General features: G+C 43.0%; 49 protein-coding genes, 1 pseudogene and 1 riboswitch (2 of these 51 cut by a window edge). Of the genes and pseudogenes, 36 read left to right on the top strand and 14 right to left on the bottom strand.

Translation table 11 applies throughout. The annotated features are described in order from the left end of the window. Both guaC and MHI27_RS30055 read right to left on the bottom strand, forming a co-directional pair. Positions 1–310, bottom strand: partial view of a GMP reductase gene (guaC, locus tag MHI27_RS30060; RefSeq protein ID WP_042192907.1) — the beginning only. It extends 674 nt beyond the left edge of the window; 310 of the gene's 984 nt are visible here — the first part of the coding sequence; the start codon lies at positions 308–310; its stop codon lies off the left edge, out of view. A 240-nt stretch (positions 311–550) separates the two neighbouring features. After that, positions 551–1,165, bottom strand: a complete 615-nt coding sequence (locus MHI27_RS30055) for a LysE/ArgO family amino acid transporter (RefSeq protein WP_405175289.1) — start codon at positions 1,163–1,165, stop codon at positions 551–553. 319 nt (positions 1,166–1,484) lie between these two features. On the opposite strand from MHI27_RS30055, the gene MHI27_RS30050 reads away from it, so the two are divergent. The 8 genes from MHI27_RS30050 (at position 1,485) to MHI27_RS30015 (ending at position 10,608) form a co-directional block, all read left to right on the top strand. Then, a complete protein-coding gene (locus MHI27_RS30050; RefSeq protein ID WP_405175288.1) occupies positions 1,485–2,663 on the top strand; it encodes a hypothetical protein in 1,179 nt (392 codons plus the stop codon). A 187-nt stretch (positions 2,664–2,850) separates the two neighbouring features. Beyond that, complete coding sequence (locus tag MHI27_RS30045) at positions 2,851–4,638, top strand: response regulator (RefSeq protein ID WP_405175287.1); 1,788 nt, start codon at positions 2,851–2,853, stop codon at positions 4,636–4,638. Positions 4,639–4,835: 197 nt separating this feature from the next. Continuing rightward, positions 4,836–5,432, top strand: coding sequence for a sensor domain-containing protein (locus tag MHI27_RS30040; protein ID WP_405175286.1), 597 nt, complete (start codon positions 4,836–4,838; stop codon positions 5,430–5,432). A gap of 26 nt (positions 5,433–5,458) precedes the next feature. After that, entirely contained in the window at positions 5,459–6,061 is a 603-nt protein-coding gene (locus MHI27_RS30035; protein ID WP_042192898.1) for a YkoP family protein, read from the top strand. Beyond that, a complete protein-coding gene (locus MHI27_RS30030) occupies positions 6,061–6,825 on the top strand; it encodes a polysaccharide deacetylase family protein (RefSeq protein WP_405175285.1) in 765 nt (254 codons plus the stop codon). The genes MHI27_RS30035 and MHI27_RS30030 overlap by 1 nt, the downstream gene beginning before the upstream one ends. Positions 6,826–6,869: 44 nt before the next feature. Beyond that, positions 6,870–8,507 carry a methyl-accepting chemotaxis protein gene (locus MHI27_RS30025; protein ID WP_405175284.1) on the top strand — a complete coding sequence of 546 codons (1,638 nt, stop codon included), beginning with the start codon at positions 6,870–6,872 and terminating at the stop codon, positions 8,505–8,507. A 110-nt stretch (positions 8,508–8,617) separates the two neighbouring features. Next, positions 8,618–9,841, top strand: coding sequence for an amidohydrolase (locus MHI27_RS30020; RefSeq protein ID WP_405175283.1), 1,224 nt, complete (start codon positions 8,618–8,620; stop codon positions 9,839–9,841). Positions 9,842–9,861: 20 nt separating this feature from the next. Next, positions 9,862–10,608: a uracil-DNA glycosylase family protein gene (locus MHI27_RS30015; protein WP_405175282.1), complete on the top strand. Its 747-nt coding sequence runs from the start codon at positions 9,862–9,864 to the stop codon at positions 10,606–10,608. A gap of 91 nt (positions 10,609–10,699) precedes the next feature. Here the strand turns inward: MHI27_RS30015 and MHI27_RS30010 are convergent, their stop codons facing one another. Beyond that, positions 10,700–11,614 (bottom strand): phosphatidate cytidylyltransferase, encoded by a 915-nt coding sequence (locus MHI27_RS30010; protein WP_405176823.1) that lies wholly within the window; start codon positions 11,612–11,614, stop codon positions 10,700–10,702. 95 nt (positions 11,615–11,709) lie between these two features. Between MHI27_RS30010 and MHI27_RS30005 the strand changes: the two genes are divergently transcribed. After that, positions 11,710–12,252: a hypothetical protein gene (locus MHI27_RS30005; RefSeq protein ID WP_042192886.1), complete on the top strand. Its 543-nt coding sequence runs from the start codon at positions 11,710–11,712 to the stop codon at positions 12,250–12,252. A 14-nt stretch (positions 12,253–12,266) separates the two neighbouring features. After that, positions 12,267–13,022, top strand: coding sequence for a class I SAM-dependent methyltransferase (locus MHI27_RS30000; protein ID WP_076298036.1), 756 nt, complete (start codon positions 12,267–12,269; stop codon positions 13,020–13,022). Positions 13,023–13,230: 208 nt separating this feature from the next. Here the strand turns inward: MHI27_RS30000 and MHI27_RS29995 are convergent, their stop codons facing one another. After that, on the bottom strand, positions 13,231–13,860 hold the full coding sequence (locus MHI27_RS29995; protein ID WP_405175281.1) for a TetR/AcrR family transcriptional regulator: 630 nt from the start codon (positions 13,858–13,860) through the stop codon (positions 13,231–13,233). A 302-nt stretch (positions 13,861–14,162) separates the two neighbouring features. Here MHI27_RS29995 and MHI27_RS29990 point away from each other — a divergent pair, with 302 nt between their 5' ends. From MHI27_RS29990 to MHI27_RS29980, 3 genes are all read left to right on the top strand, one after another. Then, positions 14,163–14,924: an SDR family oxidoreductase gene (locus tag MHI27_RS29990; protein ID WP_042131593.1), complete on the top strand. Its 762-nt coding sequence runs from the start codon at positions 14,163–14,165 to the stop codon at positions 14,922–14,924. A 120-nt stretch (positions 14,925–15,044) separates the two neighbouring features. Continuing rightward, positions 15,045–15,839, top strand: a complete 795-nt coding sequence (locus MHI27_RS29985; RefSeq protein ID WP_341051146.1) for an alpha/beta hydrolase — start codon at positions 15,045–15,047, stop codon at positions 15,837–15,839. Positions 15,840–15,874: 35 nt separating this feature from the next. Continuing rightward, positions 15,875–16,864 (top strand): sensor domain-containing diguanylate cyclase, encoded by a 990-nt coding sequence (locus MHI27_RS29980; RefSeq protein ID WP_405175280.1) that lies wholly within the window; start codon positions 15,875–15,877, stop codon positions 16,862–16,864. Positions 16,865–16,879: 15 nt separating this feature from the next. On the opposite strand, the gene MHI27_RS29975 is transcribed toward MHI27_RS29980, so the two are convergent. Beyond that, a complete protein-coding gene (locus MHI27_RS29975; protein ID WP_405175279.1) occupies positions 16,880–17,731 on the bottom strand; it encodes a leucine-rich repeat domain-containing protein in 852 nt (283 codons plus the stop codon). 135 nt (positions 17,732–17,866) lie between these two features. Between MHI27_RS29975 and MHI27_RS29970 the strand changes: the two genes are divergently transcribed. From MHI27_RS29970 to MHI27_RS29955, 4 genes are all read left to right on the top strand, one after another. Continuing rightward, positions 17,867–18,550, top strand: a complete 684-nt coding sequence (locus tag MHI27_RS29970; protein WP_341129441.1) for a Crp/Fnr family transcriptional regulator — start codon at positions 17,867–17,869, stop codon at positions 18,548–18,550. A gap of 49 nt (positions 18,551–18,599) precedes the next feature. Continuing rightward, entirely contained in the window at positions 18,600–19,589 is a 990-nt protein-coding gene (locus MHI27_RS29965; RefSeq protein WP_405176822.1) for an EAL domain-containing protein, read from the top strand. A gap of 109 nt (positions 19,590–19,698) precedes the next feature. Then, on the top strand, positions 19,699–20,271 hold the full coding sequence (locus MHI27_RS29960) for a hypothetical protein (protein WP_231573362.1): 573 nt from the start codon (positions 19,699–19,701) through the stop codon (positions 20,269–20,271). A 157-nt stretch (positions 20,272–20,428) separates the two neighbouring features. Next, positions 20,429–20,515: riboswitch (cyclic di-GMP riboswitch) on the top strand. A 154-nt stretch (positions 20,516–20,669) separates the two neighbouring features. Next, on the top strand, positions 20,670–26,483 hold the full coding sequence (locus MHI27_RS29955; RefSeq protein WP_405175278.1) for an NPCBM/NEW2 domain-containing protein: 5,814 nt from the start codon (positions 20,670–20,672) through the stop codon (positions 26,481–26,483). Between the two features lie 60 nt (positions 26,484–26,543). Here MHI27_RS29955 and MHI27_RS29950 read toward each other — a convergent pair. Beyond that, positions 26,544–28,295: pseudogene (locus tag MHI27_RS29950) on the bottom strand (sulfatase-like hydrolase/transferase). A gap of 236 nt (positions 28,296–28,531) precedes the next feature. Between MHI27_RS29950 and MHI27_RS29945 the strand changes: the two are divergent. Then, positions 28,532–29,080 carry a LemA family protein gene (locus tag MHI27_RS29945; RefSeq protein WP_405175277.1) on the top strand — a complete coding sequence of 183 codons (549 nt, stop codon included), beginning with the start codon at positions 28,532–28,534 and terminating at the stop codon, positions 29,078–29,080. 55 nt (positions 29,081–29,135) lie between these two features. Beyond that, positions 29,136–29,771 (top strand): response regulator, encoded by a 636-nt coding sequence (locus tag MHI27_RS29940; protein ID WP_405175276.1) that lies wholly within the window; start codon positions 29,136–29,138, stop codon positions 29,769–29,771. A gap of 98 nt (positions 29,772–29,869) precedes the next feature. Here the strand turns inward: MHI27_RS29940 and MHI27_RS29935 are convergent, their stop codons facing one another. Next, positions 29,870–31,729 (bottom strand): patatin-like phospholipase family protein, encoded by a 1,860-nt coding sequence (locus MHI27_RS29935; RefSeq protein WP_405175275.1) that lies wholly within the window; start codon positions 31,727–31,729, stop codon positions 29,870–29,872. Between the two features lie 203 nt (positions 31,730–31,932). On the opposite strand from MHI27_RS29935, the gene MHI27_RS29930 reads away from it, so the two are divergent. Both MHI27_RS29930 and MHI27_RS29925 read left to right on the top strand, forming a co-directional pair. Then, on the top strand, positions 31,933–37,011 hold the full coding sequence (locus tag MHI27_RS29930; RefSeq protein ID WP_405175274.1) for an AAA family ATPase: 5,079 nt from the start codon (positions 31,933–31,935) through the stop codon (positions 37,009–37,011). Further along, positions 37,008–37,661 (top strand): response regulator transcription factor, encoded by a 654-nt coding sequence (locus tag MHI27_RS29925; RefSeq protein WP_042192856.1) that lies wholly within the window; start codon positions 37,008–37,010, stop codon positions 37,659–37,661. The genes MHI27_RS29930 and MHI27_RS29925 overlap by 4 nt, the downstream gene beginning before the upstream one ends. A gap of 12 nt (positions 37,662–37,673) precedes the next feature. On the opposite strand, the gene MHI27_RS29920 is transcribed toward MHI27_RS29925, so the two are convergent. Together MHI27_RS29920 and MHI27_RS29915 are read right to left on the bottom strand one after the other, a co-directional pair. Beyond that, the gene (locus MHI27_RS29920) at positions 37,674–37,979 is read right to left on the bottom strand and encodes a DUF2752 domain-containing protein (protein WP_256716193.1); all 306 of its coding nucleotides are present in this window, start codon (positions 37,977–37,979) and stop codon (positions 37,674–37,676) included. An 85-nt stretch (positions 37,980–38,064) separates the two neighbouring features. Next, positions 38,065–38,403 (bottom strand): DUF4234 domain-containing protein, encoded by a 339-nt coding sequence (locus tag MHI27_RS29915; protein ID WP_052404459.1) that lies wholly within the window; start codon positions 38,401–38,403, stop codon positions 38,065–38,067. Between the two features lie 219 nt (positions 38,404–38,622). Here MHI27_RS29915 and MHI27_RS29910 point away from each other — a divergent pair, with 219 nt between their 5' ends. Continuing rightward, positions 38,623–38,964 carry a zinc ribbon domain-containing protein YjdM gene (locus MHI27_RS29910; protein WP_042131582.1) on the top strand — a complete coding sequence of 114 codons (342 nt, stop codon included), beginning with the start codon at positions 38,623–38,625 and terminating at the stop codon, positions 38,962–38,964. Positions 38,965–39,037: 73 nt separating this feature from the next. Here the strand turns inward: MHI27_RS29910 and MHI27_RS29905 are convergent, their stop codons facing one another. Both MHI27_RS29905 and MHI27_RS29900 read right to left on the bottom strand, forming a co-directional pair. Next, positions 39,038–40,693, bottom strand: coding sequence for a diguanylate cyclase (locus tag MHI27_RS29905; protein WP_149645573.1), 1,656 nt, complete (start codon positions 40,691–40,693; stop codon positions 39,038–39,040). 48 nt (positions 40,694–40,741) lie between these two features. Further along, positions 40,742–42,463, bottom strand: coding sequence for an EAL domain-containing protein (locus MHI27_RS29900; RefSeq protein WP_341051161.1), 1,722 nt, complete (start codon positions 42,461–42,463; stop codon positions 40,742–40,744). A 228-nt stretch (positions 42,464–42,691) separates the two neighbouring features. Between MHI27_RS29900 and MHI27_RS29895 the strand changes: the two genes are divergently transcribed. The 9 genes from MHI27_RS29895 to hmpA all read left to right on the top strand — a co-directional run bounded on the left by MHI27_RS29895 (position 42,692) and on the right by hmpA (position 50,888). Beyond that, positions 42,692–43,750 carry an LLM class flavin-dependent oxidoreductase gene (locus tag MHI27_RS29895; protein ID WP_076298026.1) on the top strand — a complete coding sequence of 353 codons (1,059 nt, stop codon included), beginning with the start codon at positions 42,692–42,694 and terminating at the stop codon, positions 43,748–43,750. Positions 43,751–43,826: 76 nt separating this feature from the next. Further along, positions 43,827–44,282, top strand: coding sequence for a RidA family protein (locus MHI27_RS29890; RefSeq protein WP_256716184.1), 456 nt, complete (start codon positions 43,827–43,829; stop codon positions 44,280–44,282). A gap of 153 nt (positions 44,283–44,435) precedes the next feature. Continuing rightward, positions 44,436–45,470: a stalk domain-containing protein gene (locus MHI27_RS29885; RefSeq protein WP_405175273.1), complete on the top strand. Its 1,035-nt coding sequence runs from the start codon at positions 44,436–44,438 to the stop codon at positions 45,468–45,470. A gap of 67 nt (positions 45,471–45,537) precedes the next feature. After that, on the top strand, positions 45,538–46,218 hold the full coding sequence (locus MHI27_RS29880) for a YdeI/OmpD-associated family protein (RefSeq protein WP_405176821.1): 681 nt from the start codon (positions 45,538–45,540) through the stop codon (positions 46,216–46,218). A 180-nt stretch (positions 46,219–46,398) separates the two neighbouring features. Continuing rightward, the gene (locus MHI27_RS29875; protein WP_042192843.1) at positions 46,399–47,094 is read left to right on the top strand and encodes a response regulator transcription factor; all 696 of its coding nucleotides are present in this window, start codon (positions 46,399–46,401) and stop codon (positions 47,092–47,094) included. Between the two features lie 123 nt (positions 47,095–47,217). Then, positions 47,218–48,072 (top strand): D-alanyl-D-alanine carboxypeptidase family protein, encoded by an 855-nt coding sequence (locus tag MHI27_RS29870; RefSeq protein WP_405175272.1) that lies wholly within the window; start codon positions 47,218–47,220, stop codon positions 48,070–48,072. 29 nt (positions 48,073–48,101) lie between these two features. Continuing rightward, entirely contained in the window at positions 48,102–48,593 is a 492-nt protein-coding gene (locus MHI27_RS29865; RefSeq protein WP_179085788.1) for a VanZ family protein, read from the top strand. A 45-nt stretch (positions 48,594–48,638) separates the two neighbouring features. Then, the gene (locus MHI27_RS29860) at positions 48,639–49,475 is read left to right on the top strand and encodes a YitT family protein (RefSeq protein ID WP_076298022.1); all 837 of its coding nucleotides are present in this window, start codon (positions 48,639–48,641) and stop codon (positions 49,473–49,475) included. A gap of 207 nt (positions 49,476–49,682) precedes the next feature. Continuing rightward, on the top strand, positions 49,683–50,888 hold the full coding sequence (hmpA, locus tag MHI27_RS29855) for an NO-inducible flavohemoprotein (protein WP_405175271.1): 1,206 nt from the start codon (positions 49,683–49,685) through the stop codon (positions 50,886–50,888). 61 nt (positions 50,889–50,949) lie between these two features. Here hmpA and MHI27_RS29850 read toward each other — a convergent pair whose 3' ends face one another. Both MHI27_RS29850 and MHI27_RS29845 read right to left on the bottom strand, forming a co-directional pair. Next, positions 50,950–52,056, bottom strand: a complete 1,107-nt coding sequence (locus MHI27_RS29850) for a PdaC/SigV domain-containing protein (protein WP_405175270.1) — start codon at positions 52,054–52,056, stop codon at positions 50,950–50,952. A 182-nt stretch (positions 52,057–52,238) separates the two neighbouring features. Next, entirely contained in the window at positions 52,239–53,090 is an 852-nt protein-coding gene (locus tag MHI27_RS29845) for a metallophosphoesterase (protein WP_405175269.1), read from the bottom strand. Positions 53,091–53,196: 106 nt separating this feature from the next. On the opposite strand from MHI27_RS29845, the gene MHI27_RS29840 reads away from it, so the two are divergent. From MHI27_RS29840 to MHI27_RS29830, 3 genes are all read left to right on the top strand, one after another. Beyond that, complete coding sequence (locus tag MHI27_RS29840; RefSeq protein WP_076284952.1) at positions 53,197–54,018, top strand: methyl-accepting chemotaxis protein; 822 nt, start codon at positions 53,197–53,199, stop codon at positions 54,016–54,018. Positions 54,019–54,096: 78 nt separating this feature from the next. Further along, a complete protein-coding gene (locus MHI27_RS29835; protein WP_076284951.1) occupies positions 54,097–54,375 on the top strand; it encodes a hypothetical protein in 279 nt (92 codons plus the stop codon). A 148-nt stretch (positions 54,376–54,523) separates the two neighbouring features. After that, positions 54,524–55,636, top strand: coding sequence for a nitric oxide synthase oxygenase (locus MHI27_RS29830; protein ID WP_405176820.1), 1,113 nt, complete (start codon positions 54,524–54,526; stop codon positions 55,634–55,636). A gap of 58 nt (positions 55,637–55,694) precedes the next feature. On the opposite strand, the gene MHI27_RS29825 is transcribed toward MHI27_RS29830, so the two are convergent. Next, the gene (locus MHI27_RS29825; protein ID WP_081382675.1) at positions 55,695–56,336 is read right to left on the bottom strand and encodes a TetR/AcrR family transcriptional regulator; all 642 of its coding nucleotides are present in this window, start codon (positions 56,334–56,336) and stop codon (positions 55,695–55,697) included. Between the two features lie 188 nt (positions 56,337–56,524). Between MHI27_RS29825 and MHI27_RS29820 the strand changes: the two genes are divergently transcribed. Both MHI27_RS29820 and MHI27_RS29815 read left to right on the top strand, forming a co-directional pair. Next, positions 56,525–57,277 (top strand): SDR family NAD(P)-dependent oxidoreductase, encoded by a 753-nt coding sequence (locus MHI27_RS29820; protein WP_076284950.1) that lies wholly within the window; start codon positions 56,525–56,527, stop codon positions 57,275–57,277. Between the two features lie 180 nt (positions 57,278–57,457). After that, positions 57,458–57,671 carry the 5' portion of a helix-turn-helix domain-containing protein gene (locus tag MHI27_RS29815; protein WP_405176819.1) on the top strand. Its footprint extends 557 nt past the window's final position, so 214 of the gene's 771 nt are visible here — the first part of the coding sequence; it begins with the start codon at positions 57,458–57,460; its stop codon lies beyond the right edge, outside the window.

Genomic DNA, 57,671 nt, shown 5'->3' with positions numbered 1-57,671 from the left:
GTTCAACGAAATCGTATTCTTCTTCTTTGACTCCGACACTAATGGATGCGATTAATCCGCGGGTGTGCATGTCCTTGATGAAAGACGTACGCTTCTCCGGTTCAAAACGATGCATAATGTAGAAGTAGCCATTTTGGGCTAAGAAGCTGGCGATTTTCTCATCTATGATGGTTTGCATATTTGCGGGTACCACAGGTAATTTAAAAGTATGACCACCTAAGGTGACTGTTGTATCACACTCAGAACGGCTATTTACGATACATTTTGCAGGAATTAACTGAATATCTTCATAATCGAATACTTTTTTCATTATATACACCTCTAAATGCGAACATTATAGTATTTTGGTTTGATTATTGTTCGTCCACTTTGTAATGTACAGCATTCCGAACAAGAAGTCAAAATTCTAGTACATTATGGTGTAAATTGGACTTAATTATACGACGATTTGGTGTACGGCTTATGACTCATATAGTGAACTGAATGTAGGGACAAGAATATGTATAGATATTAACAAAAGGCCATCCCTATAGGGATGGCCTTTCTTCTATTACATCTGAAAAAGCTTGTAAGCAATATATGCTGCAACGACCCAAATGATAATCGCAGAGAGCTTATTAATGATCAGCATGATTTTGCCGCTTGAATCTATTTGTCCTACGGTCTTTCCTGCTACAGCAAGCCCAAAGAACCAAATCCAAGAAACAAGGATAGTCGAAACGGCGAATGTAACTTTGTCTATGCCCGTGTAACTAAGGGAGCTGGTGCCGATAACCCCAATTGTATCCAGGATCGCGTGTGGATTTAATAAAGAAACGGAAATCGCAAATAAGATCTGTTTTTTTGAAGATAGAGGTGCTGCGTCTTGGGATGAAGAGGTAGGTGTGCTTCTCCAGATGGACCATCCCATATACAAAAGGAATACAAGTCCCACAGCAAATAAAGCGGTCTGCAGAACAGGGATGGCAAACACAAGAACGGAAACACCTAACACGGCTAATAAAATAAGAAGGGTGTCACATAAAGCAGCCGTAATAATAACTGGGATGGCTTTTTTAAACTGTGGCTGTGAGGCACCTTGGTTAAATACAAAAACATTTTGTGCGCCAAGCGGAAGAATTAATCCAAAGGCTAAGGCGATTCCGTGAAGTAGTGCGGCTAACATAGTTGTGTCCTCCGGTGATGAGTAATGCGTTATAAAATTTGCTTTTGAATATGGTGCTCCATATGTTCTAGATAGTCTTGAATTCCTGCGGTAATTTAATCACCCATTCGTTTAATGAATCGATTACGCGCTGTAGGCTGTTCTCCTCACTCATCTTATATCCAACTCCTTTATCTGTAATATCTGGCTAAATAATATGTACTATCATACAATGAGGGCTTTCATTTAAAAAGATGATTAATATAATCTTGTTGTCCCTTAAAAAAGGTAGTAAAGTAACATGATACATACTATTTATGGAAAGAAAGGTTGATATTTTTTGAAAAAAGGAATATTTACAGGTCTTCTTGCGCTCTTGCTGATTACCGCCAGTACGCTATCTTTTAATGTTGTAGAGGCCGCTGGAACAGTAACGAAATTACCTAGCCCCCAATGGAGTCAGCTGAATGTTGTGGGAGCATTAGAAAGCATAGAAGGGGGTCCCGTGGAACTTCCATCATTAAATACAGTGTATCTCCACACTAAGGAAGAGCATGCTACCCAAACTAAAGTATGGTTGGTTGATACGCTGAAATCTTATGATACACAGACAGGGAAGCTAAAGTGGTCAGTTAATTTTGCAGACCCTGGCACAGCGATGTTTCGTGAATCGAAAGATTATTTAGTGGCGCCGGATGGAACGGTATACATAACCTTTACAGATAATCTTTCACCTGACGCAACTCAGATCTATGCGGTGGGACCAGACGGAAAACGGAAATGGAAAGTGAATTTGTCTCAGACAGAGGGATACTTATATAGACTTGATAACGGGAGTTTAGTCTTTGCAACCCAAGGTAACTTTGATAACAATGGGAATTATACCGGGTCACTAACTTTAATTAATAAAAGTGGTACCAAAGTAAAAAATATTTCTTATAAAGGAACGGTATTGGCGCAAGGAAATCGTGTCTTAATTCAAACGAATTACGGTGGTGGGAAAGGCTCACGCATCCAGGCACTCGATTCTTCCTTAAATTCAGTGTTTACATATCAAATGCCAGCCGATTCGTACACTGAAGTGTCTTACAATCACGTACTTTCTGATGGAATAGTATTAGTCCGTGCCAATATACCAAAAACAGGAAATCGGTTGTTCGGATTTAGCTCTAAAGGTAATCTACTGTGGGGGAGAGATATCGCAGGTGATGCTGTCGTATCCTCACTTGGTGATGTTTATGGGGTTTATGCCAATGGCAAGCTGTCTCTATATAATGTCAAAGGATTGGTTAAGTCGGTAGCTCTTAAAGATGTGACAGAATTTTTTATATCGTTGGACCGATTACAGGATGGTAATATTGAGCTTGGCTTCCCAGGTTCCGCCACATATGTTTTAAATCCTAAAACGCTCGCAGTAGATTATGCTTTTAAGCTGAAGGATGATTTTAATTTCAACTATGTAGGCAATGGCGTGGGGTATGTAATGACAGACAATGGATTTTCACGAATTAAGTTTTAATTCCAGAAATCGATTAGGATTGATCAAGGGATGCTGCCCCTAAAGGGATGGTATCTTTTTTTCTATTCTGTAATTACACCCCTAGCATAAATGTCATCCCATCTCATGACCTTTTGTAACTAGTAAGGCCTCAGGGGGTTACACTATAATAAGGGTCTAGTCAGCAGAATTTATAGGGGGAAATGTCTTGTTTAATCTGGTCAAACAGTGGTTCTGGTACGATTGGCTCGTCCTCCTGATTCGGATTTGTTTTTCTACTTCTTTATTGATCACCATGTGTTATCTTTCGGACGAGTTTACGATTCCTTTCTGGATCGCGTTTGTTTGGGGTCTGATCGCTTTTTCAGTACCTTGGTTTTGTTTGCAGCTGCATTATAAATATTATCTGATTGCAGAGATCCTTATTTCGGGTGGTCTATGCTTATATTTGGCTGCACTATTTCCGGAATCCTATGTAACTTTTTTACCTACTGCTTTTATGATTGCCAGCAATAGTGCACAGAAGTCCTATCGTTGGTCAGCACCGATTACGGTTATTTTGATTCCAATTCTGTTGTCTAGGTTGTCGCAGCAAGTGGATGCTGTATCGATGATCTTGAACATTGGTTTGGTGTATACACTTGGCTTCGCCTTTCATTTACTAATGGTTAATCACAAGCAGAGCGGAATCATTAAGGATCAGAATGCGGTCTTGGAGCAGTATATCTCACAAGTCGAGCGTATGACACTTCTGGAAGAACGAGATCGGTTGTCCAAAGATTTGCATGACACTGTAGGGCATTCTTATACTTCAATTCTTATGGGGCTGGAGACTTTACGTACTGAGGTGAATACCTCTGAAGGAGAGCAAAAGATAGATTCCTTATTAAAGCTAACTCGCAATGGCTTGGATGATGTGCGTAAATATTTGCACCATGTGGGCTCTTCGCAGGATTCATTGACGCTTATGCAGTCCCTGCAGAAATTAGTGGATGATTTCCAGACCTTTTCGAAGGTTCAGGTTCGTCTAAGAACGTTCGGAGAGGCTTATACAATATCCAAGCAGGCTAAAATGACCTTATATAGATGTTTGCAAGAGTCGATAACCAACGCTGTTCGTCATGGTCAAGCCAGTGAAATTGTCATCACCCTGCATTACGAGGAGAAGTTAATTCGACTGGAAGTGCAGGATAATGGATTAGGCACTGAAGATTTAAAAGCAGGATTTGGTGTGAACGCGATGAAGGAACGTGCTTCCAACCTGCAAGGCCAAGTGTATCTCTACTCTAAGCCAGGGGAAGGAACCTTAGTGACCTGTAGTTTACCAAGGCTTGAAGAGATACAGGAGGAAATGATTCGCTTATTGCTGGTCGATGATCAACCTTATATCCGGGATAGTCTGCGAATTATTTTAGAGCAGCAGCCCGATTTTGAGATCATTGGGTTAGCTGAGAATGGTGAACAAGCAGTAGGCTTCTGTGAGCAGGAACAGCCTCATGTGGTGCTGATGGACTTAAATATGCCTGACATGGACGGTGCGGAAGCAACGAAGCTTATTAAGCAAAAGTGGCCAGGGGTACGAGTGCTGATCCTGACTACTTTTCAAGAAACGGGTTTGGCAGTCGAAGCACTGCAAAACGGGGCAGATGGCTACTTGTTAAAGTCTACTGAACCGCAGGAGCTATTCGAAGGGATACGTCTCGTACATCGGGGTGTGAAGATGATAACACCAGCTATTACGAATGTATTAATTGATCATTATGAGATGCATCCAACTTCTGAAGCGCAGACTGAGCAGAGTAATGAGTATGGGCTGACCCCGCGCGAGCTGGAAATTCTAGAATGCCTGTCAAAGGGCATGCGTTATAAATCCATTGCAGCTAAATTGTATTTGTCTGATGGAACGGTGAGAAATTACGCTTCTACCATCTATGCTAAGCTGGGTGTACGGAATCGCGAAGAGGCTGTTGAGAAAGCCTTTGGCACTTTGGAATAACTAAAACCGAATGAACTGAAATTGTAGAGCGAGCACCTTGTTGTCTATTTTCCCTTGTGGGAGTAGGCCGAAAGGTGCTTTTTTGTATGAAATAACTGTCATATGACATTATGGCACTGGTCGATTTTACATCAGGAGCTCTAACATAGGATTTACGAAGATGAACAAATTTTTAGTGCAGAGAGGAAGAGGAGAATATGAGTCAAATGATCCGGAAGCATGTGAGGAATTTCTGTTTCTTATTAATTACTTTTGCCACAGGGCTATTTTACTTTTGCTTTTATTTGGTAGGCATCACTTTTGGGGTCGCGATGTCCTTCACCATAGTAGGGATTCCGATCCTTTATTATGTTTTGCGTTCTACGGAGACTTTTTTACAGCATGAGCGAATTCGAACGAAAGTCTATACGGATATCTCCGTTCGGACGCTTCCAACTCGATCTCAAGAACAAGGAAACATATGGGAAAAGGTTAAGGCGGAGCTGTCCGATGAGCATAACTGGAGAGCAATTATAGGGTTGATGCTGCAACTTGGAATTGGAATGCTCAGTCTCATATGTGCAACTCTTTTTTATTTGTCCCCTATTATTCTCTTGTTGTCACCTATCTTGTATTTCATCGATATCTCTTCTATATCGTTATTCGGGATTGAAAATAAAACACTCAACACCTCACTTCTGTTCATGCTGTTAGGCGCGGTATCTCTTTGGATAGGTGCTTATCTTGGCAACAGTTTAGTAAAGATGATCGGCAGGTATACGCGACGTTTAGTGAAAGATTTTGCTAGAAGATAAACTTTTACACGAAAGAAGGAAGATTAATGGTAGCCTCAGTTTCATTTATAAAATTATTCTCGCAATCTCTTTGGATGATGTGGGAGAACCTATTTGCTATTGTCACCAAATTCCGCAGTCAGTCCGTGTGGAGATACGGGATATGTAAATTGGTCGTGTTAAAGTATCACGGTGAAAGTATAGTCTGCCAAGATGGACATCAGATTCTTCCCGGAGATTGGGTGGGTGAACTTCATCTGGATAATCGTCAGGTAGTGCAGCTTACGCGTACCCTGGGCGCTGATCGGGCCGGAATTCGAACTGCACGTATGCTTCGCGAGGCCATGAAGGAGATTAGTCGTGAACTAGATAGCAATCCAGAACTAAGCAAAGTGCAGGCGCTAACGGGGATTACGCTACTTCACCGGGGGATCATTCATGGAATAGGGTTTGAGCAGCATCCTATCAAGTCCAAATGGCAGCGGCGATGGTTCGGAATCTATCTTCGGTTCTTACTTCGGATGCTGCATCCGGAGGGGAAACATCGCGTTGAGGACAGCACGGAGAAGTTGTCTCCTAAGATGCTCGTGCTTAGTAAGCAGTCTTTGAAAGCGCGGTTTGCTCCTCGAAGGAAAGAGGCGGTTTCCTAATGTGGACGCTCCTTGTTTTAGCTATAGATGCGATTATTCTTTATATGATTGTTCCGTTTGTGATTACTCGAATATTGGGATGGGGTGTTGTATCCAGAGGAAATGCCGCGAAGGAAGTTGCCTTTACTTTCGATGACGGACCAGATCCATGCTATACCCCTGAATTATTGGACTTGCTGCATGAACATGACGTTAAGGCAACTTTCTTCGTATTAGGCAAAAGGGCTGAGCAATACCCGGATTTAATCCAGCGAATGCACTGTGAAGGACATCAGATCGGCATTCATAATTATACACATACGCCTAACTGGATTTACTCTCCATGGACGAATAGACGGAAGCAAGTAGATCGAACAGCTGATATTGTCGAGCGGATTACAGGAGAGCGGCCTATCTTGTATCGACCACCATGGGGGCTCCTTAATCTAGGCGATCTTGTCTTTCTTAGACGTTCTTATCGGGTAGTGTTGTGGTCTGTAATGGTGGGAGACTGGAAGGCGTCTGTTAGCGCAGCCCAAATAAAGCATGACTTATTGGAAAAGATAAAACCCGGTTCTATCATCGTTCTGCACGACAATGGTGATACACCGGGGGCAGATCGAGAAGCACCGCTGAACATGATCACCGGACTGGAAGAGGTCTTAAAGGAGATTCCTAGAAGGGGGCTGAAGAGCCAGCGAGTGGATGAGCTACTGAACAATGAAGCTAGTCGCATTGGAGAAGCTAGGTCCAGCGTCAAACATCACGGTCAGATTAATCTGTAGCTATGGATGACATGAAGTCACTAGATTGGAAGGGAATTCAGACATTGAAGAAGAAAACCGTTCGAACCATCGTTATGACCGTTTCTGTAGTATACATGGTGTTGATTTTTGCAGGTCTATGTATGTACACATTTTCTAAGTTTAATGAAATTCTCAGTCATGAAGTTGAACAAAAGCTTAACTATAAGGTGGAGCTTACTTCTACTAAACTGAATAGTCGATTGTCGAATGATTTCGAGAAGAGCTTGGCTGAAATGAGTGAGGAGGATGCAGGTTATTATTTTGTCATAGATAAAGCTGGTCGATATGTAGCAAGCCAGAACCCTAAGCAAGATATAGGTAAAGCTATATTTGATGAACCGGACATACAGTTGCAAAAGGTTGGTCAGGTCATAGCACAATCTACGGGAACTAGTGGTACGGAAGACTCGAAGAATGTTTATGCTTTTACAAGGATCGGCGATACAGATTACAAGCTAGTGCTGGTGATGCCTGTAAAACAGATCTTGGAGCCAATGATGAACAACCAATATTTAATTATTGGCGGTTTTGTTATCGCTTTGATTATTTTTATTGTCTTACTCTTCATTATCTTAACCCGACTTATTGTACGACCGCTGCGAAGAATCAATGAGCATGTAATGGAGCTTGTTGAACACGGAGGCGATCTGACTAAGAAGCTGGACATGAAGCGTAATGATGAGATTGGGATGTTGGCGTATTCCATGAATCAGTTTCTGGATAACATTAGGGCCATCGTCGGGAATGTCACTTCACAGGCCAATCATCTGAATGAAAATGCAGAAATACTTCAAGTTTCAGCAGAGCAGACAAATGAGACATCCAAGCAAATTACCACGATTATTACGGATATGGCTGTGAGGTCGACGGAGCAAGCAGAACATGTGCGGCAAGTACTCACGATGATGGAACGGACAGGGGAAATCTCTGAGGAAATTATGCAGGAAACGGTAAAGACAGTTCACGATTCCAATCATTTAATAAAAGCGGTGCAAACTGGCCAGCGTGCAAACCGGGCATCTGTAGATCACTTGGAAACTATGGTTAGTTCCATTGAGCGTTCAACAGAAACCATTGCACAGCTGAACAGCCGATCCAGCCAAATCGGTGAGATCATTAACGTGATTTCCGAATTGGCTAGTCAGACGAATCTACTCGCGCTAAATGCAGCCATTGAAGCGGCCCGCGCTGGAGAGCAAGGGAAAGGTTTTGCAGTAGTTGCAGGAGAGATCCGTAAGCTTGCTGAAGGTTCCGAAAGAGCAGCCGAGCAGATTGCCGAGCTTGTTGGCGCAATTCAAGCGGATACGAATGCAGCGGTCAAAACGATGGAATCGAGTCAACAAGTGGTCAATCAACAGAATGATTTAGTATTACAAGGGCAACAATCTCTGGAGGAAATCGTTCAGAAGGTTGATCTAACAACCCAAAGCACGCTGCGCATTCAAGGCATATTTGGTGAGTTGTCTACAATGTCACATCAATCATTGAAGGCTCTAGTGCAATCTTCGCAACTCATTGATCAGTCGGCATCGTCCTCACAGGAAGTAGCGGCTTCCACGGAGGAGCAACTTGCGACTATCGATGAGATGACGACCAAACTAAGAGAACTCAGCGAGTTATCTGTATTTTTAAAGTTAGAAGTTGGGATATTTACGATATAGTCTTATGCTAAAAACCTTTCAAACATTTTTTATATAGGAAGGGCTATGGTACCATTTAGGATAAAGTGGTTCGCACCTATATTAAATCGTTGAGAAAAGGATGGGGTAGCATGTTGAATGCTTCTTACTGGTTAACCAATATAAGATTAGAGCAGGGTTATGTTATTGAGGATGGACAAGTGGTTGGTACAGATACGAAGGTTTGTCATATCCGAATTGACGGGGATAACATTTCAGAAGTGGTTGGAGCGGACGTAGAGCTTCGGAGTCATCTACCTAAATATGACTGCAAAGGGTTATTGATGCTTCCTTCCTTTGAGGAGGCACATATCCATTTAGACAAAACATATTTCGCTGGACCATGGAAAGCGGTAAAGCCTGCTGCCGGTGTCTTTGAACGCATTGAGGAAGAGAAGGTATTATTGCCTAAGCTGCTGCCTATGGCGAGACAACAAGCGGAGAGCATCTTGACGCTTATACAGCGTTTCGGTGCCACACATGTGCGTAGTCATTGTAATATTGAGCCTGTCAGCGGTCTGAAGCGTTTAGAGGCAACCCTGCAAGCATTGGATACCTTCTCCGGCAAAATTTCATCTGAAATTGTAGCCTTTCCGCAGCATGGTCTGCTTCGCTCTAATTCTGTTGAATTAGTAAAACAATCCCTAGCAGAGGGGGCAACCTATGTAGGTGGTGTCGATCCATACTCAGTGGATGGAGATATCGAGAAGTCACTCCAGACCATGGTAGAGCTAGCGGTAATGAATAATGCTGGCATTGATCTTCACTTACATGATGGAAAAGAAGCAGGAAAGCAGACGTTGTCGCGTTTGGCTGATCTCACAGAAGAAGCTGGCTTGCAGGGCAAAGTGACCGTTAGCCACGCATTCTGGTTCGCAGGTGCATCGCAGCAGGAAGCAGAAGAAATGGCTGCACGAATGGCATCACTTGGTATGGGGATTGCATCCACAGTACCTATTGGCAGAATGATGATGCCACTACCAATGCTGCAAAGCCAAGGTGTACAAGTGAAACTGGCAACAGATAGCCTTACGGATCACTGGTCACCTTTTGGAAATGGGGATCAATTGGAGAAGGTAGGACGTTACGCAGAGTTATATGGGTGTAGTGATGAACGGTCATTATCGCAATCCCTAGGATTCATAACGGGAGGGATAACGCCGCTTGGACTAAAAGGTGAACAGGTGTGGCCAAAGGTAGGAGACACTGCAAGCTTTGTGCTGCTGCATGCGAGCTGCTCGGCCGAAGCAGTAGCAAGAAGAGCGGACCGTCAAGCGGTATGGTTCGAAGGGCGTCTCGTGAGTGGATCATTATAGGGACATGAGAGGTGGATGACATGCTCATCTCTAACCATTTACAACAGTATAAAGCAGCGATGCTCTCTCTTCCGAAGGGGACCGTGCTATCGAAAGATGATCTGCAGGTGGATAAGCTTCTAATGAAGCGAAGCGGGAAGCTTGAAATGTACTATGCACCGCACAATGAATACATTAATCCATCTGTAAAGGTGATTATTATCGGACTAACACCCGGTTTTACACAAATGAGAATAGCCATACAAGAAGCAGTCATTGGGTTGAAAGCCGGGCTTTCAGATGAAGAGGTATGCAGAAAAGCAAAAGAAGCGGCGAGATTCGCAGGCTCCATGAGGAGTACGTTAATTCACATGCTAGATACACTTGGGCTTCATCAGTACTTGAACCTTACCTCTTGTGACCAATTGTTTCAGAAGCAGCAAACAAACCTGCATACCACCTCTTTATTGCGTTTTCCTGTATTCGTAGAGAAGAAAAATTATAATGGGGCATATCCTAAGCTACGTTCAGATCCGTTCCTTAGTGAATGTGCGCTATTGTCGTTAGAGCAGGAGCTGGGCATCCTGAGCCAAGCTTTAATTATTCCCTTAGGAAAAACGGTGGAGGAAATGCTTCAGCTTATGGTATCTGAGGGTAAGCTCGATGATCACCGCTGTTTATGGGGATTTCCTCATCCTTCTGGAGCGAACGGACATAGATTTAAGCAGTTTGCCAGCCAGCAAGAGGACATGACAAAGACGCTCCAAGATCATTTATGGAACGTCTGAGTGATTGATCTTATCGCAACGATTAATTCTAAGGAGCAAGGCAGTGGAGAACCTATCGGCCAAGCGACCAAAATCGTTGTAGAAAACTAATTTACATGAAATCGAAGAAATAACGGATGACATGGAAAAAGACCGGCGAGGTGTAGGTCAAGCTATCCACACGGCTTAAATAGCTTTCTTTTAAAGCTACGAATTTATCGCCATCACCGATGAGCAAATCTCGCTTCAGCACGGAAACCGTTAAGCTACCCAAGAAGCCGCTCAAACTGATTAGCATGCCTGACAGGAAACCGAAGATCGGGTTGAGCGGCGTCAGGTAGGGATAGATCAAATAGGAAACTCCGGTTGTTACGACAAATGCACAGGCAAAACCTTCCCAGGTCAAAAACGGGTTGGCGGTTGGAACCACTTTGCGCTTTCCCAGATAGAGGGATGCCAGATAGTGGATCACGTCATTCAGCTGTGTCAGCACTACTAGGAATAATACAAGCCCCGCCCCATACTCCGGTGTAGCAAATTGAAAATAGGCTAAGTGACTAAGTCCGAAAACCATTAGCATAAGTCCCCATTGCGTTGAACTAACGCTGCGTAGAAAACCGACTGTTCCTTTATTGATCAATCTAGGGAGCGGTAGGAGTAAGAATACATAGACCGGAATAAACACAATAAACATCCCGTACCACTCGATATAAATCCAGTAGAACTGTAGAGGAATAGATAAGTACGCCCACAGAAATAGTCTGCGGTCGGATTTTCGCGACTTTATCATGGAGAAATATTCTTTGAGTGCGAAGAAGGTCAGCACCATTAGCGCCAGTAGTGAGACGACTGGATTAAAGAGAGTAGCCAAACAAAAGATAAAAAGCATTCCCCACCAGGTTTTGATGCGGAAGCCGATCCCTGTATAGTCTTTACTGGGCTGTAATTTGCCTATAACTACATACATCAAGTGAATGGCCGATAAGGCCGCAAAAATCAGGATTACTGTTAATAGAGAGCGGTCGATAGCTAATCACCAACTTGTCGTAGAGTAGATTCCATTAATGGGTTCATATGTTATTATGAAGGAAACGTTCAATCTTGATAAGGGGAAAATTGTAAATGGCAGATGATCCATCGGTCTTTATCTTGCTTACGAATACCGGAACGCTCTTTACGAAGCTTATTCAAGGCTACACGAGAGCTCCTTATAATCATGCCTCGATCTCCTTTAATCGGGAGCTTTCCGAGTTATATAGCTTTGGCAGAAAGCACCCGAGCAACCCTCTAAACGGAGGATTCGTGAAGGAAGATATTAAGACAGGCACATTCAGCAAATATCCAAATACGACGTGTGTTCTATATGAACTTCAAGTTACAGCCCGTGAAGTGGAGAAAATGGAGCGGGTACTCAAAGTCTTTATCCGAAGCCGGCAAAAGTATCTCTATAATATTCTCGGTGTGATTGGTATCGCTCTGAAGGAACCTGTTGAATTCAGCAACTCTTATTTCTGCTCACAATTTGTAGCGGAAATTCTGGAGAGGTCCGGCATTAAGCTATGGAACAAGCTGCCTGCGCTCGTAACGCCAGATGATTTTCGGCAAAGCGATCGGCTGAAGCTGATCTATCAAGGCAAATTAAGTGAGTACGAACCTAAAAGCTAAGGGAGAGTATTTGGATGAATAACAAAGAACGGTTCTCAAATCGGGTAGATTCGTATGTGAAATATCGCCCGAGTTATCCTAAAGAAGCCATTGATTATTTATACAATACGATTGGGCTAAAATCGAATTGTGATATTGCGGATATTGGCGCAGGAACAGGAATATTCTCAGCACTGCTTCTGGAGCGCGGGTGTCGCGTGACTGCCGTTGAACCAAATCCGGAAATGCGTACAGCTGCGGAGGAGAAGTTCGCAAAGGATAACCATTTCCGCGCATTGCCTGGGTCTGCCGAGAAGACAGAATTGCCAGACCAGTCTGTAGACTTTATCGTGTGTGCCCAGGCGTTTCACTGGTTTGATAGGGATGCAGCGCAATTGGAATTCAAGCGGATTCTTAAACCGGGTGGAAAGGCAGTTCTGATATGGAATTCTCGGCGTACTTACGGTACCCCATTTCTGGAGGAATATGAGCAGCTCGTGCAAACCTTCGGCACCGACTACACTCAAGTTAATCATAAGAATATTACCCCTGAAATCCTCAGCTCCTTTTTTAAGGCAGGGCAGATGCAAGTAGCGCACTTTAGCAATCAGCAGGTGTTTGATTTCGAGGGATTAAGCGGACGGGCGAGATCATCTTCCTACATTCCGGCCCCCGGAGATCCACGTTACGAGAATATGATGACGGAGCTGAGGAACCTATTTGAACGAAATAAACAGGATGATAAAGTGTTTTTTGAATATGAGACCGAGGTCTATTGGGGCGAAGTATAGTAAATGAAATCAGCATATTAAAAAGACTCAAATCCTAGTGATAACAGGGATTGAGTCTTTTTTTACTTTTAGTTACGAAAGATGAACGTAAAAGGTGGTGGATTCGCCCACCGTGCTTTTGGCGTAAATTTTTCCTCTATGAGGTTCAACGCTGTATCTATCTTCAGCATAAATGAGACTGACCGTTCTGGAGGTTGTTAGAAGTAATCTAGTTTCTATTCACTGGGGTGGAACCCAACTCAATCGGTTTATTAGAAGTGTTGATAACTACATTGTGTGAATTAAAAGACAGAATTTGAATCAGCTGCTCTGCCATATGGTTCGCAGTATATTTGAACCCTCCCTTTACCCATTCCATGATTAATCCAAATAGAGCATAGGCCGTATAGCTAGAAAATAATTCGATATTTATATTGTTATTAGTATTATTAACCGCGACTAAGTCCTGCTTGGTTAGCTCCTTTAAGATGTCACAAATCTTATTTTGAAACCCGGGCAGAACATTGGAATTTACAATGATGGTATAAAAATTAGAGTAGGAAACGACATGCTCAAAAATTTTGATGCTAGAGGTAGTAAGCTCACTCAACATGAATTTATCTGTATGGAGATAGGGATCTTTATAAGCCTTAACTAAATCCTCCAGCACATCATCAATCAGCTCATTCAGAAGTTCTTCTTTGGTTTGATAATGCTTATAGAAGGTTCCACGGTTTAAATCGGCTAGGGTAACAATATCGGTTATCGTAATGGTGCGGAAATTCTTTTTTTCCATGAGTAATATCAATGCATTTTTTAGTTCTTTCTTCGATTTACTCGTTCTTCGATTTTTAAGCAACAGAAGACCACCTAACTGTCTATTTTCTATTCCTATTTCAACACAATTCCAAGTTATATATATTTATGAACATTTGATGTCTCATTTGTATATTGATAGTTAAATTGCAGAAGATTAAACTTGAGTAGAATAAATTTTAAGTGATTTAGAGATTTTATAAAATATAAGGAAGTATAAGTTTCACGCTATACTTTATCCTTATATTTCTCGCATATACGCTTACCGTCCCATTAAGGACGCCGAAGGCGTTTTTGCTTGTATTAATACTTACATTATAGATAAACGTAAAGGAGACTTCCAACATGAAACTTCAAGACAGAGTTGCAGTTGTTACCGGAGCAGCCTCGGGTATGGGGAAATCTATCGCAGAGTTGTACGCTAAAGAAGGTGCTAAAGTAATAGTAGCCGATCTTAACCTCGAAGGTGCGGAACAAGTCGCAGCAGGAATCGTTAGTAATGGTGGAGTAGCTAAGGCGTTGAAAGTAAATGTTGCTCTAGTCGAAGATATCAATAACATGATTGATACCGCAGTAAATGAATATGGAACGCTAGATATACTAGTGAATAATGCGGGTATTATGGACGGCTTTGAGCCAGTTGGTGATATTAATGATGAGAGATGGGATCTTATCTTTGACATCAATACCAAAAGTGTAATGCGGTCTACACGTAAAGCGCTACCTATTTTCCTCGAAAAAGGAAAGGGCGTTATTGTGAATACCGCTTCTACCGGTGGCGTAAGTGGTGCTCATGCTGGAGCAACTTATACTGCCTCCAAACATGCAGTAGTAGGCTTGACGAAAAATACAGCTTTTATGTATGCCAACAAAGGCATTCGTTGTAATGCCATCGCACCAGGAGCTACTGCCACTAACATTAGTGCTTCTATGAAAAATATTAATGAGTTCGGCATGAGCCGCACTCAACTAACACAGGCTGTAATTCCTCGTGTAGGTTCACCTGAAGAAATCGCACAAGTTGCGTTATTCCTGGCTTCAGATGATTCCAGCTTTGTAAACGGAGCAGTCCTCGCTGCCGATGCGGGATGGACTTCAGCATTCTAAAATTAGATATCATAAAAACTCCGCTAGAGATTACTCTAGCGGAGTTTTTTATGCTCTTGATATTTCCAGGTTAACCCTTCAAAATAGAGAGAATGCTAACTATAGAGGGAGTTATATGAAATGAACGATGTTAAGGCGCGGAATCATGTAAAAGTGATTGGAGAAGGAGAAAGAACCATCCTTTTTGCACATGGATTTGGGTGTGACCAGAGCATGTGGCAGTTTATCACGCCTTCTTTTGAGAAGAAATATCGAATCGTTCTATTTGATTATGTAGGTTCAGGTAACTCAGATTTAAGTGCATATACAACAGATAAATATCACACGCTCCACGGCTATGTACAGGATGTATTGGATGTCATCGAAACGTTGGAACTCAAAGATATTATTTTTATAGGTCATTCGATTAGTTCTATGATCGGGATGCTTGCTTCGATTGAGCGGCCGGATTATTTTGATAAAATGATTATGATTGGTCCTTCTTCATGTTATTTAAATGAGGGGGATACTTATTTCGGAGGCTTCGAGAAGAGCGATATTACTGAGCTTCTGGAGATGATGGAGATGAATTTCGCTGGCTGGGCTAGCTTTATGGCACCTCTTGCTATGAACAACCCTGACCCGATGTTAACGAAAGAGCTGGAGCGCAGCTTTATCTCGGCAGATCCTGTTATTGCAAGGGAATTTGCAGAAGTTACGTTCTTTTCAGATCATAGGGAAGATCTACCTAAGGCTACAATCCCTACACTTATTCTACAATGCTCGGATGACAGTATCGTACCTATAGCGGCTGGAGAATATCTACATAAACACTTGAATAATAGCACCTTCCGGTTAATGGAGGCTAAAGGGCATTACCCGCATATAAGCCATCCTGAGGAGACCATCACTTTAATTAATGAATATCTTACGTAAGCTAGATTATGCTGTGTTGAAAGGATATTTAGATCATGGATGACCGATTAAGATATGCGCCTTGTGGCTATGTTTCTATTACTCATGAAGGAATAATCAAGGATGTAAATCAGACGTTCTTGGACCGTATGGGGTATAAGCAGGTTGATTTGGTGCATAAGCATTTTGAATCTATCATGTCTACGGCAAACAAGCTTATTTTTCATTCATACTTCTATCCTTTTATCAATCTGAATGGACACGTAGAAGAGCTATTTATCAATTTGAAGGACAGCAAGGGACAAGCCGTCCCTTACTTGTTAAATGGCAGACGCCTTGAGTGTGAAGGTGTAGAGGTCATTGATTGTATCCTGGTACAGATGGGAAAACGCATTGACTATGAGCTGGAGCTTCGGTCAGCCAAGAAGCAAATAGAAGTAGCTTACTGGGAAAAGGATCAGGCGCTTGCCGAGCTCAAGCGAATTCATTTAGAAATTGAACAGAAACAAGCCGAGCTGCTGGAGATGAATGCCGTTTTAGTAGAATTATCTAATACAGATAAGCTGACTGGGCTGAAGAATAGAAGGTTTCTTCAAGAGAAGCTGGAAGAGCAGATTGTAGGGTATGGCCAAGTTCAAGCAGCATTTTCGCTGTGTATTATAGATATTGATCATTTTAAAAAAGTGAACGACACCTATGGGCATCAGACAGGTGACTATGTACTGGAGAAAATGGCGAGTATCTTGAAACTGCAATCTCGTAAAGAGGATATGGCGGTTAGATATGGCGGTGAGGAATTCATACTTCTTTTACCTAATACAGACATCTCGGAGTCAAAGACTATAGCTGAGAATTTACGGCAATCTATCGCGTATTCAACTTGGGAAATGGGCCGGATTACGGTGAGTATTGGTATAGCTACATTTATTCCAGCTGATTCAGAAACCACCCTTCTGCAAAAAGCTGATCAAGCGCTCTATGCCTCTAAAGAACAGGGGAGAAACCGCGTCACGCATAGCATAGATTTGAATGAAAAGCTTCTTTAACCGGGGGCTTTTTTGTTATTTATAAACGATACATCCTCTTTGCTCTAATTGCTCTAAAATATCTGTTCCCTTCAAGCTGTGATTCCATCTGAGATCCAGTTTCTCTAATCGTTCAAGCTGTAAAAGGGAATTCGGGATTTCTTGCAGGTTATTATCTCTTAAATCAAGCTCAACAAGGCTGCTTAATTGACCTATTTCCTCAGGCAGCTTATTCAGTTTATTTTTTCGAAGGTTAAGTCTTCTTAACTTGCTTAGTTTACCGATGGATGAGGGCAGTTCAGTGATTCGATTATCACTCATATCGAGTATCCGCAGTTCTTCTAAAGCACCCAAATGCTCTGGCAATACGACCAGTTGATTACCGTAAAGATGAATCTCTCTTAACCCTTTTATTTGTGTGATCGAATCAGGTAGACGTTCTAGCTGATTATAATAAAGCCGCAATTCAATTAGACTGCTCATTTCGCCTATACGGGTAGGCAATTGCTTGAGATGATTATCTGTTACGTTCAGATACTTGAGTTTCTGGAGATTACAAAGCTGCTCCGGCAGCTGTTCGAACTGATTATTACTTAGGTATAGAAAAGAATCCAACCCCCGTAGTCCTCCTATGCTTTCCGGCAACACCTTTAGTCGATTATGGCCTAAATCCAACATTCTTAGGTGAACTAAGCGACCGATGTTCTCGGATAACTGTTCGATTTCATTACCCGCATAATTAAGTACCTCTAATTCGTCATGAGGGAAGAGCTGGTCAGGGATTTCTTTAAGATGGTTGTTGTACATGCTCAGTTCTAGTAGAGGATTGCTCTCAAACACGACTTCTGGCGTTTCGGTAAGCCCTTTTCCGTCAAAATTATATCTCATCAATGGATCTCCTTTTTAATTCGTATTGGCATCGAGCCTATGTGACAACGTTACGATAGAATATAACAGGATGATGATTTATTATCAGTATGTTGGCATACAAAACTATGGAATGTGTTAGAAAGGAATAATGAGATGGAAGCTTCTTTTTGGACTGGCACTCGCTTTTTTCAGGGTTTACCCTCGGAGAAGACCGAGGCGGTCTCAGGATTATTCACTTATAAGGCATATTCTAAGGGGACCCTGGTGTTTGCAGAATCAGATCCGGGGGATCATGCCTACATTATCTATTCGGGGATTATAAGGGTGTACGCTACCACGAAAGGGAAAGAGCATACCGTAGATCTTTTTGGAAAAGGCGATTTCTTTGGCGATCTGGAAGTGATCCATCCCTCCAATATAAGAGTGCTGTCTGCGGTGGCTATGAATGATACAGTATTATTTGAGATTAAACGTGAGCCTTTTGAGCAGATGCTTGCCGATTACCCGTTGATTAAGGAGCAATTGATGCTGCTGCAAATGGACCGTTTATTTTTATCGAATCGGTTATTACATGAAATGAAATTTCATGATGCGAGAGCGCGTGCGATATTTACACTAAGAAGACTATACCAAAGATTCGGAGTAGAGGAGCAAGGCAAACAGAGGATTGATCTTCGATTGACCCATCAGCAGTTCGCGGATATGATCGGAACGTTAAGGGAGACGGCTACCCTTGTGCTTAAAGATCTGCAAGAGCAAAAGATTATTGATATTCAACATCAGCAGATCACCGTGTTAGACCCGACGTATTTACTAGAGTATACGGATTTCGATTGAGAAGAGCAGTTCCGGGATCTTTTTCAGAGAATTGATTATTAAAGGGGTTATGAATGTGGCATGTAATCATTGTGTAGTAAGAGAGTTGAATTTTGAAATCAAGGCTCATGGTGAGCTTAATCTAAGGATTTTACCTGAGGTTATTCATCACTTGAGTAGAAGTAATACGATACATAAGGTAGAAGAAAATGTGATTACGATCAAGGAGGCTGGGGTGCGGGATTTTCTAGATTTCTGTAATGACCATATGGAGTCGGAGCAGTTTGAATTCCGTATAGATGACCAAACATGGAGACCTCTATCCGAATTACCCACTGTACTTGATATGGAGTGGATTGATGAGGTTATAACTAAGGGCTTAGTTACTTGTCACTTCCAACCGATTGTGAACGTACGGGAAGAGATTTTTGCATACGAGCTCCTATCCAGATTTAAAAAAGAAGATGGGTCCCTTATCTATCCTAATGAGATTTTTGCGGCGGCACGGAATCGTGGGCGTTTATATGCTTTAGACCGGTTATGTAGAATGACTGCTGTAAAATATGCTGCACCCTTAAATAAAAAAACGTTTATTAATTTTATCCCAACGTCGATCTACGCGCCAGAGTTCTGCTTAAGATCAACCGTTGAACTGGCCAATCAATTAGGCGTCGATCCCTCTCTTTTTGTCTTTGAAGTTGTTGAGACGGAGAAAGTGGATGATCTCGCTCATTTGAAAGCTATTTTGACATATTACAAGGATCGGGGATTTGAATACGCTTTAGATGATGTTGGCGAGGGCTTCAGCACGATCGAGATGTTGTTGGAGCTTAAACCCCATTACATGAAGCTGGATATGAAATATGTTCAGGGTGTGTCCAGCGATCTGAACAAACAGAAAATAGCTAAACAATTTTTAGAAAAAGCTTTAGAAATCCAATCCATTCCTTTAGCAGAAGGTGTGGAGTTTAGAGAGGACTTTGAATGGCTTAAGCAGAGTGGCTATCAGTTGTTTCAGGGATATTTATTTGGAAAGCCTGATCCTATTCCCAAACAGTGATCCTAATGAGTATAACTCCGTCTAGAGGATGAGATGAATTTCAGGTCAGAGTCTGAGTACAGCCAACCCCCGGGGTTGTATAATTAAGGTAATTGAGAAGGGGGACGGGATGGATATGAAATGGCATAAGTACATCACACACTGGGCGGATTCTAGAGGGTTAGGTGGACGAGAAATTGATTATCAATGGCCGTCTCCATCATTTCCGGTGGTAAGTATTCGCAGCAATTTGGGTCGATACTCAGGTCAGGGGTATGGTCACGGAAGCAAGCCACAAGTGAAGACAGCTGTTGGATTAATTGCTATTGGAGATGTAGCTGTAGGCTTGATTTCCATAGGTGCGATAAGCGTAGGGGTTCTATCCGTGGGTGCAATATCACTAGGAATGTGGTTAGCCCTTGGAGCGATAGCAATTAGCTGGCTTGGCTTCGCAGCTGGGGCGATTGCCATTGCAGGAGTGGCTGTAGGAGCGATCGCGATAGCCGAAAAAGCGTTGGGAGCTGTCGCCATAGGTGATACGGCATTTGGGGCGGTAGCCATAGGACGGATTGCTGGGGGAGCAGTAGCTATTGGCCAATGGGCATATGGTCTAATCGCAGTTGGCGAGCATGGCTTCGGGTTAATTCCCATCACGGGCGATGTGTGGAATTGGTTCCGGCGTTTGTTTGGTGCGGGGAGTTAAGTAGACCTCCAGTCCTAAAGTTTCCTCTCTCTTTCGGGATACTCGATAAAGAATATCTATCACGATATAAAAAGTAATTGCAATTACCTATTCGGATTTCATACCAATTAATCATGCGATCAGATGTAGCGTTATGTTACTCTTTGTAATGTATTCGAAACTTCATAGGCAAACCTATGGAAATGTAGGGACGCAAAGCTATAGGGACTAAGGTTATCATAACTATTGTCAGCCAGCTGCCAAAGAGTGTATTACGCTTTTTGTTAAAGTTTAATAAAAATTAAGTCTTAGTTTTTATGCGACTTTATACGCAATCAAGCTACTCTTTTGGGGTAGTTTTTTTTGTGCCTATTTTTAGGCACGGAAGAGATTCATATTACATCTGGGGGGTAGAAAAGATGAAAAAAATGATTGCGATCGCTACATCAGCAGCCATGTTAGCTAGTTTTTCGAGTGAGGCAGGTTATGCTTTAGCAAGTGATGTAAGCAAGGTAAGTGTAGTAAACACTGTAGTACAAAGCAAGGCTGACCTATTAAGCAATGCGTCAGTTATTCCGTTTGATCTGTACGGCAAGGCTATCCTAGGCGCTTATAATGATGTTTTTAGAATGAATCCTGCGAATATTAAATCCATTACCAATAACGGTGGTAACTACTCAGGTTCACCTATAGCTAAGGCTATGGATGGCGATATGAGTACGCATTGGGAAACGGGTAAACCGAATAGTTCAACGTTTACGAATGAGGTTGTCTTTGTTTTCAATGAGTCCACTGAATTAAATAGAATCGTATATGCTGCAAGACAATCCAGTGCAAAGGGGAAGGGGTTTGCTCAGGAATTTGATATTTATGGTTCAACTACGGATGCAGGCGATTATACGCTAGTATCCTCTGGAGAATATAAAGGCGGAGCAGGTGACGTAGTAGAGATTGAGTTTGCACCCACAGCCTTCAAGAGACTTAAATTTGTCTTCAAAAAAGCTAACCAAGATTGGGCGAGTGCAGCTGAGTTTTCTTTTTACAAAGAAGATACCGTATCCGCTAAAATGAAAAATTTATTTACAGATGATACCTTGAGTCAAGTTAGCGCAGCATTTAATACGGTGGAGAAATTAACGACTTTAGAACAAGAAGTGCAGACACATCCACTGTACGCGCAGTTTCAAGCAGATATAGAGAATGCAAAAGTACTTCTGGAGAATCATCAAATAGAGGCAACAGCGGCTAAGGTTTCGAAGCTAAAAGGCTATGGTACAGCATATGAAAATGCCTATAGCGAAGCTTATAGAATGCCTAACTCTAATGTATCAAAAGTAACGGTGAACGGTGGGAGCTATCCAGGTACGAAACCGGAATACATGCTCGATGACCAGCCGAATACACACTGGGAAACGAACAAAAACAATGATGACAGCTTCACGAATGAAGTTGTGTTTGAGTTAGCGCAAGCGAAAATACTAGATAGAGTGGCTTTCCTGGCTAGAGATAACCGCAAAGGCTTCCCAGAGGCTTTTGAAATTTATGCATCAGAAACAAGTAAGGGAGAAACCTTCCAGCTCGTATCTAGCGGAACCGCGACTAGTACGAATGATTTTCTGGAGTTTAAATTCGAACCTACGAAGTTTAAAAGATTGAAATTCAAGTTCACAAAAGCCAATATCAACAGACCTTTTGCGGCTGAATTTAGATTTTATACAGAGGATAAAGTAAGCGAAGCTGTAAATGGTATTTTCACAGATGGCACGATGAGTGCGGTTGTTCCTGCTTATAATAGCGTCGAAGCAATCAATGAATTAGAAGAAGCGGCAAAAGTACATCCGCTCTATCCAATCCTGAAAGATTCTTTGGATTTAGCTAAGAAGCTAGTGAATGGTGAAGTTCAAACTGAAGGCACCATCATTGAGGCGGAACAACGTGGAGATATGAAAAAGCATGCGCAGGAAAACCTGAGAATTGGTTTCGGTACGAACAACCAGCCTACAGGTCTCGTTGCAATGCCTGGAGATACGATCAACGTTTATGTGGACGCAGCTTCGAGCGATAAACTACCTTTTTTAGTCTTTTCTCAACAAGAGGCCGCTTGGAATGTTTGGGCTAGAGGTGTGCAATTGCGTCCAGGTAAGAATATTATAACCGTTCCTGAATTTGCTACGAATAGTTATTATGCACATGAAGTGACTAAAGGCGGTACAGTGTATATCGTCAATCCATATACAGCAGAGGAACAAGGTAAAGCACCTATGATCCGGTTCGAGGGGCTTACCAAGATCCCTATGATGACCAGGACTACAGATCCTGAACAATTTAAAGCCTTCTTAACCACCTATAAACAAAAATTAGATGAAGATAAGGCAGCGCATCCAAATGTTCAAGATCGCGAGCTCATCGATGTGGTGGAAATGGTCAGCGATCATGTTATTTTCACAGGAACTGCGACAGAAGCTTATAACAAGTTTATTACGCAAGGAAATGACCCGCTGGGTACCGTCACCGGCTATGATACTTGGATGAAGACGATCTTTGACTTCTATGGCTTGGATGGCAGTAGTGTGATTCATGATGCGAAGCTAATTCGTGAGAACATCCGATTGATGCAGCCTTATGGTGCGATGTATGCAGCGGGAGATCATACCGGGATACAAATTGGGACCGTAGGGACGATGTTAGGTGATTTTAACAAAGTCTATCCAGGCTGGGGATTGAATCATGAAATAGGGCATCGCTTGGCGATGGGTGAACGAGAATATGGTGAAGTAACGAATAATATGGTGTCTATGCTGATGTCAGTCTATGCGGACTCGATGGATACTCGTATTCCTTTTGAAAGTGATATTTATAAATATGTAATCGAAGAAAATAAAGTGGTTATGAATCAGCAGGGCTTATTTGCACAGCTCGGTGCCTATTGGCAGTTAGAATTGGCGCATCCGGGTTACTGGACAGAACTGACCAAGCTGTACCGCGAGCGGAAGGTCTCCCTTCCGAACGGCGACAATTCCAAGCAGCAGTATTTGGTGGAGTTCTCCTCTGAAGTGCTGGGGTTAGACTTAAGTAGCTATTTTACCAGACATGGCTTCACTGTGAATCCTGAAACGAAAGAGAAGTTAGCTAAATACCCAGCACCGAAAAAGCTCTGGTATTTAAACAATTCAGTGGTTCATTATGAGGGAACAGGAATAGCAGATAAGAATGTTGCGATAAAGGTTAATATCACGCCTAACGCTACTGCTAAATCAAACACCTTAAGCTTCAGTATGGATAAGGATCTTAAAAAAGATTTCTTAGGATATGAAGTGTATAGAGACGATAAGTTAGTAGGGTTTACAGGGACTGACCAGTTCGTGGACACGAATGTAGATAGCAGCATCAATTATACGTACAAGATTGTTGGTTATGATAAGAAGCTGAGCCCACTGAAGCCGGTACAGGTTAAAGCCTTCAAGCCAGCGTTATCTGTTGAAGATCAAATCACGTTAAAGCTTAATCAAGCCTTTGATCCGATGAACTATGTAAAAGCGACTAACTACCAAGGAAACGATATTACTGCTAATGTCACCCTGAAAGCAAATACCGTTGATGTAACGCAAAAAGGCGACTACGAAGTGGTATATGAAGTGAAGAATGAAGGGGTTACAGAAACCAAAACTACACTGGTTACGGTAACGAGTGACTATACTTATCTTTCGGATCTTAATGCCAAGTCAGTCGTTGTTGGTTGGGGTGAATTAAAGAAAGACAAAGCCGTTTCTGGTGGAATCATCACCCTTGTTCGACAAGGGTTAGCTGCGACCTATACCAAGGGAATCGGTGTACATGCGAACTCTGAAGTTATTTATGATATTGAGAGTAAAGGTTATGACTTCTTTGAAAGCTACATCGGGATCGATCAAGCGATGAAAGGAAAGCCATCCTCTGCAACCTTTGAAGTATATGTAGATGGAAAGAAGAAATTCGGGAGCGATGTTTTCCGGGCAGGGACAGAGCATGAATTTGTGAAAATACCTGTGACAGGCGCGCGCGAAGTGAAGCTGGTTACCACAGATGCTACAGACGGCAATGCTTCAGATCATACGGTATGGGCGGATGCGAAGTTTACGAATACTTCAAGCAAGCCTACTATCACAGTGCCTGAAGAGACAACGTTTATTAAGCTGAACAGTGAATTTGATGTTTTGACCGATGTTACAGTCCTTGATAAGGAAGATGGTAACTTGATTGGAGCCGTTGAAGTAAGTCCGAATGGTTTTACTTCAAGTAAAACAGGCACTTACAACGTCGAACTGTCAGTTACAGACCGGGATGGGAATACAGCTGTGCAGACCAGAACAATCGTTGTGTATAGCGCTAGTAAATACTTGAGTGATACAGCTTGGCAGTCGGCAAGAACGGATTATAATGTTGTTCGTAAGGATAAGGCAAGTTCTAACAATCCGATTAAACTACTTGTAAATGGCGTAACCAAAGAGTTCGCTAAGGGCTTAGGAACGCATGCTAACTCTGAGATTGTATATAATCTAGCGGGCGCAAACTATGAATATTTTGAAACGTTTGTAGGGGTTGATAGAAATATCCCGGAGCAAAACAACTCTAGTGTGATCTTCAAAATTTTCGCCGATGGGGTAGAAGTGTATAACAGCGGACTGATGAAATTTGGCACGGAAGCCAAACTAGCTCGAATCCCTGTGAAGGGTGTAAGTGAATTGAAATTGGTATTAGACAATGCAGGCAACGGAAATGCATCAGATCACGGTGATTTCGCTGATGCGAAGTTTATAATTCTGAACAGTACCCCGGAGCTTACCATAGCTAAATCAGTATCTACCAAAGTGGGCCAAGCGATAGCAGTAGGTGCAGACTATTCGGCAACAGATTCAGAAGATGGTGACTTGACGGCACAAGTAAGGGTTACGGGTGAAGATCAAGTTAAATTTAACAGAGCTGGAAAGTATCCGATCACGTACACTGTAACCGATAGTGATGGGAATATGACGACAAAGACTAGAACGATTGCCGTGGTCGATATGACAGACTTTACGTATCTAACGGATTACGACTGGAATTCTACTCAGAACAGCTATACCGCACCTTTGAAGGATAAATCTATTAGTGCCAATACGCTGAGATTAACCGATGAGAGCAATCAAGTAGTGTCCTACGAGAGAGGGATTGGAGCACACTCTAACTCGACGATTGTATACGTTCTAAGCGATAAAAACGCGGACTACTTCACTTCCTATGTGGGTGTAGATCGACAAATGTATGGTACGGTCGGTTCGGTGAGCTTTGAAGTGTTTGTCGATGGAGAGAAGAAATTCGATAGTGGGGTTATGGGCTCCAGAGATCCGCAGAAGTTTATCGAATTGGATATTAACGGAGCTAAAGAGCTGAAATTAGTCGTTACAGACGGCGGAAATGGCAACGGATCTGACCATGCTACATGGGGAGGAACCAAACTACATTTTGCGAATGGAGATCACCTATTCACTGGAGATCTGGAGCAAGCCATTGCGGCGGCAAAAGCAATTTCTCTAGAAGGCTTCACGGCTGAGAGTATTGCGGCATTTACGGCAAGCCTTTCGAGTGCAGAAGCGGCTTTGACTAATCCTTCTGTCACACAAAGTGAAATAGATGCAGCCTCAGCAGCGTTACAACAAGCAACAGAAGGTCTGACCGAAATAGACCTTACGCAAGTCATTACCATTGCGGACAAATATTTAAGTGCTTCGATCAAGACTACGTTAGGCGTAACTGGAGAACTAACGCTAGGGGATATGTATAACCTTACAACGTTAACGAGCGAGACCGGAAGAGCTAGATCCTTGGAAGGTCTACAGTATGCTAAGAACCTAGAGACACTTGATATTACTGGAAATGAAATCACTGATTTCTCCCCACTACAAGGGTTAACTAAACTAACGAGCTTATTGGCTGACCCTCAAGTGGTAGAGGTGGGAGGATTAAAGGGACCTGTGGTTGAATGGACCAATCCGGTGAAAGGGCTCGATGGCAGTAAAGTGATCCCTAATTCAGCAGGGGTCAGAAACACTGGAACATCTAAAGAAATCATGTTTGATATGAATGAATGGGCAGCTAATCCTGATGTGTTCACTATAGACCTATCGAACGAGGAGAAGGGAACTTACATGCTGGGGTTAACTTACCAAGTCGCAGGTAATCTCGTGCAATTAATTTCTTTTATTGATAACAATTAAATCCCATAGGCAGAAAAAAACAGGCGAATTGTGGTATATCCAACCATGATTCGCCTGTTTTTATATAGTAGTTGTTTGGGTTGGTGTTAAGCGCTTTTGGCTCCGTTGCTCTTCAAGTAGACGTTTCATCCATTGCTGAATACTTCTGCTCTGCTGTGTTGTCAGGGTGGGGTGTGCAAGGTTATATGCCTCCAAAGGATCTTCTGTTAAATTGTACAGCTCATATTCCTCAGGTACGGGTTCTGTCTTAACCCTTGTGGACCATTCACCGGGTTTTCCCTCCACAGGCTGAAGTGTGACATCCTGAACTCCGGGCTGGCTCCAAAATTGAGGATTATCGAAATAACGCGAGAACTTCCACAGCTCTTTCCGACCATTTCTTTGAAGATACGTTAGAACCGTCTCAATGTGGTTCGGCTGAACGACAGACGAATACGGTTTTCCCAAGGGACTGGTTTGATGCTGGCCGCGTGTAACATCATCGTCGGTCATGAAATAGACGGGCGCATCGACGATTGCAGATGGGCTGTGTCCAAGGATTTGAGGTGCAAGATTGCGGCCTACAAAAGGGCGGGCATCACTGTACCTATTGTGCATACGGCTTTGAAGGTCTGTGATGTTCACATTCGCAAGCCCTAGCATCGTAGGAATCAGATCTACATGACTTGTTAGGGCATGGGTATCCTGAGATTTGGGAAATAAGCGTCTATTATGGATGAGAAAAGGGACATGCAGAAATTCTTCGTAGGCAGAGTACCATTTTTGATGAAGATCTCCATGAGCCCCTAATAAATCTCCATGATCCGAGGTAAAGATGACGATGGTATTGTCATAGAAAGAAGAGCGAGTTAGAGTCTCGAAGATCTTTCGCATTTGAAGGTCAGCGTTTTTTTGAAGTTGATAATACAGTTGGCGATAAAAAGGCTGGTCAATAATAGGCTGCAAGGCTTTTGGATAGAGGTCCCGGTAGCTGGCTTGGCAGCGCGGCTTGGTAGCTAATGATTCATTTTGCGTCGGAGAGGGAGCAACTGCAGGCATAGGCTCGACCTCAAACCTAAAATTAGGTAAATGTGCAGTGAGGGCTCCGTATAGAACAATATCATGTGGATTTACAAGGGAAGAGACGAGAAGCCAGGGAGGCGTATTTTTATCCTGGTTTTTTTGGCGATCCAGCGCTTGAATGAGTTCCACAGTTTCTGCACCGTACACCTCGTCGCGTCCACTTAATCCGATCGCGGCTGAGGAAGCAGAGTTTCGCGGATTTTTTCCAATCGGATCAGGTCCCACCCAACCAGAGAACCCAAAGTTATCTAAGCGATTCGCTCGTAAATAAACTTCTTCAAGATGTCTGTCAGGGACGCCTGTCACCGAATTATAGCTGGGCAAGCTGTCGTGGGTACCGGGAATGATAATATCCTCATTGGAGATATGCCACTTCCCTTTATAGTGGGTCTGGTAACCGGCTTACCGGAAGTAGTAACCCATTGTAGGTACAGTGTTCCTATCCAGCCAAAACATATTGGAATCAAAGGATTCTTTGGCAATTCCTACGGTCTGACTGACACCATGGAGCGATGGATAATGACCTGTAAACAGCGTTGCCCGGCTGGGGCAGCAAGCGGTAGTTCCAATGTAGTGTCTGTGGAACTCAAGGCTATGGCATTTTAATAATTGCTGTGTGACTAGATTCTGACGTCGCCATTCTCTGATTTCGGGATGTTCATATATGGGGGCATATCGCTCCTCATCTACGAGAATTACAAGAAAATTGGGTCTCTCTAAATAGCGTGATGATTCTGCTGCACTGCTCATGGGCATACACATCCTTGGTTAATTAGGTTGTTGCCTTAGATTATGTGGGAAACCGTGGAAACAGTAGCACTCCAATAAAACTCCTTTTACATACTTATATTATAAAATTATCCATTTTGTAATATGACAGAAGTGATGACAACGCTCACTATAACCAGACAAGTCTTTTAATTATAATGAATCAGATGGTCCAACTCTTCCAGCCTATTCAATTAAATACACAAGAGGTGATGTAGATGTTAGGAATCGGATTGGTCATCGCTTTTACAATTGGAGCTTATTTAATAGCTGCTTACATTCGATTGTTTAGCATGCGTAATCTTGTAAAAGAATCTTTTTCTACTATAGAAGTTTATTTACAAAATCGGTTTGAGGCCTTAACTGAAGTTGCGGAGATGGTTATTGCTTATGCCGCACATGAACACGAAATATTGGCGTTAGTACATAGAATAGGTGCGGGTTTAAGTGATCATCATTCTCCGGTTGAGAAGCTGACTAGATATGTGGAAATGGAAAAGTATCTTCATTCGATCAATGTTCAGGCAGACTATTATCCAGAGCTTAAGGTCAGCGATCCGTATATCAAATTGCAACAAAGGATTAATATTTTAGAGGAAAATCTATCTGCTAGTAGACGTATCTATAACGAAAATGTGACAAGCTATAATTCGATGATAAGTACTTTTCCTAATTTTTTATTTGCAGGGGCTATTGGATTTAAGTCGGAATTCCTGCTCAAGATGGAAGGGGCCAAACGGGCAGACGTTAATTGGACGGTATCCTAAGTGGACTTGATATAGAGAATTAAGATTGTCATGAGATTTAGAGGGAGGCTTTTCTATGAAAATCGTTATTGTGGATGATCATCCTTTAGTTAGAAGAGGGCTGGCATCTGTCATTTCAATGCAGCCAGGTGTGCAATTCGCTGGTGAAGCTACGAATGGTCAAGAAGCATTTGATGTGATTGAAGCGACAAAGCCAGATATTGTTCTCATTGATCTTAAGCTTGTTGATGAATCGGGCTTGGATGTCATTAAGACAGCACGTGCTCGCGGCATGGTTAGTAAGTTCATTCTGTTGACTTCCTCTGCGAGCAGAGAGGATTTTTTGAGGGCTGAAGAAGTACTAGTAGATGGATATGTCCTAAAAGAGGCACTGCCGGAGGAGTTACTTTTTGCTATCCAGTTGGTGCATAAAGGGAGAAAGTACTATGATCCTGGTCTAATGGAAGAAAAGATGCGTATTAGCGGCAGCAGTCCGACGGATGAATTAACACCGAAAGAGAAGGAAGTACTGATTGAACTTGGACAAGGTGCTTGCAACAGAACGATTGCTACACGTCTATATATCAGTGAATTTACGGTGAAGAAGCATGTCAGCCAGATTTTAGCGAAGCTGCAGGTTAATGATCGGACACAGGCAGCATTGTACGCAAACGCGATAGGGCTAACGAAATATGAAATGTGTTATGAGTAGAAATATAACATTAGCATTAAATACAAGGAGGTGTACCAGTAGCAGTTCATAGCTCTTGGGACACCTCCTGAATTTTTCTTTTTTTGTATGCAATGTATTTAGGAAGCGGCTATTTTTTGGCGGATTTGGGTAATCGCTTCTCTTGTTACCACTTCTCCGGCGGCTATGTAATCGTCCGCATCCTTAAAGCTGATTTGATTGAAGCCAAGATCGGGACGCAAGATTACATCCGCTAATTGCAGCTCTTCCTTTATCAGCTTTGCGCTCATGATGTCAATCGTATTCATTAAGGAATCTATTAGATGTCTGGCTGCTCCCTTCGTGAAGGATTCAGGGCAAACGTTAACTGCTATCACAATATCAGCTCCCATGCTTCTTACTAGCGCAGCTGGCACAGGATGAACAATGGCTCCATCGGCTAAGTGCTTTCCTTGATAGTTGACAGGTCGCATGGCTACGGGAACGGCTGTACTTGCGGCAATGGCATGTGCAAGCGAACCCGTCCTCATGATATGAGCCTCACCGGTGGAGACGTCTGAGGCTATCGCGCCAAAGGGTATCGGCAGCTCCTCAATTAGACGCTTACCGACATGCTTTTCGATAAAGCTGATAATGGGCGCGTTATGAACAAGGGACCGCATAGGGAAGGTTGGACGCACCAGTTGTCCCCAACTGATCGTAGAAAGAACCTTCATACATTCTTTTACAGACATTCCGGCTGCATAGGCTCCTCCGACCATAGATCCAACGCTTGTTCCTGCGATCATGTCTATGGGAATGCCCTCCTGCTCCAGAATGTTTAACACCCCAAGGTGAGCCATGCCTCTGGCTGCACCGCTTCCTAACGCCAGACCAATAACGGGGCGGTCTCCTACTTTACGGACTCGGCCGAAGCGGAGATGGTGACTGTAGATCATACGTCCTTCGCTCCGAATATAGGCTTCCCTCACGATATTTCGTAATTCCTCTACATTATTGTCGAGGTAAGGGAACAGGGACAGCATGCTCAGGGCATCTTGAGAGAGGACCTCTCGCGCATTGCCCGCTCCTTCTTTCTCTAGAAAGTATTGCGCAAGTAGCGGTATATCTTCAGTTCGCTCACGAAGAGGAGGCACAGGCAAGACCGCTAAGTGGGAAACAATCTTCAAGGGACAAGTGCTAGTCAGGATGATTCGAATCTGTGCAGCTGTCTCCAGCAGCTGTAGTAGCTTCTCAGAAGGACAGGATTCTGCTTCCTCGATGACAATGGTTCCTCCTTTTGCCGCAATAACCTTGGTCTCCCAATCAACGAGGCTCATGTCTGCTACATTTAACACCAGTAGCGGGTATTGTCCGTTCGTTGCTCGGTAATGAAGTGCTCTTGCTACATTTACCTTCCCTGTACCAGATTCACCTATCACGACAACATGGACCCGCTCCGTCGACAGATGTTCAATCGACCTGAGAAGTGTGCGCATTTCGGCGCTTTCTCCGATCAGTTCACCATAACGCTCTTGTTCCTCGGATTCATGAAGCTTCATGATGATCTGACTTTTTGAGTGCTCTTCCAGTACACGTTCGTTGGAATTTTGGATTCTCTTGATCATGGATTCGATGATCTGGCTCCGGAACTCGCGATTTTTCTCCATCAACAGCAGCATGCCATTTCTGGATACGGATATTACATGAACGTTATCGATCGCTTCTACATGTGCGCTGATGGGGTCTCCGGTAAGACAGGACATTTCCCCGAAGAACTGGCCTTTCGAGAGTATAGCCAATTCTACCTTTATTTCCGTACTAATAAATACTTGTACCTGACCGGATACCAAAATATAAACCCGCTGGCTGACCTCGCCCTTTTTCATGATAAGCTTGCCGGGTTCATAATGTTCTTCTTGCATTTCTGGAGCTAAATGCTGTAATTCTTCATCGGACAGGTGCTCAAGCATAGGGTAGTCTATGTAGGAAAGATGCAATTTGAATCCTCCTTATGTAGGGATGATTGAGTATTTTTTCCTATATTATCACAATGCAATTTTATAGATGTCATATGACAAAATAGATGACAAAGTTAATTACAACATAGGATTCTATGGCGAGATCAGATGATATAATGAGTATAATTGCTTTGCGAGATTGCTTATTCTGTCTACCTAATTGTAACTAGGGAGTGCTGTTAATGTTTGAGTTGCAAGGATACCAAACTTTAGATCTGATAGAGACTACCTCAGATATCAGGCTGTACAGACTCCTACGTCAAGAAGATGGCCTTAGGGTTATTGCCAAGACAACTACAGGCGAGTACCCGGGATCTACTATGGTTGATGCTTTTCGTCATGAGTATGACATGCTTAAGCGACTTAGCGGTCGTGGAGCAATCGAGGCATATAGCCTGGAAATCACGCCGGATCGGCCAGTCCTTCTCCTAAAAGATATAGAGGGGAGTACGCTGGATCAGATACTGCGTACACCTGATTCACTGGAGCTTCCAGTGCTGCTTCGGATCGCCATCGCTGTTGCTGATTGCCTTATGCAAATTCATCGTGAAAAAATAACACTAAATGAACTGACCCCCGCTCATCTAATCGTCAATCCAATTACTTTTGAAGTGAAATTTATTGATATACGAATGTGCTCTACTGAAAATAATACCAGTCCATTGTCATCTTTAAACGGGCGGCCGGATGCCTTGCTTCCTTATATATCGCCAGAGCAAACGGGTCGAACTGGGTTGAACCCGGACTATCGTTCTGACTTTTATTCGCTTGGAGTCATTATGTATGAATGTCTCTCAGGCAGTCGCCCCTTTGAGCTTCATGATGTTGTTGATATTGTATACCGTCATCTTGCAGATACACCTGAGCCTTTACATCGCAGGTTTCCCACTATTCCTCTAACTGTCTCTGACATTGTTGCTAAATGCATGGAGAAAATGCCTGATGCGAGATATGCCAGCGCCTTTGGAATCAAGTCGGATCTTGAGGAATGTCTAACCCACCTACAACAATACGGGTACATCGAGCCCTTCCTATTAGGAGGCTGGGATATTCCGGAACGCTGGATGGTATCGGAACGATTCTACGGAAGACATTTTGAGAAACTAAGCTTACGAGAAGCACTGAAACGAGCATCACAAGGTGCTGTAAAGACGGTCTGGCTTAGTGGTGAGAGTGGTATCGGCAAAACAACCTTTCTAAAAGAAACGCTTAGAAATTCGATTTCTTTGGATGGTTTTTTCGCCAGAGGCAAATTCGAATCTCTACATACCTCACTCCCTTATGGCATCTGGCATCAAGTTATAGAAGAATTGGTCAGTCAACTGCTGATGGAAACGAAGCTGCAGGTGGAGGTTTGGAAGCTGCGTATTTTACAGGCAGTGGACAGTTACGGGCAATTATTGATCGAACTTGTCCCTAAGCTTGAGCTCTTGATTGGCCCCCAACCTTCCGTGCCTCCGTTGCCGCCGCTGGAAGCTCAGCATCGATTTCAATTAATTATGAGCCGATTTATTCAACTCTTTCCCCATGAAGATCATCCTTTGATCTTGATATTGGACAATCTGCAATGGGCGGATGAAACATCGCTGCAATATCTCACTTCGCTTATAGAGGACACGGCCACGAGTCATCTGCTAATCGTTCTTTCCTATCGTGATCGGGAAATCACGAGGCTGCACCCACTCAGTAGGCTGGAAAAGCATTTGATAGACCGTAACGTAGTGATGAGTAGAATATCTCTACAAGCGCTTGACCTCACCGATTTAAAACAACTGCTACTGGATGTTATGCGTTACGAGGCTGCTGACTTGGACGAGTTAGCGCGGGTACTTCTGCATAAGACAGATGGGAATCCACTATTTATTAAGCAATTCCTTCAGGATTTGATTGATGATCAGCGAGTGGAATTTGACGAGGATCTTCGAAGCTGGAAATGGGACCTCCAGCGCATTACTGAATTGAATGTTCCTGATAATGCAGCAGCCTATCTTTCAAGTAAGTTACAGCAATTTCCTGATCAGACGGTGTATGCACTTAGTAGAGCTGCATTACTGGGCAGCATATTTGATGTGGGTACGCTTGCCGAAATTACGGAGATTCCGGTAGAGACATTGACCGAAGCGTTGGAAGTCGCTGTAAATGGACGTGTGCTACAACCTGTTAACGGGGAGGAATATACGCATTTTAAATTCCAGCACAACCGCATTCATCGGGCGGCTTATGCTCTTGTTCCCGAAGAGGTGCGCCCAGAGCTACATTGGAGGATTGGCATGCTATTGCTAGGCCGCAGCTCTCTTAGTGAAGGAACGATTCTATTTGAAGCGGTCCATCATTTCAACCAGGCGCTTACATGGATAGATCGCCCCGAACAGAGGCTTCAACTGGTAGAGCTGAACTTACAGGCAGGGATAAAAGCGAAGCAAACGACTGCACATGAGACAGCCTTACAATATATGCTTCAGGCAACAGCAATACTAGAGGAGCAGAGCTGGGAGGAGCGTTATGGGCTAACCTTCCGGGTATTTCGTGAGAGGGCCGAGCTCGAATACTTATGTTCACATTTTGATAAGGCCAATGAATTATTTCATCTGTTAATCCATAAGGCTGCGACAAATACGGATAAGGCTTACATCTACGCGATGAAGGTTCAATTGGAAGCAAGTAATGATAACCATGAAGAGGTTATCTCCTTAGGTCGGCATACATTATCGCTATTGAAAGTGAGCCATCAATTTGATCCTAGCTATGTTCAATTGACGCTTCAATGGTTAAGATTGCGGCGCAGACTACAGAAGGTTTCACTCGAATCGCTTAATCTTTTACCGCCGATGACCGACGAGGCTCGTAGAGTCGCAATGACCACTTTAGATCATACGAGCAATGCCTGCTTCTATGTCAACCGAGATGGGTGGCTCGCTTCTTCCTTCACCATGATTGAATTGACGCTCGATTATGGGATGACTCCGGAGGCTTCCATTGGATTCATAGGCTATGCAATGTTTCAATACTATTACTTCCGTAATGATGAAGAAACATTTAAATGGGCCATGCTGGCGTGCAGCTTATCGGAACCCTATCCGAAAGTGCATATGACAACCTTAGCTGCGTTCGCAATGTGCTACGATAGCTGGCGGCATTATGATCCAACTATGCTCCGTATGTTTACCGAGAAAGCAGGTAAAGTGGGACTGGAATCAGGTGACTTATGGAAAGGCAACCAGAGTGTGCTAATCAACTGTGCCTCCCTTTTGCAATTTGGCCATCCGTTAGGTGATATCTATGATCGGTTAATTGCTCATTCCGGTGATTTGCTGCGCCATAACAACAGTCTTCACTGTAAGCAGGCTATCATAGCTGCAGCTACTCTAGTTCGATTGACAGGTTATCGCTCACTAGATGATCCATTTAACATCGCAGAGATTAGCGAACCTGATTTTGCACAGTCGGTTCATGGAGATACATTTAATTTTATACAAGAAATGGTCTGGATACACCGATATTTGACAGGTTATGTATTTGGGGAGTACCGCGAAGCCAGTGAGGCATTAGCGAAATCAGCTGCCATTATAAAATCACGTGAAGATGGCTTAGACAGTCCTATGCAGACCGTGTATGAATGTTTAGTCTGGGCTCAGTTGTATGAGGAATATAACGCTGAAGAGCAACGTGTATACCGGGTAAAAATGCACAGTCGGCTGAAGAAAATGAAAAAGTTTGCTAAGCGTTGCCCGGAAAATTATGAGCATAAATATTTGTTGATGAAGGCTGAGCTGACTCGCCTATCGCGAGATCCACGACAAGCTGAAGCCTTGTATGAGCAGTCTATTGAGGCTGCTCGTATCAACGGCCATATTCACGATCTAGCGATGGCGGCGGAATGCTACGGCAAATATGGACTTCGTCATGGCAAATTACATCTAGCAAGAATCTATATGACTGAGGCCTACGAGGCTTATCTGCAATGGGGCGCAAAGGCTAAAGCGGCTGACCTTGAGCAGCAGCATAGCCATTTGCTGCATATTAAACGGGAGCCCGGGCTCGATCGAGTCGATTCCCTTTCTGTAGTTATGTCTGCTCAAGCTTTATCGGGCGAGATGGAGATGAGTCGATTATTGGCCACGCTGATGCGGATCATGCTCCACAATGCTGGGGCCGAATATGGGGCAGTTATTTTTGATCATGATGGCAAATGGATGGTTGAAGCTTATGGTACCTCAGAAGCTCAGCATATCGAATCTGTTCCTCTCGGGGAAGAGTCAGATCTTGTTCCGGCAGCGATTATAGCCTATGCAGCAAGAACACAGGAGCAGGTTGTATTACATGATGCGCTCAGTGAGGGGATATTTACGCGTAACGTTTACGTTAGGAAGAATAGACTGAAATCGGTTCTTTGTCTTCCTATCATGAATCAGAATAAATTGGTTTGCTTGCTCTATTTGGAGAATAACCTATCCCCGGGTGTATTTACGCCAAGTAGACTCGATGTGCTCAAGCTGCTTGGTTCACAATGCGCAATCTCAATCGCTAACGCCAAGCTGTATTCGGGAATCCAATATCTTAAAAAAAATCTAGAGGACCAAGTTGTAGAAAGAACTCGTAGTCTGGAGCGTTCGATGCGAGAAACATCTGCGGCTTTAGCCGAAGCTACCGTCTTTGAGGAACGCAATCGTATTGCCCAAGAGATTCATGATATTGTTGGGCATACACTTACATCGACGATTCTGCAGATTGAAGCTGGCAAGCGGCTGCTTCAGAAAAAAGATATAGATAGTGGTTTTCAGCGATTGGTTGAGGCACAGGATCTTGTTCGGCATAGCTTGAATGAAATTCGCGGCTCAGTCCATATGCTGAAGGAGGATAAGTATTCGGACCTCACGGTCATGTTGAAGCAACTGATACGCGATACTGAACGTAATGCGGGCGTTGTCGTCCATGCCATTATTTATGATCTGCCGGAGGCCATGTCAACAGCCTATAAAAAGGCCATCTATCATGCTTTGCAGGAGGGCCTAACGAACGGAATCAGACACGGTAAGAGTACGGAGTTTCATTTTAGTCTGGAGTCTGTCGGAGCAAATTTACAGTTTAGGCTCAAAGATCGTGGGTCAGGAGATAGTCATATAGTGATGGGTTTTGGACTTAGGACGATGAAAGAACGGGTGGAGCAACTGGGAGGTAGCTTATCCATTGATTCAGAAATGAATGAGGGATGTCTACTGGAAATCGATCTGCCAATGCGAAGGGTTGGGAATAGAAAATGAGTAAGATAAAGATTGTAATTGCCGATGATCAATTGTTGACGCGTGAAGGACTTCGTACCATTCTGGATCTGGAGGATGATATGGAGGTGGTCGGCGCTGCCAAGAACGGGGAAGAGGCCTGCGAGATGGTGGAAGCATTCCAACCCGATCTGGTACTGCTTGATGTCCAAATGCCGATCATGAATGGGATCAGTGCACTAAAACGGATCAAGCAGATTCGTCCGGATATATTCATTCTGATTTTAACCACTTTTATAGAGACCGATTATATTGTTGAGGGTATGGCATTTGGAGCAAGCGGCTATATGCTGAAGGATATGGATGCTGATAAAATGATTTCTTCGATCCGTGATACGATATCCGGGCAATTTATTCTGCCAGCTCCGGTAGCAGCCAAATTGGCGACCAGGATGAATAGATTGACGGAGGAGTACGAACATTGGCAAAGATCCAATGTAGATCGTATGAGTCTGACAGAACGGGAAGAGGAGCTGGCGCAGCTCATTATCCGGGGACTTAACAATCGCGAAATTGCCGATACACTGCATATTGCGGAGGGGACAGCCCGTAACTATATTAGTAATCTTTATAGCAAATTAGAGGTGGTTGACCGGGCTCAAGCGATTGTGCGACTTCAAGCTATTATGTAACCATAGTTGATGCTAACGAATTACTGTAGGGGCCAAGTAATCAAACATTGGAAAATTTCTCAGTACCCCAAATGTAACGGTTAGGATCAACATCACAGCCATAATTCCATGGCTAAGTGGTTGGATACGTTTCTTTTCAGTAATTAAGTACAACATATACAGAGGCGCTAGAATAAATAGCAACGGGTTAAATCTAAACGCCTGAACGAAGTCGAACTTTAACAAGGATAGAATAACTCTTGTGACTCCACATCCCGGACAATAAAATCCAGTCCATTCATGAAATAGACAAGGTATACCTAGATTGGTTAAAGGCATCCATACAGTGAAATACAGTAAGCCAAGGAGACTTAAGGACACACTCCAAAATAGTTTAGGGTGTGTCCTTCTATGAATCGTAAAATTATACCAATTTGTTAACATCAGATTGCACCAAAGCGTATGTGACAATACCAAAACTAAAGATTGTGAGGATCACGTACAGAGCTGAATTATCGGATACGAGATAGCCGCGTTGTCTTTGAGCTTCTGCAACATGTTTACCGATCTGGTAGGCCCAAACCAGACTCCATATCCCGCAAGTAATCAATGTTAGAAGAAAATGCTTTCCTCCTGTGAATGTGTAGTCTCCACTTAGCTTTCCAACGTCATTCGTTAGAACAATAAACCAAAATATTCCGTATATTCCACATGTAATTAATGACAGTATAATGGAAAATGCGACACTCCTTTGACTAATCATTGTTCACTCTCCTATGTATTTATATGAAAATTTTACATTATTATCATAGACAATTGTGAAAATATATACAAGATAATATTTAGTAGTTTGTTTTTTTAAGAAACGTGGAACAAGCTTACTATCTGGATATAGTGGATTCCTTCATGAATATGAAATATACTTTTAAAGATTAGCCGCAAGACAGCTAGAATTTGAACTACGATTGGAGAAAATGAAACAATGTCTAATTTACCGAACTGCCCGAAATGTAATTCTGAGTACACTTATGAAGATGGAAGTCTACTAGTCTGCCCGGAATGTGCACACGAGTGGACATTAGAATCAGAGTCTGAGAATAGTGAAGATCAAAAGGTTATCAAAGATGCCAATGGCAATGTATTAAACGACGGCGACTCAGTAACTGTAATCAAAGACCTTAAGGTAAAAGGAAGCTCATCTGTTCTGAAGATAGGTACCAAAGTCAAAAACATCCGTTTAGTGGACGGAGATCATGATATTGATTGCAAAATTGATGGGTTTGGGGCTATGAAATTAAAATCCGAATTTGTTAAAAAGATATAAAAGAAAGAATCAGCTTACCTTCGATAGAAGTAGGGCTGATTCTTTCTTTTTTTAGGTAATATTTAAAGGCGTGTCATCTTATGATTTCAACAATTTGGTTTCGTCCTGCATTTTTGGCTTGATATAAAGCTTTGTCCACAGATTCGAATAAATCATTTAGTTGATTGGTCGGGCTTTCTGCATACTGCTCTGCAAAATTATTAATGGACAGTAGTCCCATGCTTACAGTGATGGATACAGAATGAGCAACCTCATCCACATGTACTTTATTGGCCTCTATCATGAATTTGATATGCTCTGCCCAGAGGTTTGCTTGTGTGTGGTTCGTATTTGGTAAATAGACGATAAACTCTTCCCCGCCATAGCGTGCCAGAATATCCGTCTCCCTTAGCGATTGCTTAATGACCTCTACCGTGCTGCAAATTACAACATCGCCCACTAAATGGCCGTAATTGTCATTCACCGTTTTGAAAAAGTCGATATCCAGTAGAATGATGGCAAAAGGCTGCTTCAATATCATATTTTCTATAATCTCTTGTTCTAAGTACTGTGTTAAGTAATGACGGTTATAACAACCTGTTAAGCTGTCGGTTATGGCCATTTGCTTGAGTTTTTGATTGGTCTGAGAAAGCTCATTCTGGATTTCAATTAATGCCAGATTACGCTCTTGCAGGATCTCGTTCTGCTGATTAGTCTCAGCAATGAGGCGATGCAGCTCGCTTCTATCCTGAAAGGTGAGAATCCGTCCAACCATGATCTCGCCTACGACAATGGGTTCCGCTGTAATATTGATGTACGCTTGGAGCGAGGTGTAGAATACTTCAACTTCGCTTCTCTCCATGGGCTGTTTAAGATATGTATGTTGAAACAATCGGAAAGCGCTGGCAGTCTGCTCCAGGGGGGTTAGCGCCGATAAGTCGAAGCGATCACCGATCTGTAGGTTGATTTTTGGCAAAAGCGATCGATTGATCTCTACCACAGTCTCGTTATCATCCAGTACAAGAATACCTAGTGTGAGTGTGTCAATGATATCCTGATGAGCGATGGTTACGAGATCAAATATTTTATCACGATGGATGGCAATGACGAAAAAGATGGCAGAGATTAGTATCCCCAGAGAGGTCATCCCCGGAATCACCGGCTGAGATTTAAACAGTACCACATTAAGAAAGACATCCAGTAATACAAATACAGTCAGCACCAGCACACCTTTGAGTACATGAGTAACCTGTTTTTTGATCCGCTGTGTGGCGTTCGATATAAGCGCTGAATAGATGATATACAGAGAAATAATAATAGTGCAGATCAAGAAGAGAATAAACAGCCAAAAAAGCGGACCATAAGATCTTTCAACATATCCACCATGCATTGGCAGTACAAAGCTTTGCTTTGGATTGACGATCACTCCAATTAAGATCAATGCTGCGACAATGTATAGGATCAGCGTTTTCTTTTTTCGGAGGAGATATGATTTTCCAGTGAGAAATATCGTAAAAAGAAGCCATCCAATCGTTAACAGTATCGAGTCAATAAAAGCGAGCTTCACATAAAACAATTGAACATCGGGATCCGCTGTAGTTTTGAGAGCAAATTGACAGAAGGGCCATAACATCATCGTGAAATGGAAAGTCAAGTAAACCTTATGTAAGTTAGTGATTGTTACAGTAACAAATATGTAGATGAATAGAACGAAAAGAACGAAGAATAATGATAAGTCAATCCATGTCATGACATTCAATTCGGTAACACCTTCTTATATAAAAAAATAGGTTCATCTTTATTCATTTAAGCTCGAAACCTTCTCCCACTCGGTTAGCAGCTCTTTTACGCTCTGTGCGGACTGTGGCTTACTGAACAAGTAACCTTGAATTTTATCGCAGCCTTGCTCCTGCAGGTAATCGAGTTGAACAGTTCGCTCCACACCTTCTGCAATAACACACATATTCATGCGTTTACCAATCATAATAATTTGTTCGACAAGAACGGCTTGATGTGTCCCTGTTCGAATGGAATCAATGAAAGACTTGTCTATTTTTAAAGTCGAGATCGGCATATGAGTAAGATAGCTTAAGGAGGAATAACCGGTACCAAAGTCATCCAAGGCAATTTTGATGTTGTGAGCTCTGAGTTCAGTCAGTTTACTGCTCACATATTCGTAAGATTCAACCAGAACACTCTCTGTAATCTCCAGCTCTAAGTATTCAGGATCTAGTCCAGAGGCTTGCAAGGTGTCTAGAACTAACTCATTGAAGTCGCTTTGCAGTAGCTGCAGCATTGAAATATTAACAGACATCGTCAGATGTGATAATCCTTGCTCATGAAGACTTTTTAAAAAGGCACAGGCTGTTCTGAGCACCCACGCCCCGAGAGGAATGATAAGGTGGGAATCTTCTGCTATTTTGATAAACTTATCCGGAGGGACCATGCCTAGTATAGGGTTGTTCCAGCGCATAAGAGCCTCTAGTCCCGTCACCCTGTTCTGAGTCAGATCAATCTGGGGTTGATAGAATACCTCTAACTCATTTTTCTCTAAAGCATTGTACAACTGCTTCTCAATGTTCATTCGCTCAGTAAAGGTATCATTGAGCGGTTGATCAAAGACAATAATTTGACCCTTGCCAGCGTCTTTGGCTTTATACATAGCGATGTCTGCGCATTTAAGGAGTTCCATAATATTACTTCCATGTTCGGGGTGAGCACTGATTCCGATGCTTAGGCTAACATGTAGCAGACTGTCATCCATCTCAATCGCATCTTTAAAACCGGCAATAATGTGAGAGGCTACACTAGTTATACACTGACTGTTCTCAATAGAATATAAAAGAACGATGAACTCATCCCCGGCGAAACGATACACTTCCCCACTACTCCCAACCAGGGACACCAATCTCTCACTAACCTTAACAATTAGCCGGTCACCAAATTCATGGCCCATCGTATCATTTACATATTTGAAGTAATCAATGTCGATGAACATTAAGGCTGCAATGTTATTCAGTTCCAAAATGTGAGGCCCATTCTCATAAAAAGCTAATTTGTTGGGCAAGCCGGTTAATAGATCATGATACGCCAGGTAATGCATCCTTTCTTCATTCATGGCTAGCTTCTCTTGATTCTCAATGAGCTGATCATATTGCTGTCTGAGTTCTTCTTCCGTAGCTGTGATTTCCTCATAGGCGGCCTCTAGATTTTCGTGGGCGCTCACCCTATCCCTATAGGCAAGATCCAGTTTCTTCTCGATCCTTTTAATCCGTTTCAGAGTACCTAGAATTAATGCAAAGATAAGCAAAGCTGTTATGAGGATAAAGAACCAGCCTTTAATTATATTAATAAGTCTTATCCACTCCGGATCTCGTGTAAAAGTGGAAACGGCCTTATCTGTTAAAGGGATCCATAAGCACCCAACAATAAAATATATTATGGCGATTTTTAAGGAGCCCCGAACAGGATTGAAGGTTTGTTTGGATATGGAATTTTTGTGTTTATTTCTTTGAAGCATATGTCCCTCCTATATCAAGCATGAGATGCATGAGAGCTACTTGTTTTAGATCATTTCAACATATTTCATCAAAATCCTCTATTTGTCAGTGATGTTATGCAAATTTTAAAAATGAGTTTTTGGACAAGTTGGAGCTAGGCATTAATGCCTAGCTATGCTTGAACGTAACTTGTGTTATAATCAAACAAACAACTCGAAGAGAAAATTATAGTTAAGGGGGAATCGTAAGTGGAAATAGGTATCAGTACGTTCGTAGAAACAACACCGGATGTTCAATCGGGGGAGTTAATAAGTCATGCACAGCGATTGCGCGAGGTAGTAGAGGAGATTGTTCTTGCAGATAAGGTGGGCTTAGATATATTCGGTGTGGGTGAGCATCATCGAAAGGATTATGCCGCATCTTCTCCAGCAGTTTTGCTGGCTGCGGCTGCCTCACAGACGACACGAATTCGGCTGACCAGTGCGGTAACCGTACTGTCCTCTGCTGATCCAGTACGTGTATTTCAGGATTTTGCAACACTTGATGGAATCTCAAATGGACGGGCAGAAATCATGGCAGGCCGGGGTTCTTTTATCGAATCTTTCCCGCTCTTTGGATACGATTTAAATGACTACGATGAGTTATTCGATGAGAAGCTGGACCTGTTGTTAAAAATAACGGCATCCGAAAAAGTAACCTGGAGTGGAAATCACCGACCAGCCATTAATAATCTGGGGATTTATCCGCGCCCCGTTCAGAATCCTTTGCCCGTATGGATTGGCAGTGGAGGCAATACGGAATCTGTGATTCGCGCTGGCCTGCTCGGGCTACCACTTGTGCTCGCGATTATTGGCGGAAGTCCGTTGCAATTTGCTCCACTGGTGAAGCTCTATAAGAAAGCGGCGGCCCAAGCAGGACATGATGTGTCGAAGCTTCCGGTTGCCTCACACTCGCACGGCTTTATTGCAGAGGATAATCAGCTTGCGGCCGATATGTTCTTTCCCTCTACGCAGGCTAGCATGAATGTGATTGGTCGTGAGCGTGGCTGGGGTCATTATAGTCGTGCGAGCTTTGATGCGGCACGTAGATTTGAAGGTGCCTTGTATGTAGGAGATCCAGACACTGTTGCTGAGAAGATTATTCACCTACGCAAACACGTAGGCATTACACGCTTTATGCTGCATGTACCGCTAGGTACGATGCCTCATAAGGATGTAATGAGAGCCATTGAGCTATTGGGTACTGAAGTAGCGCCAATTGTTCGAGCTGAGATATCGAGATGGGAAGCAGAGGTCGAACCAAAATAGGATTGACCCTTTCTGGATTAATCAGTATAATCTTACCAATTTATTGAGGTTGTACTGATTGGGGGAGGGAACTGAAGTGGCGGATCGAATCATAGCGGATAGACTTGAGGAATTAGGTATTGTCCTACCTAGTGCTAGTGAACCGGCGGCAAAATATGCTAACTACGTTATTGTTAATGGATTATGTTTTGTATCGGGAAAAGGACCTGCCGGGCATCCCAAAGGCAAGCTGGGACAAGACTTCACCACCGAAGAAGGCTATCATTTTTCACGTCAGACTGGTATAGAGATCCTTGCCGTCCTTGAGTCTGCTTTAGGCTCCTTGGATAAAGTGAAGAGAGTGGTCAAAATTCAAGGATTTGTGAATGCAGATCCCTTATTCGAAGAACATCATAAAGTGCTCAATGGCTGTTCGGATTTAATGCTGGAGGTATTCGGGGACAAGGGCAGTCATGCTCGTTCGGTATTGGGCGCTGTTTCTGTAAGGGATAATCTTCCGATCATTATCGATTCTATTTTTGAAGTGGATTAAAAAGAGGGCTGTGGCACCGAAGGGTGACCGCAGTCCTCTTTTTTACATGGTTTGAGCAGTAGTTAGACAGCAACCCCAATAATTGTAACAAAACTAATTACCCTTTTTTTAGTAATAATAATTGAACATATCAATCAACGAGGTGATGACATCATGAGGATTCATAAGAAAGCCACACTACTTGTACTACTTACATCTATACTCTATACAGCTCCAGCCCATGCGGCGGTGACGCCTCAGAATCAGGTTACAGGCGTTTTTCTGGATGATCGGCAGCTTGAATTAGAGGTTCAGCCCTTGCTCATAAACGGTACAACGCTTATTCCCATGCGCAAGCTGTTTGAAGAACAGGGAGCAAAGATTTCATGGAACAACGATACCAAAACAGTTAAGGCCACTAAGGGAGCGCTGGTACTGACTTATCAAATAGGAGATTTAACCGCGAACAAAAATGGACAAGCCTTAAGCTTAACCGTTCCGGGTCAGGTTGTCGGTGGTAATACGATGATGCCGCTGCGTTTTGTCAGCGAGGCTCTAGGCAGCACCGTGAAGTGGGAGGCTAACACTCGGACCGTCCGCATCTATTCAGCACTGAATTACGATACAACGATTCGTTATGGGGTTAACCTGCGCAGTTCGCCGAATTCATCGGATCAATCAGGTGTCCAGCAAATGTTGTCCGTAGGCGATAAAGTCCATATCGTTAGAGAAGTGGATGCTTTGTGGTTAGAAGTGCGAACGCAAGACAACAAGACGGGGTACATATCTGCTAAACCGAAATATAGCGATTATACTAGTGAGTCGCTCGCTGAGAAGCAGGGAAGCGCGTTGCTTGCTTATGGAGAAAAGTATCTGGGAACCCCTTATGAATTCGGTGCAGCGACGAACCAGACGTCTACCTTTGACTGTTCTTCTTTCGTAGCACATTTATTAGAGAACGTGTTGTCGGTGGATCTGCCACGTGCCTCTTATAATCAAGCCAAAGAAGGGAAGGAAGTTGGGATCAACGAACTGCGTAAAGGAGACCTACTGTTCTTTAGTGCACGTGGTCTCGACATTGGTCATGTTGCCATGTATGCGGGAAATAATCAGATATTGCATACGTATTCTAAGGAGCAAGGCGTCCATTATGAAGCCCTGAGTGAGAAGTGGAAGAAGCGTTTTGTGACGGCCCGTAGAATGTTTTAGATTGGGTAGCGATTAGGCTATAATGATCACGATGAAGAAGCATCCGAATACATTTGGGGGATGAAGCATAGTGACTAAAACCATCGTAGAAAAGCTGAACTTACAAAAATACAACCAAGTAGCGATATTGAGTAAACCAGAAGGCTCCGATTATTTAGCGGAATTGACGGATTATGATACTTCGCTAAATGGGGCGTATGATCTTATATTTGCCTTTGTACTAGACATGGCGTCGTTACAGGAACTAGTGAACCGTGTGATTGAGCAACAGCATCTTCGTAAGAATGGCTATCTCTTTGTGGCGTATCCTAAAAAGGGAAACAAAGTGTATCCGACCTATATTCATCGTGACGACTTACTAGAGGGACTGGGCAGTGATGAGAATGGCTACATCGGGACAAGCAATATTAAATTTGCACGCATGGTAGGTTTGGATGATGTCTTTACAGTTGTGGGGTTGAAAGAGGACGCTAAGGGGAAAGGTCAGCTTTCCAATACCCCAAGTCAATCTGTAGATGACTATATTTCTTTCATTCCAAATGTGGAAGAAGATCTGAGAGATACACCGGAGCTTCTAGCCATCTATCAATCGCTTACTCCGGGATACCGCAAAGACTGGGCTCGATATGTCTATAGTGCCAAACAAGAGGCAACAAGAGCTAAGCGTAAAGAGGAAATGAAGATGATTCTACAGGCTGGTTATAAGAGCCGTGAGCTGTATCGGCAAGCCAGTAGTACTGAACTCTAACTAGACCTTTCTTCATCAAAAAGATTATTTAAAGACATAAAGACGGTAAATAATATTACAACAGTTCTATTTATTCATCATAGATTTCAGCAAAAACCACTTCATCCTAGGAGTGGTTTTTAAGTTTGGGGTATAATGGATGTAGATCATATAGCATAAACCTACAGGGGTGAAATATAGATGAAGCGCATTACGATTTTAATTGCGGATGATGAGGCGGAGATTGCTGATCTGGTGGCTTTGCATTTGCAAAAAGAAGGGTATCATATCATTAAAGTATCCGATGGGCGGGCAGCGGTGCAAGCTATTGAGTCCCAAACGATAGATTTGGCGATTCTGGATATTATGATGCCAGGGCTGGATGGCTATGAGGTAACCCGTCACATTCGGGAGCAGCATCATCTGCCGATTATTTTTTTAAGTGCGAAGACTTCTGATCTGGATAAGATCACGGGACTTGTCATGGGCGCAGATGATTATATGACCAAACCGTTCAATCCAATGGAGTTAGTCGCTCGCGTTAATTCTCAACTACGGCGCTCTATACAATTCAGTCAGCCCGCAGCTGTTCTTAAGTCGGTCCTTGAAGTTGGTGGGTTGACGATTTCACCAGATGAACATACCGTCACTCTTTACGGCGAGGTAATAGACCTAACTCCGAAAGAGTTTGATATTCTGCATTTATTGGCGAGCCATCCTAAGCAGGTGTTTAGCGCGGAGAGTATCTTCCAGCAGGTATGGGGAGAAGCTTATTATGAGAGTGGCAACACGGTCATGGTGCATATCCGTACCTTGCGCAAAAAGCTTGGTGAAGACATCAATAAGAACAAATTTATTAAGACAATCTGGGGTGTAGGATATACCTTTACTGGGTAAGGCAGCTGAGTCCTTATATATTTTAAGAAAAACTTTATAATTGTCCTGCTTTTCTTTAAAGTGTCTTCGTTATTCTATTCCTATCAAGCATAAACGTCTTAAGGAAATGGGAGGACATTACGGATGAAAAAGTGGGTTTTTTTGGTGATCGTTGTGTTATTTCTTGGTTACGCAGCCGCTCGTTATTTACCGGATACGGGTAATTTAGCTGATAAGAATGATAAGATCCAGAAGGGATCGATTAGAGATAGCGATAGTTTAAAGGTGGTTACGCAAGATCAGGTATATCAAGGGGATTTATTGCTGGTGAACAAACAATATCCGGTACATGAGGACAGCGTGAAGTCTGATATTGTGACCTTATTTGATCAGAAGGATCTGGTTCAGGGCTATGGATTACTAGATACCTCGATTCGGTTGTCTGAAAGTGTAGCACATAAATTCAATAAGATGATCAAGGCTGCTGAGAAGGATGGCGTGAATCATTTTTTAATTAGCAGTGGGTACAGGGACTTTGAGGAGCAAGAGCAATTGTATGAGGAAAAAGGTTCAGATTATGCTCTGCCGGCGCAATATAGCGAACATAATTTAGGATTATCGCTGGATATCGGATCGTCTCAATCGGAAATGAGCAAAGCACCTGAAGGTAAATGGCTGGAAAAGAATGCGTGGAAATACGGCTTTATTCTACGCTATCCGAAAGACAAAACGGAGATTACGGGGATTAAATATGAACCTTGGCACTTCCGTTATGTCGGCTTGCCGCACAGTGCGATCATTCAGGAGAAGGGGATCGTGCTGGAACAATATTTAGATCTTTTGAAGGAGAATAGTGAAATTTCAACGGTTGTAGACGGCAAAACATATACGGTGAACTATTATCCAGTATCAGGATATACAAGTATTAAGATTCCAAAGGAAGGGCAATATAAAACGTCGGGCGATAATATGGATGGCGTAATTGTCACTACATTTTGATGAGTACGAAGCCTAAGAGCGAGTCTACTATGACATTATTGCTGGCAGCCGTATTTATTGTCTATATGTATTTCTTAATCCGAATTATCGTATTTAAAGGCGCACCTTTTAGCTTGCAATCACTTTGGGAACAGGCAGGGCGTATGCTCGAGCATCCCGACAGAATTTTTAAGCGACAGGGCAACTATGTACCCTTTAAAGAGATCTCGCGGGGGATAGATCATCTGTCACTTTCAGATCCTTTTTCATCACTTAATTTAGTGGGCAATCTTCTTGCGTTTATTCCGTTTGGAGTCTTTGTTCCAATGCTGTTGTCGCAAAAAGTAAGGTTATTTCAAAAGGTCTTCATGCTCTCTTTTGCGCTGAGTCTGAGCTTTGAAGTTACACAATTAGTATTGTATATCGGCACCTTTGACGTGGATGATCTGATCTTAAACACTTGCGGTGGGGTAGTCGGTTACGCCATATATAGAATGCTGGTTTCTTCTGGATTGTTTACAACTATATCGAAGCGGTGTTAGTATTTGTGGATGGTAGATATAGACAGAGGATAGAAGGGGCATGGTATGAAAAAGCGTATTACGGATATTGTTTCCATCATTGTAGGAGCATTGCTGTTTTCCTTGGCCGTTAACTTGTTTGTGATTCCGAACGAGTTTGGTGAAGGCGGGGTAACGGGACTGACTATGATTACATACTATTTGTATCAGTGGTCACCAGGTATTGTTAGCTTAATTCTTAATGCTTTATTATTGATTGTGGGTTATAAATTTCTGGACAAAACGACGACAGTATACACGATTATTGCGGTGTTTTTTAACTCGTTATTCCTGATTCTTACGAAGAATTGGCATATCGCCAGCGATGAGTTGATCATCAATGCAATATTTGGAGGCATCTTGTCTGGTGTGGGTATCGGAATGATCATACGTGTGGGTGGAACGACCGCAGGGTCAACCATTATCGCCAGAATCCTGCATAAATTTTTGGATTGGAACGTTAGCTACGCTCTTCTTCTAGTCGATTTAGTTGTGGTATTTGCTTCGTATTTCATCATTGGTGTTCAAAGTCTGATGTTTACGATTGTGATGCTCTATGTAGCGACTAAGGTGATGGACTTCATTATTGAGGGAGTGAATCCTAAGAAGGCCGTTACGATTGTATCCAAGGAGCAGGACAAAATTGCTGAACAAGTTAATGGAATCATGGATAGAGGGGTCACAGTCATTTATGGCCGAGGGTATTATACTAAAGAACCCAAAGAGCTGCTCTATATTGTCATTAGCAAACAGGAAGTAACCATGCTTAAGAAAATCGTAAGATCGATTGATAAAGAGGCTTTTATCGCCATTCACGATGTAAGAGATGTGTTCGGAGAAGGCTTTGTGGAGCTGGCAAAATAAGAGTGAAAGTGCTGTCCGGTAGCTACCTGAGCTGCTTGGACAGCTTTTTTTTGGATTGGGCATTCAAATGTGATGGATATCATTGCATTTTCTGTTTATTCACATTTTATTAAATTTTAAAGTGATTCAGCGCACACTCGCTCATTTGCAGCTTCTATATGCTTTTTATAGAGGTATTATCTAATTGCAGGAGAGAGGGTTATTCATATGTTAGATCAACAAACGATTGCTATTATAAAATCAACAGTTCCTGTATTACAGGTTCATGGAACAACCATTACTACGACGTTCTATGGCATGTTATTTGAAAACCATCCAGAGCTATTAAATATATTTAATCATGCCAATCAGCGGCAAGGCAGACAGCAGACAGCGCTTGCTAACGCAGTCCTAGCAGCGGCTATGAATATTGATCAACTAGGGAATATCTTACCGGTGGTAAAACAGATTGCAGAGAAGCATCGAGCACTGGGTGTATTACCTGAGCATTATCCGATCGTGGGTGAGACGTTGTTAGCTGCGATTGGACAAGTACTTGGCAATGCGGCAACACCGGAAATTATAGATGCATGGGCCAAAGCCTATGGTGTGATCGCAGATGCTTTCATTGGTGTGGAAGCAGAAAAGTATCGTGAAGCTGCGGAAGCTCCGGGGGGCTGGAGTGGATTCAGAAACTTCGTCGTCACTCGGAAGGTTAGTGAAAGTGAGCATATTACTTCCTTTTACCTGTCTCCAGAGGATGGAGGAGCTATCTCCTCTTATTCCCCGGGCCAGTACATCACGGTTCGTGTTCAGCCCGAGGGGGAAGAATATTCCCATATTCGCCACTACAGTTTGTCCAGTGTTCCGGGACAGGCGTATTACCGTATCACTGTTAAACGGGAAGGTGAAGGGATAGACAGACCAGCGGGCGTCGTATCCACTTATCTGCATGATTTCGTCCAAGTGGGCTCTATATTAGAAGTAGGCTCTCCAGCGGGCGATTTCGTACTGGATCAGCGTAGTGACACTCCGGTGGTTCTAATCAGTGGGGGTGTGGGCTTAACCCCAATGGTAAGTATGCTGGAGACAATAATTGCTGCACAGCCAGAACGCGAGGTAACCTATATCCATGCAGCCATCAATGGAAGTTTGCATGCTATGAAAGATAGGGTGGCAGATTTAGCACAATCTCATTCTTCTCTTCGGTCCTATGTATGTTATGAATCTCCAGGAGAAGGCGACAAGTACAATAGATCTGGTTATATTGATCTTTCTTGGCTTCAAGAAATAGCAGATGTGAACTCTGAATTCTATTTCTGTGGGCCGACCCCATTTATGAAGGTCATATATAAGGCGCTCAAGGAATGGCGGGTACCTGATGACAGAATTCATTTTGAGTTTTTTGGACCTGCCGGCAGTTTAGAAGAATAATATAGATAACAAAAAGCGCCTCAGCCGATTGGCTGAAGCGCTTTTTGTTTTGCGTTAGTGTTTATTTGAAAGAAGCAAATGGATCGTTGCCTTTAGGTAGTATTGAACTGAAATTAAAGGTGTAGGTAGGAATTCCAGCTGCATAAGGTGCGATTTCATATTGTTGATAGAAGATAGCTAAGCCACTTTCACTGACGTAGAAGGCTGGTTTATCTGTGAGTCCACCAGTTGACTCCGGAAAAGCAATATCCTTGGTGCTTTCCTTCAACATTTTATCTAGTTTTTGTTTGTAGTTTGGTTCTGCCTTTAGCAGGTCTTTAAGCTCTATCTTCTTACCATCCTTCAGCGAGAAGGTATGTCCCTCGCGCATGGTACCGCCGTGTGCTCCACCGCTGTAACCATATTGATCGACTACAATACTAAGTACGCCTTCACGGTTAAAGGTGACAACATAAGTTTGAGAGTAGTCATATTTATTCTCTATTGTACCATCTCTGCGGCTAGCCTCTTTTTCGCTTTCTGATGCGAATAGTTCAGCCTCTTTTTTGAAGGTAGCATTAATCGTGTTTTGTACTTCATCCGTCAGACCGCTGATCTTTGGATATTGTACTTTAATACTAGCATTCTTATTGCTCTTGTCTAAGGTAACAGAGGTGATCTTGATGTCATTCATCACCTTTTTGCTAAGCTCAAGCGATTTCTGGGCTGGATTATATACGCCTTGAACACCTAAATAATCATTTAACAGTTTGAAAGGAACATATAAGCGGTCGTTGATCATCTTCACTTCATGATTTCCGGTCATGCTATAAATGTAATATCCGTTCAAATCGGTACTGACGCCGTAGTCAGAGACCTCCATGTTAAGCTTCACCGAGTCACTACTTACACTGTAAGTCCTTGTGGTTGAGTTGTATTGAATAGCAAGGCCGAAGGCATCACGCAATACAGTTAAAGGGATCATCGTATTTCCGTCTACGATTTTTCCTTGCTGCGTTAAGACTTGGCCTTTATATTTAAGCACCACAGAAGGCTGCTGAACGGCTTGTTTGACTGTTTTTGTACCGGTAGTTGCAGCTTGAACAGAATTCCCTCCGAAGAATCCAGTACCTCCAAATAATACTCCAGTAGCTAATACAGCAGACGTCCATTTCATAGTTTTGTTCATGATTTAATTTCTCCTCTCCAATGATGGGCTTATGTAGTTCATTATGATTTTTGATGTTATCTATCACTCCTACAATTATACCTAGGCCCCAAATAGATTTGATTACAAACACGGTTACAGTGTTGTTGCATAGACGTGCAAAAGGTATATACTTTTTAACCATTTATTAATTTTTGACACAATCATGAGGACTTTAAAGTAATTACGGTAAGCTCAGGACGACAATTAAAACGTACAGGCATACGAGTCACTCCAATTCCGCGTGTGGTGTAGACCTGGAGTCGACTATCTGGGAGCTGGTATAATCCACTTGAATATTTACTGCCGTGCGGCGGGGTATACAAGGCACCTACAAATGGGAGACGCACCTGTCCTCCATGACTATGGCCGGACAATTGCAGATCTATGGGAAGATCACTGTATTCATCGGCAAAATCAGGCTCGTGAGCAAGGAGTAGAGTACATGCCCTATCAGGGATATGGCGTAGCGCCTGATGAATATCTGCTTTGCCGACCCACGGATCATCCACTCCAGCTAGATAAAGCGCCTCCGCATCTTTTTTTAAGACAATATGTTCATTATGAAGTACATGGAAGCCAGATTGCGTTAACCCTTTCGTCACAGCTTTCCTAGTGCCAAAAGCATCGTGGTTACCTAACACAGCATATTGTCCAAAGGGTGCCCGCAACTGTGAACATATGTCTACAGCCTCAGAAATATAATCGACAGAATGATCTAGCAGATCCCCTGTGAAGCAGATCAGATCTGGACTTACATGTTGAATTTGCTGTACTAACTCTGTTAAGGCTTCGGACTTCGTATACACGCCTAAGTGTAAATCACTGAAATGAACGATACGAAATCTATCGAATGCTGGAGGGAGTAGACGAAGCTTTATATCTATATGTTTAACTTCAAGCCAGTAGGGCTCAACCCAGTGTGAATAAATGCCGGATGCACTTGCGGTTCCAAGCAGCCCGAGCGACACTTGAGCACTTTTCTTCAGAAATTGGCGTCTGCTAATAGTATTCATAAACAAATCATACGTGGGGATTGTTACTCTACTATGACAATATTCATTTAATAACCCATTGTGACGATAAAACTACATATACATTTTTTATATGGGAGATGAAGAGATGAGTATTATCGATGCCTTAGTCCTCGCAGCACCTTATTTCAAAAAGATTCACTCGCAGGATATTATGATTGGAATCACGGACAGGGAGATCTTCCATTATTACGCACCAAGTAAAGTTATTGATCTCGGATTGGTTAAGGGTAACCCTATCCCTCCTGAAGATCTGTCGCTTTCAAATGGACTGAAAGGTATAGCAAGCTCTAACCGAATCCCAGCAGAAATTTATGGAGCTCCTGTTATCTCAACATGTGTACCTATCTACGGAACGGATGATGATGTAATCGGGGTTTTTGCCATTGCCTATACACTAGAGAACGAGAATAAGCTTGAAGGATTCACAGATGAGATTAATGAGATAAGCAGTCATCTAATGGAGATGGTGCAGAGCGTAGCTGCCCAATCTCAGGAATTATCAGCTACTTCGCAGCAAATATTAGATAATACGCGTAGAGCCGTAACGGAATCACAAGAAGTGAATAAGGTTGCCGGCTTCATTCGTGAGATTTCTGAGCAGACGAACCTGCTTGGGCTGAATGCGGCAATCGAAGCCGCGCGTGTAGGAGAGCAAGGGGCAGGTTTTGGGGTGGTTGCTACTGAAGTGCGCAAACTGTCCGTTAACACTAAAGAAGCAACCCATAATATTGAAAAATCACTGAGTGATGTTCAAAAGTCCATTAAGCAAATGGAGCAAGAAATTGAAGCGATCTCTGCTTCTTCACACGCACAAGCAGAATTGGTCACTGAATTCAGCGGGGTAATTGAGCGCTTGAATAAGGCCAGCAAAGAAATGACTACTTTCATGCAATCCATCATCCAGTAGGGTGTATGCATAAAGTTACTTATCCTAAACCATGCTAGAAGAGAACAGGCGCATTTCAGAAGGGAGCGAATTTCATTTATGAAACAACCCGATTCCAGTCTGCAAGCGAACGACAATGTAACTCAAGCCAAAAATGCTTTAGGCAAGCTTCATTTCTCTGTCTCTCAGGCGCTTAGTCATCCAACAGAACAGACTTTGGCACAGGCTGAGAACCGTTTGGCGCATACCGAACAGGCGGTAGAGCAAGCTCGTGCCTCGTTAGGTCCCCAAGGTGTGGAGTTGGCTGAAGAACTGCTGGCCGAGGATAAGAGCAGGCTTGCTGCATTGAAGACGCAAGGGAAACGTTCAGAACGCTAGATGTTCCTGCTACAACCCGTGAAGCGAATAAGCTTCACGGGTTGTTCTCATGTGCTATTCCCCTAAGGATGTAGCTTAGGAGTGTGGGTGGTATACTGGAACGAGAGTTCTAGCATGGCTTAGATGGAGGATAAAGGATATGAATGGCATGCACATCGAAGAGTTAACCCGGCAGGCGGAGGCTTTCATTCGACAATGTTACGCTGAACTTGATAAGACTGAAGCTGAGATGGATCAACGCATCCAAGCCGTACGAGAAGAAATTAATCAATCCGGGAGTTACACACATACAACGGAAGAGCTGGCTCATGGGGCGAGAATGGCTTGGCGAAATAATAGCCGCTGCATTGGCCGCCTCTTTTGGCAATCCATTGAGCTGATGGATGAACGTCTGGCAGAGACCGAGGAGGATATTGCTGAAGCTTTGCTGCGACATCTGGAAAAGGCGAATAATGGAGGACGTATTCGTCCACTTATCACGGTCTTCCGCAGCGGGAAAGCTCCTGATCGGAGAATCCGGATTTGGAACCATCAATTGATTCGTTACGCGGGATATCCTGGTGATGCTGAACATGAACGCGCTGGTGATCCGGCATCGGATGAATTTACGAAAGTGTGCCAACAACTAGGCTGGCAGGGAACAAGGGGCAATTATGATGTATTGCCGCTAGTGATCAGCATAGGTAATGGGCACCCCCATGTATTTCCTATTCCTCAACACCTCATTCAAGAGGTACCGTTAACTCATCCTGAAATTGAACGTTTTGCAGAGCTTCAGCTTCGCTGGTATTCTGTGCCGATCATTTCGGACATGCAGTTGGAGATTGGCGGGATTCTATACCCCGCGGCTCCTTTTAACGGCTGGTACATGGAGACCGAAATTGGCTCACGTAACTTAGGGGATACTGGAAGATATAACACTTTGCCGGCTGTAGCTGATCTGATGGGACTTGACCGCTCCAGTAACACAACGCTTTGGAAGGATCGGGCGCTTCTTGAGTTGAATCATGCAGTACTGCATTCCTTTAAGCAAGCTGGGGTCAGTATCGTTGATCACCATACAGCAGCTGATCAATTTGTGAGATTTCAAGAGCAGGAGCAGGGACATGGACGTCAGGTTTCAGGACGCTGGTCATGGCTGATCCCCCCTATGTCTCCGTCGTCTACACCGATTTGGCATGACAATAAACTGAAAGAATATGATTACAGCCCTCGTTTCCTTTATCAGCGATCACCTGTGGCCACCTGTCCTTTTCACTAGCAATCCAATTTATGATCAAAAAAGCGCCAAGTTCCCTTCATAAGGAAACTGGCGCTTTTTAGGCTTTTAAATGCTCTAGAAAGATTTGTTTAAGAAGCTCAAGCTGCTTGTCGGAGTCTAAATCCGATTCTAGCAGGAGGATGTTCTCTTTCATCGTTAGCTTTCTGGAAAAGAGAGCAAAGCTGTTCATCAGCGTGATTAAGGTCTCTTTCACAGGGAGATCGGCGCGAATAGAACCGTCTTCTACCCCATTTTGAATGATCCTGGAGTACTCATGCCAAATCTTGCGGTTTAATGCATTGAAATCCAGAACGTCCTCAACAGGCTCATTTAAGTGAGAGGCGTAGCTTTCAAAATTGACCATAAAAATAATGCTTAAATGATTTTGATCCTGAATAAAGAAGTCAAATAACATCTCGATCTTTTCGAGACAGGTAAGTGGCAAGTCGGCTACATGCTTAAAGTAATCGAGCATTGGCTCTAGCATTCGGGTGGCCACCGCCACGATGAGCTTTTCTTTTCTAGGAAAATATCGAAACAACGTCGCAATCCCGATATTTGCTTCGCTAGCGACATCCTGCATCGTCGACTTTTCAATTCCTTTTTGCGAGAATATTCGTTCTGCGGATTCGAGAATCGTATATAATCGCTGCTGTTTACCGTCAGATCGTTCTTTTTCATAGCGTGCTTTAGGATTCATGAGGGATAGACCCTTCCATTTTTTAATTAGGTTCTTTAATTATTAGTATTATATCCACCGTTTATTGGATTAAGCAAGGAGAGGTTGTAGTTATTTCGTAAAAATGATATGATTAATATCACAGTGATAGTGTGACTATCATCACTCGAATTATTATATCACAATACGATTATAGAGGAGACTTAATTATGAATCGTCTAACTAATAAAGTAGCAATTATTACAGGTGCAGGCAGTGGCATGGGTCGTGAAGAAGCCCTTTTATTATCCAAAGAAGGTGCTACAGTTGTAGCAACTGATATTAACGAAGCTGCTGTACAAGCAGTTGTAAAAGAAATTGAAGCCAATGGTGGACAAGCCGCAGCTTATGCACATAATGTTGCTTCCGAAGAAGACTGGATCAAAGTTGTAGAAGATGTGATTAGCAAATTTGGAAAAATCGACATCCTGGTAAATAACGCAGGGATCTCGTTCCCAGTTCAATTGCTTGAATCCACTGTTGATCAATGGAACAAAGTAATGAACATTAATGTAAGCAGCGTATTCCTTGGGATGAAACATGTTGTTCCTCAAATGAAGAACAATAAAGGTGGTTCCATCGTCAATATCTCCTCCATCGCAGGTTTGACTGGCAGCAGCGGTGCTGGCGCTTATACAGCTTCTAAAGGTGCCGTTCGTATGCTGAGTAAAGCAGCAGCTGTAGACTTTGGTAAAGATAACATTCGCGTGAACTCTGTTCACCCAGGCTTTATCGAAACTCCAATGAGTGCTGAATTTGTAAATGATGAAAGAATGCATAGCTTCTTTATGTCCCAGACTGCATTGCCACGCGTTGGACGTGCTTCTGAAGTAGCTGAAGCTGTATTGTTCTTAGCTTCCGATGAAGCTTCTTACATTACAGGTGTTGAGCTGCCAGTTGATGGCGGAGTCGTGGCTAAATAATAAATTTCTAATAGGCAATACTAAGAAAGCCGTCTCATGCGTAGATGTTATCTACGCGTGGGGCGGCTTTTTGCGTTCTAGGCGTCTCGATAAGCACTCAAGTAACGCTTGATATACAAAATTAATAGTAATAGATACACTGAAACCATCATAAATGAGGAGGAGATTTCAGTGTTCGATATGTTAAAGGTAGGCAAGAATATCGCTGATTTAAGAAAGCAGACAGGGATGACTCAGATGGGGCTTGCCGATCAACTAGGCATTAGTTATCAGGCGGTTAGTAATTGGGAACGAGGAGAGACTATGCCGGATGTTTCTAAGCTTCCCCAGCTGGCCGAAATTTTTAATGTGAGCATTGATGCAATCCTTGAAAAGAGCAAATCGACTCAGATAG

Origin of the sequence: Paenibacillus sp. FSL H8-0261, assembly GCF_045040645.1 — a bacterium.
In the GTDB taxonomy this organism is placed as follows: Bacteria; Bacillota; Bacilli; order Paenibacillales; family Paenibacillaceae; genus Paenibacillus_AQ.
This window is presented reverse-complemented; position numbering and strand designations above follow the sequence as displayed.

Coding starts and splice junctions, on each gene's coding strand:
- MHI27_RS29975 (WP_405175279.1), bottom strand. CDS start 17,731: ATGAGATATAATTTTGACGGAAAAGGGCTTACCGAAACGCCAGAAGTC.
- MHI27_RS29885 (WP_405175273.1), top strand. CDS start 44,436: ATGAGGATTCATAAGAAAGCCACACTACTTGTACTACTTACATCTATA.
- MHI27_RS29915 (WP_052404459.1), bottom strand. CDS start 38,403: ATGATTAGTCAAAGGAGTGTCGCATTTTCCATTATACTGTCATTAATT.
- MHI27_RS29860 (WP_076298022.1), top strand. CDS start 48,639: ATGAAAAAGCGTATTACGGATATTGTTTCCATCATTGTAGGAGCATTG.
- MHI27_RS30040 (WP_405175286.1), top strand. CDS start 4,836: ATGAGTCAAATGATCCGGAAGCATGTGAGGAATTTCTGTTTCTTATTA.
- MHI27_RS29905 (WP_149645573.1), bottom strand. CDS start 40,693: ATGACATGGATTGACTTATCATTATTCTTCGTTCTTTTCGTTCTATTC.
- MHI27_RS29940 (WP_405175276.1), top strand. CDS start 29,136: ATGAAAATCGTTATTGTGGATGATCATCCTTTAGTTAGAAGAGGGCTG.
- MHI27_RS29875 (WP_042192843.1), top strand. CDS start 46,399: ATGAAGCGCATTACGATTTTAATTGCGGATGATGAGGCGGAGATTGCT.
- MHI27_RS30055 (WP_405175289.1), bottom strand. CDS start 1,165: ATGTTAGCCGCACTACTTCACGGAATCGCCTTAGCCTTTGGATTAATT.
- MHI27_RS29945 (WP_405175277.1), top strand. CDS start 28,532: ATGTTAGGAATCGGATTGGTCATCGCTTTTACAATTGGAGCTTATTTA.
- MHI27_RS29865 (WP_179085788.1), top strand. CDS start 48,102: ATGACATTATTGCTGGCAGCCGTATTTATTGTCTATATGTATTTCTTA.
- MHI27_RS29850 (WP_405175270.1), bottom strand. CDS start 52,056: ATGAACAAAACTATGAAATGGACGTCTGCTGTATTAGCTACTGGAGTA.
- MHI27_RS29965 (WP_405176822.1), top strand. CDS start 18,600: ATGAATGTGGCATGTAATCATTGTGTAGTAAGAGAGTTGAATTTTGAA.
- MHI27_RS30005 (WP_042192886.1), top strand. CDS start 11,710: ATGGCAGATGATCCATCGGTCTTTATCTTGCTTACGAATACCGGAACG.
- MHI27_RS30030 (WP_405175285.1), top strand. CDS start 6,061: ATGTGGACGCTCCTTGTTTTAGCTATAGATGCGATTATTCTTTATATG.
- MHI27_RS29825 (WP_081382675.1), bottom strand. CDS start 56,336: ATGAATCCTAAAGCACGCTATGAAAAAGAACGATCTGACGGTAAACAG.
- MHI27_RS29840 (WP_076284952.1), top strand. CDS start 53,197: ATGAGTATTATCGATGCCTTAGTCCTCGCAGCACCTTATTTCAAAAAG.
- MHI27_RS29990 (WP_042131593.1), top strand. CDS start 14,163: ATGAAACTTCAAGACAGAGTTGCAGTTGTTACCGGAGCAGCCTCGGGT.
- MHI27_RS29820 (WP_076284950.1), top strand. CDS start 56,525: ATGAATCGTCTAACTAATAAAGTAGCAATTATTACAGGTGCAGGCAGT.
- MHI27_RS29830 (WP_405176820.1), top strand. CDS start 54,524: ATGCACATCGAAGAGTTAACCCGGCAGGCGGAGGCTTTCATTCGACAA.
- MHI27_RS29870 (WP_405175272.1), top strand. CDS start 47,218: ATGAAAAAGTGGGTTTTTTTGGTGATCGTTGTGTTATTTCTTGGTTAC.
- MHI27_RS30015 (WP_405175282.1), top strand. CDS start 9,862: ATGCTCATCTCTAACCATTTACAACAGTATAAAGCAGCGATGCTCTCT.
- MHI27_RS29920 (WP_256716193.1), bottom strand. CDS start 37,979: ATGCCTTTAACCAATCTAGGTATACCTTGTCTATTTCATGAATGGACT.
- MHI27_RS29960 (WP_231573362.1), top strand. CDS start 19,699: ATGGATATGAAATGGCATAAGTACATCACACACTGGGCGGATTCTAGA.
- MHI27_RS29900 (WP_341051161.1), bottom strand. CDS start 42,463: ATGCTTCAAAGAAATAAACACAAAAATTCCATATCCAAACAAACCTTC.
- MHI27_RS30020 (WP_405175283.1), top strand. CDS start 8,618: ATGTTGAATGCTTCTTACTGGTTAACCAATATAAGATTAGAGCAGGGT.
- MHI27_RS30035 (WP_042192898.1), top strand. CDS start 5,459: ATGGTAGCCTCAGTTTCATTTATAAAATTATTCTCGCAATCTCTTTGG.
- MHI27_RS29930 (WP_405175274.1), top strand. CDS start 31,933: ATGTTTGAGTTGCAAGGATACCAAACTTTAGATCTGATAGAGACTACC.
- MHI27_RS29925 (WP_042192856.1), top strand. CDS start 37,008: ATGAGTAAGATAAAGATTGTAATTGCCGATGATCAATTGTTGACGCGT.
- MHI27_RS30000 (WP_076298036.1), top strand. CDS start 12,267: ATGAATAACAAAGAACGGTTCTCAAATCGGGTAGATTCGTATGTGAAA.
- MHI27_RS29955 (WP_405175278.1), top strand. CDS start 20,670: ATGAAAAAAATGATTGCGATCGCTACATCAGCAGCCATGTTAGCTAGT.
- MHI27_RS29980 (WP_405175280.1), top strand. CDS start 15,875: ATGGATGACCGATTAAGATATGCGCCTTGTGGCTATGTTTCTATTACT.
- MHI27_RS29910 (WP_042131582.1), top strand. CDS start 38,623: ATGTCTAATTTACCGAACTGCCCGAAATGTAATTCTGAGTACACTTAT.
- MHI27_RS29985 (WP_341051146.1), top strand. CDS start 15,045: ATGAACGATGTTAAGGCGCGGAATCATGTAAAAGTGATTGGAGAAGGA.
- hmpA (WP_405175271.1), top strand. CDS start 49,683: ATGTTAGATCAACAAACGATTGCTATTATAAAATCAACAGTTCCTGTA.
- MHI27_RS29835 (WP_076284951.1), top strand. CDS start 54,097: ATGAAACAACCCGATTCCAGTCTGCAAGCGAACGACAATGTAACTCAA.
- MHI27_RS29970 (WP_341129441.1), top strand. CDS start 17,867: ATGGAAGCTTCTTTTTGGACTGGCACTCGCTTTTTTCAGGGTTTACCC.
- MHI27_RS29845 (WP_405175269.1), bottom strand. CDS start 53,090: ATGAATACTATTAGCAGACGCCAATTTCTGAAGAAAAGTGCTCAAGTG.